We start from the raw sequence: 56,467 nt of genomic DNA, 5'->3' as shown, positions 1-56,467 counted from the left end.
TGAGGCGCTTGTACTTAAAGCTTAACCGCTGGGTGCGTCTGTTGTTTTGCGCGAAACGAGCCCCTGCCAGACTTTGGTCGCTATAAATACTAAGCTTGCGATGCAGAATGCGCAGAAAAGCAGGGCCAGCGAAAAGGCTGTCGCTCCGAATACTGCAAAATTAACGGCCGTATCAGTTGCCATCATTTGTTCCCAAAAGTAGCCAAATGGTGGTTCGCGAGGATCGTTGGCTGTGAAAATGCCGTCACCATCCACGTCGAAAGAATGGACACGCCAAATCGCATAGTTCTGACGCGCGTGTGCCAATATGAAGAACCCCAGAATCGAAAAGCAGAGAGTTTTGCACACTTGCCAAAATTGGCGTGTCCGATTTGGTCGCCAAAGTAATGTGTGGCATGCTCTGAACATCAAAAGCCAGGCCAAGCTGAGTGCAATCCAGACGCTGGCTTCATAGGCAAAGATTTCGAAGGTCATGATTTATTCTGTACTGATGGACATGTCAGGTTTTTGAGAGCTAGCGCTTTGCAACATCGTTGCCAATGCTCCTTTCATTTACTGAGCAGGTTGTTGCGATCTGCCGGGTCAATCTGTCTGCTAAGGTTGAACGGCGAAGGAGATTGCATAGTTAAACATCATGACCAACGTTGAGATTTTACCGGACGTACCGGCGCGTGAAATTGATTTAGACCACGAATTGGATGCCCTGGCGGCGCGTTATCAAGGCGCCAGCGGGCTTGGCATGAAAGTGCTGGGCGTACTGGGTATGCCGGTTGGCGGTTTGCTCAAGTCTTTGCCGCAAGAGGTGCAGACAGGGCTCGGGAGCGCGACAGAAATTGCGCTGACGCAGGCGGTGAAATGGGCCGATGGAAGCCGGGGGGTGATCAAGGATCAGCCCGACTGGATCAACGCCTCCATTACGGCGGCACTGGGTGCAGCGGGTGGCGCTGGCGGGGTGACATCTTCGTTGGCGGAGCTACCGATCACCGTGACCGTGTTGTTGCGCGCCATTCAGGGTGTTGCCGCGCAATATGGGTTTGACCCATCACAAGAAAGCGTGCGGTTTGATTGCGTCCGGGTGCTAGCTGCAAATGGACCGTTTGAAGAAGACCGTGGGGCGGATCTGGCGATGCTGGAGCAGCGTGCTGGGCTGGCGGTTGGTGGGGCGAAATGGATCAGCTCGGTGATTGTGCCGCGTCTGGCCCCAGTGCTTGGGCAAAAGCTGGCCGCGCAGGCAGTGCCGGTGATTGGTGCAGCGGCGGGTGCTGCGACCAACTACGCTTACACAAGCTACTATCAGGACATTACGCATGTGCATTTTGGCCTGCGCAAACTGGCTGTGGAGGCGGATGTGGCCCCGGATGATCTGATTGCCGCGATGCGCAGGCGTTTGGGCGCGGAGTAAGCCGCCGCCGCCACCTGATGCAAGGTGGCGAGGGCCTTTGCCTCAGTTGCCGTTGCGCAGATAGTCCATCACCGCAGGGCGCACGGATTGATCGCCCTGTTCGCGCGCCTGATAGATCACGCGGCGTACCTCACTCAGGTCGACACGGCGCAGCAGGCTTTTGACGGGGCCAATCGATGCCGGACGCATGGAAAGGTGACGCAGCCCCATGGCGGCCAGGCAAACGGCCTCGATTGGGCGGCCAGCATCCTCGCCACAGAAACTGAGCGGCGTGCCCGTGTCGATACAGCGGTTCACAATGCCTTCGAGGAAGGTCAGGAAGCTGACATTCAGCGTGTCATAGCGGCGGCGCACGCGTTCGTTTTCCCGGTCAGCAGCAAAGAAGAACTGCTTCAGGTCGTTGCCGCCAATGGAGAGGAAGTCAACTTCTTCGTAAAAGCGTTTTGGCGCAAAGCCGAGGCTGGGCGTTTCCAGCATCGCGCCCACTTCGAGTGTTTCGGGCAGCGGGTGGCCTAGAATACGCTCACGCTCTATCGCTTTGTCCACTTCGGCGCGGGCGGCGGTATACTCTTCATATTGTGCAATGAAGGGGAACATGATGGTCAGCGGCCGACCGTTGGCCCCGCGCAAAAGTGCCTGAAGCTGCATGCGCATCACGCCGGGTTTGTCGAGCGCCACGCGCACCGCACGCCAGCCAAGGGCCGGGTTTGGCTCATCCTGTGGCGCCATATAGGGCAGCACCTTGTCAGAGCCGATGTCGAGGGTGCGAAAGACCACGCGCTTGCCCTCGGCCGCATCCATCACCCGGCCATACAGGCGCGCAAGCTCGGTGCGTTTGGGCATCTGGTTGCGGATCAGGAACTGCAGCTCTGTGCGGAACAGCCCCACGCCTTCGGCTCCGGAGGACGGCAGGGAGGGCAGATCCGCCATAAGCCCCGCGTTCATATGCAGATGCACCACTTCGCCATCGAGGCTTTCGGCATCTTTGTCGCGGATCGAGGCGTAGCGTTCCTGTGCCTGTGTAACCATCGCAATCTTGTCGCGGAAGGCGGTGACAACAGTGTCGTCGGGGCGTAGATGGACGATGCCCTGATCGCCGTCCACCATGATATGGTCGCCGTTTAGCGCTTCGGTGGTGATTTTGTCCGCGTGAATGACCAGCGGGATCGCAAGTGCGCGCGCCACAATGGCGGCGTGGCTGCCAACAGAACCTTCTTCCAACACGATGCCTTTGAGTTTGCGGCCATATTCCAGCAGTTCCCCGGGGCCGATGTTGCGGGCAATCAAAATGGGATCGCTGGGCATTTCCGCCCCTGTTTCGCTGCCCTGACCGGTCAGAATCCGCAGCAGGCGGTTGGACAGGTCATCGAGATCGTGCAGGCGTTCGCGCAGATAGGCATCTGTGACCTGCTCCATGCGCGCGCGCGCGGCTGATTGTTCCATCTCCACAGCGGCTTCCGCAGAAAGCCCGCGAGAGATATCCTGCTCCATCCGGCGCATCCAGCCTTTGGAGTTGGCAAACATGCGGTAGGCTTCGAGCACGTCAAGCTGTTCTTTGTCGCCACGCGCAGCGGTGTCCAGCATCTTGTCAACGCCCACGCGAAGCTCATCAACCGCGTCATTGAGGCGTTTGAGCTCCACCTCTGGATCATCTGCAACGGGGTTTGTCACCACCACGCGTGGCTCATGTAGCCAGACGTGGCCTTCTGAGGCGCCTTCCTGCCCGCTGGTGCCGCGAAACATTTCTGATTGCTGGTGGCGCGCGCTCATGGCGGCGCCTTCGCCAACAAAGGCGCCCAGTTCCGTCATTTCCGCGAGCACCATGGCAACCACTTCCAAAGCGTAGATTTCATCTTGTGAAAACACACGCTTGTCTTTGGACTGCACCACAAGCACGCCGAGATTGTCGCCCAGGCGCTGTACCGGAACACCGCAGAAGCTGGAATAGATTTCCTCACCGGTTTCCGGCATGTAGCGGAACCCTTTGGCGTTGGGCGCATCATCTGTGTTCACGACACGAGAGGCGCGGGCCACGCGACCGACGAGGCCTTCGCCAATCCGCATCCGGGTCTGGTGCACCGCTTCGGCGTTCAGGCCTTCTGTCGCGCAAAGCTCCAGCGTTTCGTCATCGCGAAACAGATAGATAGAGCACACTTCGGTGCCCATAGACTTGGCAATCAGGCTGGTGATCTTGTCCAGACGTTCCTGACCTGCGCTGTCTTCGGCCAAAGCGTCTCTGAGCCGCCCAAGCAGTTTGCGGCTTTCCGTCTGGGTGTCTTGCGCCATAAACGATGTGGTCCTCGGTTGTCGCCTATGATGCGAATAGACCACAACCAACGCGAATGCCAAATGGTTTATAAGGGTTCCTCGGCGGCAAATTGCTGCTGCGGTGCAGCGTATCCCGAATTGATTTGGCGACAGGCATGCCTTGAAAGCGGCTTCATCTGCGTCAGAGGCAGGGCAAGCTGTGAAATCGTGCGGTGCGACGCGATGCTGCGGTGAAGCATGGGATGCGTGAGGCGCGCCGGGTACCCTGCAATTTGGCGGCGCGATTGGGATGCATTGCCTGAAAATTGGGCGTCGGTCAGATTTTAGGGCGCAGTGGTAAGGCAGAAAAGGGCCACGCCGATCATGGCGTGGCCCTTTGGGGTAATGTGTGCGGCGCTTGGCCGTTAGGCGTTTTCAAGCTCGAATGCATCATGCAGCGCTTGAACCGCGAGTTCCATGTATTTGCGTTCGATCAGCACCGAGATTTTGATCTCAGAGGTTGTGATAACCTTGATGTTGATGCCTTCATCTGACAGCACTTTGAAGGCTTTGGCCGCAACACCAGACTGGCTGCGCATGCCGATGCCAACCACAGAGACCTTTGCGACTTCTTCGTCGATCACCAGCTCTGCGAAGTTCAGGCCACCTGAGGTTTTCAGCTCGTCCAAGGCCGCTTCGGCGCGCTTCACCTGATCGGTGGGCAGCGAGTAGGTCATGTCGGTGCGGCCATCTTCAGAGATGTTTTGCACAATCATGTCCACATTCACGCCTGCATCAGACAGGCAGCCAAAGATGATGGACGCGATGCCGGGGCGGTCTGCCACGGACAGAAGGGTCATTTTGGCTTCGTCGCGCGAGTAGGCGACACCGGAGACGACGTTGGATTCCATGATTTCCTCCTCATCGCAGACCAGTGTGCCTGCCTCGTCGGATTGTTCTTCAAAAGAGCTGAGAACTCTCAGCCGGACTTGGTTGCGCATGGCAAGTTCTACGGAGCGGGTCTGAAGGACCTTGGCGCCGAGACTGGCCAGTTCGAGCATTTCTTCAAAGGCGATTTTGTCGAGTTTGCGCGCCTTCTGGCAGATGCGCGGATCGGTGGTATAGACCCCATCCACATCGGTGTAGATGTCACAGCGCTCTGCCTCAAAGGCGGCGGCAAAGGCCACGGCTGTGGTGTCGGAGCCGCCACGGCCTAGGGTGGTGATGCGGCCTTCTTCGGAGATGCCTTGGAAGCCTGCCACAACGGCAACCCGCATGCCTTCGCCAAATTTGGCGTTGATGTTGTCGGTTGGGATTTCCTCGATGCGCGCCTGGCTGTGCGCGGAGGTGGTTTTGAGCGGCACCTGCCAGCCCTGCCAGCTGCGCGCGGGCACATCCATTTCCTGCAAGGTCAGCGCCATGAGACCGGCTGTCACATTCTCACCAGAGCTTACGACAGCGTCGTATTCACGTGCGTCATAGAGTGGGGAGGTTTCGTCGACATAGCCCACAAGCTTGTTGGTTTCCCCGGACATGGCAGAGACGATGACAATGACATCATAGCCTTTGGCCACTTCCACGCCGACGCGTTTGGCGGCGCGGCGGATGCGGTCGAGGTTGGCGACTGAAGTGCCGCCGAATTTCATCACAAGTACGGGCATGGCGCGTCCTTAAATCGTAAGTCGGAGCGGGTTTACGCGGTTGGGGGGCAAGAGGCAAGCTTGATTGGCTTTGTCGGCCCTTGAGGTGGGAGTGAGAGGCGGGGGAGGCATGAGGGGCCAGCCCCTCCGGCGCAGCGGGCTGCGCCATTCACCCCGGGATATTTTGTGAATGAGAAGTTTGTGAGTGAGAAGACTGACGCGCTCAGTAGGCGTGGGCGCGGCCGTCCCAGGTTTCAAAGCAACCGGTCGTCTCAAGGGTCAAGGCATCAAACCGGTTGATCAGGCCCGCGGCACTTTCTTCAAGGGTGATGTCGGCCTGCGTGCCGCCCATGTCGGTCTGTACCCAGCCGGGGTGGTAGATGCCGACAGCAATGCCGATGTGGGTCAGGTCGGTTGCAAGATTGCGCCCGAGGTTCAGAGCGGCAGCTTTGGACGCGCGGTAAATGTAGGAGCCCCCCGGCGCACGGGTGTGAGACGCCATCTGCGAGGAGATGATCGCGATTTTTGGCGCCTCGGACAGCTGTAGGTTGGGCAGCAGGTTCTGCACGGTCAGGAAAACGCCGGTGACATTGGTGGCGAAGCTGTCATCCCACATGTCGGCGGGGTAGCCATCGGCCAGGTTTTGACCTTTGTCCAAGTAGACGCCGGCATTGCAGATCAGGAGATCGATGGGCTGGGTGTCCAGCGCCTGCGCCATCGCGGCCTGGCTTGCCGGGTCACGTACATCAAGCTGTAAAAAGTCGCCGCCAGCGCGGCTTGTACCGGTTACTTTGTGGCCTTGCACGCGCAGGTGATCGGCAAGTGTGGCCCCGATGCCGCGATTGGCGCCAGTGATGAGTGTGTGCATTTGAATGTCCTTTTCGCCCTAATTTGTTTTGCGCCCAATCGAAAAGGGAAGTGGTGCAACCGGCACGCCTTCTTCGATCAGGGCTTTGGCTTCTTCGGGCTTTGCTTCGCCGTAGATGGCGCGCTCAGGTGTGCTGCCTTCGTGCATGGCGCGTGCCTCTGAGGCGAAGTCTTTGCCCACATAATCGGAATTGGCTTCCACATGTTTGCGCAGGTCACGCAAGGCTTGTTCTGCTGGGGATGCTGGCGCGGACAGCGCACCGGGGGCGGGCTTGGCCTCTGCTCGCGGGGCTTCCTGTTCGGGGGCTTTGCTTGCCGCCTTTCTGGCTGGTCGAACGCGCGGAGCCATCATCGCCTTCTCAACCTGGGTATCACCACAGACTGCGCAAGCCACCATTCCGCTGGCCTTGAGCTTGTCAAAAGCTTCAGCCGATTGAAACCAGCTGTCAAAGCGGTGCCCTTCGGCACATTTCAAAGTGTAGTTGATCATCGCGAAGGTGTGTCTTGCTCAAGTGGTCGTCTGGGCGAACATATGGCGCAGGGTTGGGGGGATCAAGCGTCGCGCGCGGCTGTGTGGCTTGGCCAATGCGTTTGTTTGGGCGCTATGGAGCAAAGTCCCGCACAATTTCCGCCAGCTCTGGTATACGGATCTGTTTGGCCGCTTTTTGGGGGCTCATCCATTTGCGCTGGCGTTGCCCTGCTTCAGGGAAGTGTTTTGCGCATTTCTCCACTTGAAGCGCAAATACAAGGACGCGGATTTTCTGGCCATAAAGCGGGCCGCGGGTTTTACGGTACCGGTATTGGCCGAGGCAGTGCTTTTCAATTGTTCCGACGATGCCGGCTTCTTCCCATGCTTCTTGAGCGGCGGCTTTGTGGGGTTTGAGGGCTTCCATGGGCCAGCCTTTGGGGATGATCCATTGGCGGGTTCCGCGCGAGGTGATCAGCATAATTTGCACCTTCCCTTTACGGATGCGGTAAGGCAGCGCCGCGAGTTGGATGTTTTTCCCGCTCTTGCGTGTTTTGCGGATCATGGCCTCAACAGCTTTGGGTGGAAGTGCGCCCATGAGACAGCCTCTTATGCAGTATCGCTCGGCGAGAGCCTAATGCGGTGTGCTGGGGAGACAAGGGGCGTTTCTGGGAATTTATGGGCTGGGTCGAAATGGAGGGGTGGGAAACGGTGGGAACGGCTGGTGGTCTGCATGGGAAAGTGGTGCGAATCAGGGGGTGATGAGTGCGAGGAATTGTGGAAACGGTCCGAAAATGGCGCCATTTCTACGCTTGCGTGAAAACTTTTTGGGAATTTTTGGGAGTTTGGCCCATTTGAGCTAACTTCACTTCATATGGTGTTTGGGGGTGGGTGTCAGTGGATATCTGGTGGTTCTGTGGGTGGTGTGAGGCGTTTCTTGTGGATATCTTGGTTGCGATTTTTTTATATATAGACTCTGTGGGGCAAAATTTCTGTTGCCTTCCATGAATTCCCATGCGATCCCTATTTCCACGATGAGGACGGGAACAAACGAGGCGCAAAGACCTCAATCCCAAGTCAGGTTTCATACAGGCGCCCGCTTTCATCGAAAAAAAGAGATCCGGTGCGTGGGCGAGCAGAACATCCCCCCAGGTGGCACGCGCAACTGGACACCCCCGCAAGAGCGGGACGAGGGCGGCGGATTGATCAGTGGCAGCAGATCAATCCGCCGTTTCGCTTCCACCAGGCAGATGTCTTGGGGTGGTGGGGCAGGTAGAGGTTGAAAGGGCCATAGGCAGTGGCGCTCATGTTTCGCGGCGAAAGTCGTAACAAGGTGGATGGTAAGGGGCGGATGTCGATTCCGGCCAAGTTCCGCCGTGTGCTTGAAGCAGGCGACCCTGAGTGGAAAAGTGGTGCAAACCCCAACCTCGTGATCGTATACGGCGGCAAAACGCGCGACTATCTGGAATGTTTCACCGTTGAGGCCATGAATGATGTGGTGGGCCGCATCATGAAGATGCCTCGGGGCAGTAAAAAGCGTCTGGCGCTTTCCAATCTGTACCTGACGCAGTCCATCGACGCGTCCGTGGATGAAACCGGGCGTATCGTTTTGCCCAAAGAGCAGCGTGACAAGATTGGTCTGGTGGATATGGCCGTGTTTGCTGGTAAGGGCGACACTTTCGAAATCTGGACGCCAGATGGCTACGACGAGATCAACGCGCTGGAAGCAGATGAAGACTTTGATCCGGATGCTGATCCGTCGATCTATTTGGATGGAGATGAGGGGTTCTGATTATGGCGACTTCTGAAGATACCGCCGCAAAACGCCCTCACATTCCTGTCCTGCTTGCCCCCTTGTTGCGCGCAGTGGCACCGGTGTCCGGGCGGTGGCTGGATGGCACCTTTGGTGCAGGGGGCTACACCCGCGGCTTGATCGAGTCCGGGGCCAGCAAGGTTTATGGTGTGGATCGCGATCCATTGGCGTTTGAAATGGCGGCGCCCTGGGTCGGGGATTATGGTGATCAGATTGAGCTTGTCGCTGGTGTCTTTTCCAAGATGGATGAATATGCCGAGGATCTGGATGGGGTTGTGCTGGACCTCGGGGTGAGCTCCATGCAGCTGGATTTGGCAGAGCGCGGGTTTTCCTTTATGAAGGATGGTCCGCTCGATATGCGTATGAGCCAGGATGGGCCTTCAGCTGCGGATCTGGTGAATGAGGCCGGTGAGGTTGAGTTGGCCGATATCATTTACCAATATGGCGAAGAGCGGGCGAGCCGTCGCATTGCCAAAGCCATTGTGCGCGAGCGGGCGCTCGAGCCAATCACCACAACTCTGCGTCTTTCGGAGATCGTGGAAAGTTGCCTGCCGCGCGCCAAGCCGGGCCAAAGCCATCCAGCGACACGCAGCTTTCAGGCGCTGCGGATTGCCGTGAATGATGAATATGGCGAGCTGTTTCGCGGACTGATGGCGGCCGAGCGCGCGCTGAAGCCCGGCGGGCTTTTGGCGGTTGTGACATTCCATTCGGTTGAGGACCGCATGGTGAAACGGTTCTTGCAGTCCCGTGCGGGCAAAACCGGCAACGTCAACCGCTATGCGCCTGAAACAGAACAGGAAAAGCCAGCGTTTGAATTGATCACGCGAAAGGCCGTGGGGCCGGATCCAGAGGAGCTGGAACACAATCCGCGTGCGCGCTCTGCAAAGTTGCGGGTTGCGCGCCGCACCGATGCACCAGCGGGAGAAATCGCGGGCAAAATGATTGGTATGCCAACACTTGGGGGGCGCAAGTAAATGCGAACCGTGTTGTTTGTTTTGGCCGCTGGTATGGTGATTGCGCTGTCTGTCTGGGCCTATCAAGAGAATTACCGCACACAGGCGATGATCGGCGAAACCGAACGTTTGCAGCGCGAGATTGGTGTGGCGCGGGCGCGATTGGCGGTTTTGAAGGCTGAGTGGGCTTATCTCAATCGCCCCGACCGACTGCGAGACTTGGCAGAGATCAACTACAATGATTTGCAGCTGCTTCCGTTGCGTCCCAATCAATTTGGTCGGGTGGAACAGGTCGCGTACCCATCCACGGGGCTAGAGTTTGGGTTTGAGCTGGAAAATGCTGTTGAAGTTTCCGCTGAAGAGGTGACGCCATGACGCGCACCCCTTTGCGGCCTTTGGCATCTATCCTTCGGGCACGCGCAGTTGGGGAGAACCCCGACAGCATTGAGCGTGCCAATCTGCGTGCGCGCCATGAGGAAATGCGCAGCAAGGGACGTGCGCGTGCCGAGGGGCGGCTGCTTATTATGGCGGTGCTTTTTACCGGAGCCTTTATCACAGTTGGTACGCGCATGGGCATGGTCAGTGTCTCAGAGGCGTCTGAGCCGCGCACGAGCTATGCTGGCAGTCGGATTCAGGCGGAACGTGCGGATATTGTAGACCGCCATGGGCGCATCCTCGCAACCAACCTTGAGACCCATGCGCTTTATGCGCAGCCGCACCATATGATCGACAAGGTGCGCGCAGCCAAAGAGTTGGTGGCGATCTTTCCAGGCTTAGATGAAGAACGCCTGATAAAAGATTTCACAGGAAAGAGAAAGTTCCTCTGGATCAAGAAGAAAATCAGTCCAGAGCAACAGCAGGCCGTCCATGATATTGGTGAGCCTGGATTGCTGTTTGGGCGTCGCGAAATGCGGCTCTATCCCAATGGCCGACTGGCGGCGCATGTGTTGGGCGGTGCGAGTTTTGGCAAAGAGGATGTGCATGATGCCGAGCTGATCGGCGTGGCAGGCGTTGAGAAATATTTTGATGCAGAGCTGCGTGATCCGCTGAATGGCGACAAGGCGCTTACATTGTCAATCGATCTGACTGTGCAGGCTGCGGCGGAGCGGGTGCTCTGGGGCGGCATGAAGCTGATGAATGCCAAAGGCGCAAGTTCGGTTCTGATGGATGTTCAGACCGGCGAAGTGATCTCCATGGTCAGCCTGCCGGACTTTGATCCAAACAAGCGCCCACGCCCACCGGTTCAGGGGCAGGCCGCGGATAGCCCGCTGTTTAACCGTGCGGTACAGGGGCTTTATGAACTGGGCTCGACCTTCAAGATCTTCACAGCGGCGCAATCCATGGAACTTGGACTGGCCGCACCTGAGACGATGATTGACACCAAGGGGCCGTTGCGCTGGGGGAAATTCCGCATTCGCGATTTCCGCAATTACGGCGCGCAGCTGACGCTGACCAAAGTGATCGTGAAGTCGTCAAACATTGGTACAGCACGCATCGCGCAACTGATCGGCGCTGCGCGTCAGCAGGACTTCTTGCGCAACCTTGGCTTTTTTGAGCCAACCCCGGTCGAGGTAGTGGAGGCGCGTGGCGCGCAGCCGTTGCTGCCTAAGAACTGGTCTGAGCTGTCAACGATGACGATTTCTTATGGGCATGGCATGTCTGCAAGCCCACTGCATCTGGCCGCGGGATATGCGGCAATCGCCAATGGCGGCACAAAAGTCACGCCAACCTTGCTGAAGCAGGGCGATGTCGAGGTCGGGCCACGGGTGATGAGTGCTGAGAGCGCCGAAGCCGCCCGGACGATGCTGCGCAAAGTGGTGAGCGAAGGCACCGCTTCCTTTGGTGAGGTGCCGGGCTATGCCGTGGGGGGCAAAACGGGTACGGCCGACAAACCCAAAGAAAACGGGCGTGGCTACTATGAGGATAAGGTGATCGCGACATTTGCGGCGATGTTCCCAACTCATGATCCCAAATACGTGCTGATCCTCTCGCTGGATGAACCTGTGGAAACATCGGGTGATGAGCCGCGCCGCACAGCGGGCTGGACAGCGGTGCCGGTTGCAGCAGAGATGATTGCCCGCGTGGCGCCGCTTTTGGGGCTGCGACCCGAAGTTGAACCTGCGGAGTTGGCTGATATAACGCTGACATCAAATTAAGCCGAAGACAGGCGGGCAAAGATGGCAGCGGGCGCAAAACAACTTTCTGAATTGGGTCTGACGGCCATTGGGGGCGCAAATCCGGAAATCACCGGGCTTGCAGTGGACAGTCGTGATGTCAAAGAGGGGTTCCTCTTTGCTGCATTGCCTGGCACGCGGGTGCATGGTGGCACGTTCATTCAGTTTGCGCTGCGCATGGGTGCGTCTGCCATTCTGACGGATGCGGCGGGGGCGAAGATTGCCGAGCAGGAGCTGGCGGCGAGTGGTGCCGCTCTTGTGGTTGCAGAGGATCCACGTCAGGCATTGGCCTATACGGCGGCGCTGTTTTTCGGTGCGCAACCGGGCATTATGGCAGCGGTGACCGGCACAAATGGCAAAACTTCTGTGGCCACTTTCCTGCGGATGATCTGGCAGGAGATGGGGCTTGCAGCGGTGAACCTGGGAACGACAGGCGTGGAAGGCAATTTCACCGCGCCGCTGCATCACACCACACCTGAACCGATCACTTTGCACCGCACATTGGCGGCGGCTGCAGATGCTGGCATTGGCTTTGCAGCAATGGAGGCCTCTTCTCACGGATTGGCGCAATGCCGTCTGGATGGGGTGCAGCTGGCGGCGGCAGGATTTACAAACTTTACCCAAGATCATCTTGATTATCACGAAACCTTTGATGAGTACTTCAACGCCAAGGCTGGGCTTTTTGCGCGTGTGTTGCCGGAAGAGGGCACAGCGGTGATCAATGTGGATGATCCGCGCGGCATGGATATGGCGCTGATTGCAGCAGGTCGCGGACAGGGCGTGCTGACTGTGGGCAAGGGGGATGCTGATTTGGCGCTGACGGCGCAGCGTCTGGATGCCACAGGGCAGGATGTGCGCTTTACCTTCCGGGGCAAAAGCTATCAGACGCGGCTCAATCTGCTGGGTGGATTTCAGGCGGAAAATGTACTTTTGGCGGCTGGACTGGCTGTTGCTTGCGGTGCGGAACCTGAGCGCGTGTTTGAGGTATTGCATGAGCTGCAAGGGGTGCGCGGCCGGATGCAGCTGGCCGCAACGCGCGCCAATGGCGCCGCCGTTTATGTGGACTATTCCCACACGCCAGACAGTGTGGCCACCGCGCTCAAAGCGCTGCGCCCGCATGTTATGGGGCGCCTCATCATCGTGGTTGGGGCCGGTGGGGATCGCGACACAACGAAACGCCCGCTGATGGGGCAGGCCGCGGCAGAGTTTGCCGATGTGGTTTTTGTCACGGATGACAACCCACGCAGCGAAGATCCGGCCATCATCCGGGCAGCGGTGATGGAGGGGGCGCCAGAGGCCACCGAAGTGGGGGATCGCGCCGAAGCGATCCTGCGCGCGGTGGATGCGCTTGAGCCGGGGGATGCGTTGCTCATTGCAGGCAAAGGCCATGAGACCGGGCAAGAAATCGGCGATGACATTCTGCCATTTGATGATTGTGAGCAAGCCAGCGTGGCCGTAGCTGCATTGGATGGAGGTCTGGCATGACACTATGGACCTCAGAGGCCGCTGCTCATGCCACGGGCGGACGCAACACTGGCGATTGGGCCTGCAAAGGCGTGTCGATCGACACGCGCACCCTTGAGGAAGGCGATCTCTTTGTTGCGCTGACCGCGGCGCGCGATGGCCATGAGTTTGTGGCGCAAGCCTTGGCAAAAGGCGCGGCGGCCGCTCTGGTGAGCCGTGTGCCTGAAGGTCTGTCAGAGGATGCGCCTCTGTTGATTGTCGACGATGTCTTACAGGGACTTGAGGCGCTGGGCCGCGCAGGGCGCGCCCGCACAGCCGCGCGCGTTGTGGCGGTTACGGGATCGGTTGGCAAAACCTCCACCAAAGAGATGCTGCGTGCCATGCTGTCAGGGCAGGGGCGCACCCATGCGTCGGTGGCCAGTTACAACAATCATTGGGGTGTGCCGCTCACTCTGGCGCGCATGCCAGAAGACACCGAGTATGCGGTGATTGAAATCGGCATGAACCATCCCGGTGAAATTGCACCGCTGGCGAAAATGGCCCGCCCCCATGTGGCATTGGTCACAACCGTTGCCGCTGTGCATCTGGAAGCTTTTGAGAATGTCGCAGGCATCGCGCAGGAGAAAGCGGCGGTGTTTGACGGGTTGGAGCCGGATGGCATCGCCATCGTAAACGCGGATATCGACACCGCAGATGTGCTGCGCGCCCATGCGGCAGCCCTTGGGTTTGCCAAACAGGAGTTTGGCGAGAGCGCAACAGACTGGCGGCTGGGTGAGATCACGCTGCAGGGCAATGTGACCGTGGCGCGCGCAATGCAGGGTGACGCACCGGTGCTCTTTAAAGTGCAAAGCGCAGGGCGCCATTTTGCGATGAATGCGCTTGGCGCTTTGGCCTCTGTCGATGCGATGGGCGCAGACCTGGCGCTGGCGGTGGCCGATCTTGGCCGTTGGACCCCGTTTGTGGGGCGCGGCGCGCGCGAAACTCTGGTGCTTGATCCGGTGGAAACAGACCGCACTCTGGAGCTGATTGATGAGGCCTATAATGCCAATCCCACAAGCCTGGGGGCTGCGTTTGAAGTTTTGGCGGCGGCAAAACCAAAAGACGGTATTGGGCGCATCGGCAAAGGGCGTCGGATCGCCTTTGTTGGTGATATGAAAGAGCTGGGCGGTGAAGAAATCGCTATGCATGCGGCGCTGGCTGATCACCCAGCGATGGCCGATATCGATGTTGTGCATTGTATCGGGCCGCTGATGCAGCACCTGCATGGGGCTCTGCCAGAGGAGAAACGCGGGCTTTGGGCGGAAACGAGCGCAGAGCTGGCGACAGAGGTACGTCGGCTGGTTGATGCCGGTGATGTGGTCATGGCCAAGGGCAGCCTGTCCATGGCATTGGCCAAGGTGGTTGACGCCATCCGCAAACTGAGCCATCCCGCAGCGCAATCCAAAAACGAGGACCTGTAATGTTCTATTGGCTGACCGCGCTGTCGGATGGCGGTGATTTCTTCAACCTGTTCCGCTACATCACCTTCCGCGCTGGTGGTGCCTTCATGACGGCGCTGATCTTTGGCTTTCTGTTCGGGCGCCCGCTGATTGACGTGCTGCGCCGCAAGCAGGGCAAAGGCCAGCCAATCCGCGATGACGGACCCGAGGGGCATTTCGCCAAAGCCGGCACACCCACTATGGGGGGGCTGCTGATTGTGGGTGCTTTGGTCACCTCCACACTACTGTGGGCGCGCTGGGACAATGGCTTTGTCTGGCTCGTATTGTTTGTGACATTGGCCTATGGGCTGATCGGGTTTGCCGATGATTACGCAAAAGTCTCAAAGCAAAACACCAAAGGTGTGTCGAGCCGCGTCCGTCTTTTGTTGGGCTTTGTTATTGCTGCGATTGCAGGGGTTTGGGCAACGTTCTTGCAGCCGGATGTGTTGCAGTTCCAATTGGCGGTTCCAGTTTTCAAAGAAGTGCTCGTCAACCTCAGCTGGGCCTATGTGCCCTTTGCCATGTTCGTGATCGTGGGGGCTGCAAACGCGGTCAACCTGACGGATGGTCTTGATGGTCTGGCGATCATGCCTGTGATGATCGCGGCGGGTGCGCTGGGTGTTATCGCTTATGCGGTGGGTCGTGTTGACTTCACCGAGTATCTGGATGTGCATTACGTGCCCGGCACCGGTGAAATCCTGATCTTCGTGGCTGGTCTCATGGGCGGCGGTCTGGGTTTTCTGTGGTATAATGCGCCGCCTGCAGCGGTGTTTATGGGCGACACCGGCTCACTTGCGCTTGGTGGCGCATTGGGCGCGATTGCCGTGTCCACCAAACACGAGCTGGTGCTTGGCATCATTGGGGGCCTCTTTGTGGTGGAAGCGCTGAGCGTGATCATTCAGGTGCTCTACTTCAAGCGCACTGGCAAGCGGGTTTTCCTGATGGCGCCGATCCACCATCACTATGAGAAAAAGGGCTGGTCTGAGCCGCAGATCGTGATCCGGTTTTGGATTGTCGCCGTGATCCTCGCGATGATTGGTCTGGCCACGCTTAAGCTGCGCTGATCGGGTCAGATTGCCAATTTAACGAGAGGCGTGTCATGTTTGGCGCGCCTTTTTTTGTCATTCGCAAAATATGCCCGCCGCAGGCATTCGATGTCCGCATCTTGTACCTACCTTGCAGGCAGGGCAGTGTCGGTGCGGAACTTTTTGGGGGTGACAGATGATTCCAGTACAGGGCTTTGAGGGCGCGAAGGTCGCCGTTTTGGGCTTGGGGCGCTCAGGTCTGGCCACAGCGCGGGCGCTGCGTGCGGGCGGAGCAGAAGCGATCTGTTGGGACGACAACCCCAAAGCGCGCGAAACCGCAGAGGGCGAAGGTTTCCTCTGTGCCGATTTGCTCAAGCAGAACGCTTTTGACGGCATTGCCAGCCTGATTGTCAGCCCGGGAATTCCGCATCTCTACCCAACGCCCAATCCCGTAGTGGCTGCGGCTTTGGAGGCCGGTGTTGCTGTGGACAACGACATTGGTTTGTTTTTCCGCTCTTTCGCCGATGGCGGTTGGGAGATGTTTGACATCATGCCGAAGGTCGTTGCTGTGACCGGCTCCAACGGCAAATCCACCACCTCTGCGTTGATCCATCATGTGCTGAGCGAGGCTGGGCGGCGCACGCAGCTGGCAGGCAATATCGGCCGTGGCGTGCTTGATCTGGATCCGGCGGAAGATGGCGATGTGATTGTTTTGGAGCTGTCCAGCTATCAAACGGATCTTGCGCGGAGCCTGACGCCAGACATTGCCGTGTTCACAAACCTCAGCCCGGATCATTTGGATCGTCACGCGGGTATGGGCGGCTATTTTGCGGCCAAGCGACGTCTCTTTGCCGAAGGTGGTCCTGACCGCGCGATTGTGGGCGTCGATGAGATTGAGGGGCGTTACCTTGCAGGGCAGCTTTCCGAGGGCCCGGCGGATGACCGTGTGATGCGTATTTCAACCGAGCGTAAACTCACCGGCGCTGGTTGGAATGTTTTTGCGCGCAAAGGGTTCCTCAGCGAATATCGCAAGGGGCGACAGGCGGGCTCGATTGACCTGCGCGCCATCAGGGGCTTGCCGGGCGCACATAACCATCAGAATGCCTGCGCTGCCTATGCGGTCTGCCGCGCGTTAGGTCTTGCGCCACGTGTGATTGAGGCGGCTTTTGCCAGCTTTGGCGGGCTGCCGCATCGCAGCCAGATCATCGCTGAGGCCGCTGGTGTGACCTACGTTAATGACAGCAAGGCCACCAATGTGGATGCGGCGCAAAAGGCTTTGTCGGCGTTCAAAAAGATCCGCTGGATCTGTGGCGGGCTTGAAAAAGAGGGTGGCCTTGGCGATCTTGCTGCAAGTGCAAGCGAGGTGGTGAAAGCCTATGTCATTGGGCGAGAGGCTGCGAATTTTGCCATGCAACTCAAAGGGGTTGAAGCAGAAGTTTGCACCACGATGGCGCAGGCGGTTGCACGTGCTGTGGCAGAGGCGCAGGAAGGGGAAACTGTCCTGCTTGCGCCAGCGGCGGCGAGCTTTGATCAATATGACAGCTTTGAAAAGCGTGGCGACGATTTTGTAGCAGAGGTGCGTGCGGCAACAGGGGCCGCTTAGGCGCGTTTGGCGGCGATGGCTTGACCGGCGGCCCAACCAGAGCTCCAGGCCCATTGAAAGTTAAAGCCGCCCAGCCAGCCGGTCACATCCATGGCTTCGCCGATCACGTAAAGGCCGGGAACGTGTTTGGCTTCCATGGTTTTGGACGACAGCCCGTCTGTGTCGATCCCGCCAAGGGTGACCTCGGCAGTGCGATAGCCTTCGGTGCCTGATGGTGTAAGCTGCCAGTTTTGCAGCGTGTTGCAGAGCGTTTCTAATGTGCTGTCGGATTGGTCTGCAAGGTTGCCGGACAGATCCATGGTTTCGCTTAAGTGGTCCACCAGACGGGCAGGCAGAAGTGTTGCAAGCTCAGTTGTCAGATTGCGTCGCCCTTGCGCCTGTCGCCGTTCGCGGAGCGTCTCAAATGGGTTACTGTCAGGGAAGAGGTTGATGGCAATCGGCTGGCTTTCGCGCCAATAAGAGCTGATCTGCAGCATAGCCGGGCCAGACAGGCCACGGTGGGTGAACAGCGCGGCCTCCTCAAAACTGGCGCCACCCGCTGTCGCTCGCACAGTATGGGCCACGCCGGAGATGGCTTTGAAGCGCCCGTCTGAGAATGTGAAAGGCACAAGCCCTGCACGGGTGTCTGTGACCGGAAGGCCGAACTGACGCGCGATGTCATACGCCAGCCCTGTCGCTCCCATCTTGGGGATGCTTTTTCCGCCCGTGGCCAAAACGAGGTTCGCACAGCTCAGTTTTTGCCTTTGCCCGTTTTTTTCGACCTCTAGAGCGAAGTGCGATCCGTCGTGGGTGACATTTGCGATCTGTGTTTCAAGCCAGAGTTCGGCACCTGCTTGGGTGAGTTCCGCGCGCAGCATGGCGATGATGTCTTTGGCGCTGTTGTCACAAAACAGCTGGCCAAGGGTTTTCTCATGATAGGCGATGCCGTGGCGCGCCACCATGTCTATAAAATCCCACTGCGTGTAACGGCTGAGCGCGGACTTGCAGAAATGCGGGTTGCCTGAAAGGAAATTCTCAGGACCAGCATACATATTGGTGAAGTTGCAGCGCCCGCCGCCAGAAATGCGAATTTTTTCACCCGGAGCTTTGGCGTGGTCGAGCAGCAGCGTGCGCCCGCCCGTATGTGCGGCGCACATCATGCCGGCCGCGCCTGCGCCCAGAATAATGCTGTCCCAATGTGTCTGTGTGCTCATGGGCGCGAGGTGCCTGAGGATGTGGTTCAGGTCAAGGGGGCGAAGCTTATGCGTAAGATCGGCGGGTCGGGTGGAAATCACCGATCTCTATACTTTCCATAAAGCCTATTGGGTGTTACTCTTCGACTTAGACCCGGAAAACGGGCGTTTTGAGGCAGAGATCGGCGGATTTCGATGACAGAGATGGTTTATGGCGCGCTGCCCGTTCGGGCGCGTGAGCCCGTGCTCCCGAAGTGGTGGCAAACACTTGATAAATGGACAATGACGTCGATCGTCTTGTTGTTTGTCATTGGCCTGATGCTTGGCATGGCCGCAAGCCCACCTTTGGCTGCCAAAAACGGTTTCGCGCCGTTTCACTATGTGCAGAAACAGGCATTTTTTGGCGGTCTGGCGATGGTTGCCATGATCGTCACATCGATGATGTCGCCAACTCTGGTGCGTCGTTTGTCTGTTTTGGGCTTTGCCGTTGCAATGGTTGCACTGGCGCTCTTGCCGGTGTTTGGCACGGACTTCGGTAAAGGTGCCACGCGCTGGTATTCTTTGGGCTTTGCGTCTTTGCAGCCGTCTGAGTTTCTGAAGCCCGGTTTCGTGGTCGTGGCAGCCTGGCTTATGGCGGCCAATGAGGAAATCAATGGCCCTCCGGGGCGGCGCTGGTCGTTTCTGTTGATGGTGACCATTGTGCTGATGCTGGCGTTGCAGCCTGACTTCGGTCAGGCCTGTCTGATCCTATTTGGCTGGAGCGTGATGTATTTTGTCTCCGGCGCGCCCATGCTGCTGATCGGGGGGATTATTCTCTCCCTCATTCCGATTGCCAGATTTGCCTACACAAGTTCAGAGCACTTCGCGCGCCGCATCGATGGTTTTCTGGATCGCTCCGTCGACCCGACCACCCAGATTGGCTATGCAACTGAGGCAATCCGCGAAGGCGGTCTTTTTGGTGTCGGTGTGGGCGAGGGGCAGGTGAAATGGTCACTGCCTGATGCGCACACGGATTTCATCATCGCAGTTGCTGCCGAAGAATATGGGCTGATCCTTGTGTTTGCGATTCTTGCGCTTTACGCGACAATCGTGTTGCGCTCGTTTTTCCGCCTGATGCGGGAACGTGATCCGTTCATCCGGTTGGCTGGCACCGGGCTTGTGGCGATTTTCGGCGTACAAGCGCTCATCAATATGGGTGTTGCGGTGCGCCTTTTGCCTTCCAAAGGCATGACTTTGCCGTTTGTGAGCTATGGCGGCTCGTCCCTCATCGCCGGGGGGATTGCAGTTGGCATGATTTTGGCGTTTACCCGCAGCCGTCCTCAGGGTGAGATTGGGGATATTTTGCGGGGGCATGGTAGATGAACAAACAGCCACTTTTGGTGATAGCAGCAGGCGGCACGGGGGGGCATATGTTCCCCGCGCAGGCGCTGGCAGAGGTGATGCTGCGCAAAGGGTGGCGGGTGAAACTCTCCACCGATGCGCGTGGCGCGCGCTATACCGGTGGCTTTCCGCATACGGTGGAGATTGAACAAGTCAGCTCCGCCACTTTTGCGCGCGGTGGTGCGCTGGCCAAGCTGGCCGTGCCGTTTCGCATTCTGGGCGGTGTGTTGGGCGCGGCGATGAAAATGCGCAAGGATCGGCCCGATGTGGTGGTCGGCTTTGGCGGCTATCCGACCATTCCCGCGATGGGCGCCGCTTGGCTGCTGAAACTGCCACGCATGATTCATGAGCAAAACGGTGTGCTGGGGCGGGTCAATCAAGTCTTTGCCAAGCGCGTGAACGTGGTGGCCTGCGGCACATGGCCCACTGCTTTGCCGGACGGCATTGAGGGCACGCCTGTTGGCAACCCAGTGCGCAAGTCCGTGATGGATCGCGCGGGTGCTGGCTATATCGCGCCAGGCGATTATCCGATGTCGGTTCTGGTGATTGGCGGCAGTCAGGGTGCGCGTATCCTAAGTGATGTGGTGCCTGCGGCGATTGCGGCATTGCCTCCTGAGATTTTGGACAACCTGCGCGTGGCGCATCAGGCGCGCGATGAGGATTTTGACCGGGTGTCCGCCTTTTATGCTGAGGCTGGGATCTCTGCGGATGTGCAGCCATTCTTCAACGATGTGCCTGCGCGCATGAGCGAAGCGCAACTGGTGATCTCGCGCTCTGGCGCCAGTTCTGTCGCCGATATCTCCATTATTGGGCGCCCGTCGATCCTTGTGCCTTTTGCCGCAGCGGCGGGCGATCACCAGACGGCCAATGCGCGGGGGCTGGCAGAGGCGGGCGGGGCGATTGTTGTGCCTGAGAGCCTTCTGACGCCGGACTCGCTGACCGAACAAATCACAACCATTTTGAGCAACCCGCAGGGCGCAAGCCAGATGGCTCAGGCCGCGCTGTCGGCGGGCAAGCCGGACGCGACCGAGGCGCTTGTTGCGCTGGTCGAGCAGCTGGCGAACAAGGACCAATAAGATGAACGCAGCAACCAAACTTCCCGGCGACGTGGGCGCCATCCACTTTGTTGGCATCGGCGGCATTGGCATGTCCGGCATTGCCGAGGTGTTGATCAACCACGGCTATACGGTGCAGGGCTCTGACCTGAAATCCACGAAGATCACGCAGCGCCTGGCTGATATGGGCGCGACGGTGTTTGAAGGCCAGCGGGCGGAGAATTTGGAAAATGCCGAAGTTGTGGTGATTTCTTCGGCCATCAAACCCGGCAATCCCGAGCTAGATGAAGCACGCCTGAAAGGTCTGCCTGTGGTGCGACGTGCAGAGATGCTGGCCGAGCTGATGCGTCTGAAATCAAACATCGCCGTGGCCGGTACGCACGGTAAAACCACCACCACTACGATGGTGGCGGCGTTGCTGGATCACGGCAATTTTGATCCAACAGTGATCAATGGCGGCATTATTCACGCCTATGGCTCGAACGCGCGTGTGGGCGACGGCGAGTGGATGGTGGTTGAGGCCGATGAAAGCGACGGCACCTTCAATCGTTTGCCCGCGACCATTGCCATTGTGACCAACATCGACCCAGAGCATATGGAGCACTGGGGCACTGAAGAGGCGCTGCACAAAGGCTTTTATGACTTTGTCTCAAACATTCCATTTTATGGTCTGGCGGTGTGCTGCACCGATGATCCGGATGTGCAGACGCTTGTGGGCAAAATCACTGACCGCCGCGTCGTGACCTTCGGCTTTAATGCGCAGGCCGATGTGCGGGCGCTGAACCTGACCTACAAAGCGGGCGTTGCGCATTTTGACATCGCCTTGCAGGCCGAAGGCAAAGTGATCGAAGGCTGTACGCTGCCGATGCCCGGCGATCACAATGTGTCAAATGCATTGTCCGCGGTGGCGATTGCGCGTCATCTTGGAATGAAGCTTGATGAAATTCGCGCAGCGCTTGCAGCCTTTGGCGGCGTGAACCGCCGCTTCACCAAAGTGGGCGAAGTGCTGGGGGGCGTGCCGGTGATCGATGACTACGGCCATCACCCGGTGGAGATCGCCGCAGTGCTCAAGGCCGCGCGTCAGGCAATTGGTGACAGCGGTGGAAGGGTCATTGCCGTGCACCAGCCGCACCGCTACACGCGTTTGCATTCGCTGTTTGAGGATTTCTGCACCTGCTTCAATGAGGCGGATGTTGTCGGCATTGCTGATGTTTTCGCAGCTGGGGAAGCCCCGATTGAGGGGGCAAGTCGCGATGATCTTATCGCGGGATTGGTGGCTCATGGGCACCGTCACGCGATCGCTATTTCTGAGGAGTCGGATCTGGTTGCGCTGGTCAAGGAGACCGCGAAAACCGGAGACATCGTGGTCTGCCTCGGCGCGGGTTCGATCAGTGCGTGGGCCAATGGCCTGCCGGGCCACTTGGGCGCCTGATCTATCGTGCTTGCGTGATTGCTAGGGTTGAGTAGACTGCTGAAAACGCAAACGAAAGGGCGTGCGACGTGAGTTTTGTTTTGATACTCGCCTGTTTGTGGGTACTTGCCGCAACCGCTGTCGCAATGTTGCCGATGCGGTATCAGTTTGTGCCAGGTTTTGGTTTGCTGATAGCGGCCATTCTGTTGATCGGTGTGATCTTCTATGAGCATGGCTGGGTGTTTGGTGGGCTCGCGCTATTCGGGTTTGTATCCATGTTTCGTCGACCCTTGCTGTACTACGGGCGCAAAGCTCTTGGGCTGCATGTCGAGAGTGATGCCGCGGAGCAGCGGGAGTGAGCCTTTCGCTGATCAGCGCCTGTGTTTGGCTGATCGCGGCCAATCTGCGCGCAATGTTCCCTTCTAAGGATCACCACTGGCGCTTTGCCTATGTGATGATGGCGATTGGTGTGCCGATTGTGATTGGCCTTGCTGTGCAACATAACATCTGGTTTGCGCTTGTGTTTGTTGGCATGGGGGCGTGGATTATGCGCTGGCCGGTTATCTACCTCTGGCGTTGGGTTAAAAGGAAATTGGGATGATCGCTGATCTTGTGTTGGATCTGACGCTGGGCTTGAACGCGGTGATCTGGTTCGCGGTGATGCTGATGCCAATCTATGGGGTTGTTACGGGATTTCGACAAAATCGCGGCCTCTTGAAACGTGCAAGCTTGATCTTGATTTGTCTTGTCATTCTGTTTGTCTCACTTCTTGTAACACTTGGCACGGTTAAGGTTGTGTCAGACCCAGAGTCGCTCGCTGCGCTTTACAGCTATAGTGGTTGGCTTGCATTGGGGCTGCCCGGGGCGCTTGCTTTGGGGTGGGGATTGCATTTTGGGATTTATGCGCTGCGCGATCGGGCCTAGGCGGGAATTGACGCGTACACACAGAGGCGGGTCTTGTGGTGTGAGGGTGGCTTCGCTATCGGTGCGGTGACCATTAAGCCAAAGGACCCGTACCAATGACTGATCTGCCCACGCCGCGCGGCAAGCTGACACCAGGCAAAGATCTGTCAGGCTTGACCTGGCTGCGCGTTGGCGGTCCGGCGGACTATCTGTTTCAGCCCGCTGACGTTCAGGATCTTGCCGATTTCCTAAAAGCCTTGCCCAAAGATGTGGCGGTTTTTCCGATGGGCGTAGGCTCCAATCTGATTGTGCGCGATGGCGGTCTGCGTGCCGTGGTCATTCGCATGGGGCGTGGCTTCAATCATACAGAAATTGAAGGCAATCGTGTGCGGGCGGGTGCCGCGGCGCTCGATGCGCAAGTGGCCCGCAAAGCGGCGGCGGCTGGCGTGGATCTGACGTTTTTGCGCACTATTCCCGGTGCCATTGGCGGTGCTGTGCGGATGAATGCGGGATGCTATGGCAGCTACACTGCAGATGTGTTTGTCGAGGCCACGGCTGTCACGCGGGAGGGGGAGATCGTCGCCCTTACCGCAGAGGATCTGAAGTTCCAGTATCGCCAGACCGAATTGCCCGAAGGTTGGGTGATTGTGGAGGCGGTGTTGCAGGGGCCTTCTGGAGATCCAGAGGTGCTGGCAGCACGGATGGAAGATCAGCTGGCCAAACGGGATGCGACGCAACCAACCAAAGACCGCTCTGCTGGGAGCACCTTCCGCAACCCGGCCGGATTTTCATCAACGGGCAAGGCGGATGACGTGCATGATCTGAAAGCCTGGAAGGTGATTGATGATGCAGGGATGCGTGGTGCACGCATAGGTGGCGCGCAAATGAGCGAGATGCATTCCAATTTCATGATCAACACAGGTGACGCAACGGCCGCAGATTTGGAAAATCTGGGCGAAGAGGTGCGAAAAAGGGTTTTCCAAAACAGCGGAATAGAGCTACAGTGGGAAATCATGCGGGTCGGGGAGCCCTCCGCTGACTGACTTCTTATCAAACGCTTAATAACAGGCACAAAAAAGCGGTTCGAAGTTACCAAAACAAGGGCGCAAAGCCCGATAAAACAGGGCAAAGCCCGAACTGAGAGCAGGGCACAAAGCCCAATCCGAGCAGGCATCTCTTGCCTGAATAAAAATGCGGCTGAACAAGGCCGCGATAACGAGTCCGAAGGGCTCAAACCAGAACAGGGCCGAAAACGGCTCGGGACATTGAGGCACGTAGGGTATGTCAGAGCAGACAAACCCCAAAGTTGCAGTTGTGATGGGCGGACCCTCTGCAGAACGCGAGGTTTCGCTCTCCACAGGGCGTGAATGCGCTGCTGCACTGCGGGACGCAGGATATCAGACCGTAGAGCTCGACGCTGGGTCGGATCTTGTTGCGCGCCTGAAAGAGATTTCTCCCGATGTGATTTTCAATGCACTGCATGGCCGCTGGGGCGAAGATGGCTGTGTGCAGGGCATTTTTGAGTGGCTGCGCATTCCATATACGCATTCCGGTGTTCTTGCGTCCGCATTGGCCATGGACAAACAACGTGCCAAAGAAGCTTTCAAAGCTGCTGGGTTGCCCGTGGTTGAAAGTGTGATTGCTGACAAGGCTGATGTGTCCCTGCGCCATGTGATGGAGCCGCCCTATGTGGTGAAGCCCAATAACGAAGGCTCCTCTGTCGGGATTTACATCGTGAACGCGGGGGCAAACACGCCCCCTCAACTGGCAGAGACCATGCCGGATGAGGTGATGGTGGAGAGCTATGCGCCTGGCCGCGAATTGACGACCACCGTGATGGGGGATCGCGCCTTGGGGGTGACGGATATCATCACCGATGGCTGGTATGATTATGAGGCAAAATACGCCGAAGGTGGCTCGCTCCATGAAATCCCTGCGCAGGTGCCGCGAGAGATTTATGACGCCTGCATGGACTACGCTGTACGCGCACATAATGCTCTGGGCTGTCGCGGGGTGTCGCGCACCGATTTTCGCTGGGATGAAAGCCGTGGCCTGGAAGGGTTGATTTTGCTTGAGGTCAATACCCAACCGGGCATGACTCCGACCTCTCTGTCACCTGAACAAGCCGCTTTTCAAGGTCTGTCTTTTGCCGACTTTTGCAGTTGGATGGTGGAGGACGCATCATGCGATCGTTGAGGGCCGGCAAGCGACAAAAGGCGCGCCAAGATCTGGCGCCCAGCCGGTGGGCCTATCGCTTTGAGCGGCTGATGTTGACGCCGCTGTTCCGGTTTTGCCTGCGCACGGTTGTGCCCTGTGCTGTCGTTGCTGGGGCTGGAATGGTGTACTTCGCCGATGAAGGGCGTCGTGAAAACCTCAATCTCGCGATCAACGATTTGCGTCATCAGATTGCGACGCGCCCAGAATTCATGGTCAGCGCAATGGCAATTGAGGGAGCCTCTGATGGCACTTCAGAAGATATACGCGATATTCTTTCGCTGAGCTTTCCAACCAGCTCTTTTGATTTGGACCTGCCTTCGATAAAGGCGCAGATTTCGGAGCTGCCCGCTGTGGCAAGCGCATCGGTGCGCGTGCGCACTGGCGGTGTTTTGCAGCTTGATATCGCAGAGCGCACGCCTGTTGTGGTGTGGCGCACCCACAAAGGTCTGACACTGGTTGACCCAGACGGTCATGTGACCGGGCCAGCGGTGTCTCGCCATGCCCATGCGGCGATGCCGCTGATTGCGGGAGAGGGCGCAGATGCGCATGTGCGCGAGGCGTTGTCTCTGTTTTCGGCTGCGGGTCCGCTCTCGGATCGCCTGATCGGATTGGTGCGCGTGGGGGAGCGCCGTTGGGACGTGGTTCTGACCCGCGATCAGCGGATTTTGCTGCCCGAACACGGGGCCGTTGAGGCGCTTGATCGCGTTGTCGCGCTCAACGCCGCTCAGGAACTCTTGGAGCGTGATATTTCAGTGGTGGATATGCGGCTGGCGCGTCGTCCCACCATTCAATTGACAGAGAATGCCGTTGAAGACTGGTGGCGCACCAGTCAGATAACTTTGGGGACAACAGGACAATGACAGAGCTGTATCAAAGCCAACGCGCCATGCGCGCGATGCGCAAAGCGGCCATGCAACGCGGTGTGATTGCGGTTCTGGATGTCGGCACATCCAAAATTGCCTGCCTCGTGCTGCGCTTTGATGGCACTGATCGGCTGGCCAGTGTCGAGGGCATCGGCTCTATGGCTGGGCAAAGCGGCTTTCGTGTGATCGGGGCCAACACCATCATGTCGCGTGGCGTGAAGTTTGGCGAGATTGACGCCATGCAGGAGACCGAACGTGCCATTCGTACGGTGGTGCAGGCAGCACAAAAAATGGCGAAGATCCGCGTGGATCATGTGATCGCCTGTTTTTCCGGTGCAGAGCCGCGTTCCTATGGTCTGGATGGTCAGATTGAGCTGGCGGGGCAGGTTGTTGGCGAGCAGGATGTTGCGCGTGTTTTGGCAGCTTGTGATGTGCCCGATTATGGTGCGGATCGAGAGGTGCTGCACGCACAGCCTGTGAACTTCGCACTGGATCATCGCTCAGGTTTGAACGATCCGCGCGGCCAGGTGGGGCAAGTGCTTACGACGGATATGCACATGCTAACTGTCGACAAAGTGGCCGTTCAGAACCTCGTACATTGTATCAAGCGATGCGACTTGGAGCTCGCTGGGATTGCCTCTTCGGCTTATGTGTCTGGCATGTCAGCTTTGGTAGAAGATGAGCAAGAGCTGGGCGCGGCCTGTATCGATATGGGCGGTGGGGCGACCAGCCTGTCAATTTTCATGAAGAAACACATGATCTTCGCCGATACGGTGCGCATGGGCGGTGATCACGTTACCGGTGACATTTCCATGGGGCTGCAGGTGCCGATGGCGACCGCAGAGCGGATCAAGACGTTTTATGGCGGTGTTGTGGCCACGGGCATGGATGATCGCGACATGATCGAACTGTCCGGAGACACAGGGGATTGGGAGCACGACCGCCGCTCTGTCAGCCGGGCAGAGCTGATTGGCATTATGCGTCCACGTGTTGAGGAGATCCTCGAAGAGGTGCGTGCGCGCCTGGATATCGCTGGGTTTGAGCATTTGCCAAGCCAGAAAATTGTGCTCACGGGCGGGGGCAGTCAGATCCCCGGACTGGATGGATTGGCATCCAAAATACTCGGGCAACAAGTGCGCCTTGGGCGTCCGATGCGCGTGCATGGTTTGCCTCAGGCGGCAACCGGACCGGGATTTGCAGCGACCGTAGGGATGTGTCTGTTCGCAACCCATCCGCAAGACGAATGGTGGGACTTCGACTTGCCGGTGGATCGCTATGGTGTGCGCCCCTTTGACAAGGCGGTGCGTTGGTTTCGTGAAAATTGGTGAGGTTTTAACTGGGGATAAAGCAACGAAAGGGGCTTTTAGGGGGTGACCTTCCGCACCTGCGCCGTTAATGTTTTAGTAACCGCTAAAAATGCGGATCAAGCAGGCCGAGCAGGGTCTTTAACATAAAAATATAGCTGTATCGGGGCGCTAAGGGTGCTTCGATTGGCTCCGTAGTGTTGTGCTGCGTGTGGATTGCCCCGCAAAATGTCGCGGTTTCGGCAAGATACCGCTAGTTTCTGAATTTTTCCTCCACATTTTGTGGCAAAATGCGCTTTTTGGGATGACGATTCCGCAAAGCGTGTTTAATAATGTGTTGGAGTAGGCAGAAAATGGCCCGCTGTGGCGGGTAAACAACAGGCGGACAGTTTTATGGCTTTGAATCTGACGATGCCCGATGAGGGTGATCTGAAACCCCGCATCACCGTGTTCGGTGTAGGCGGCGCAGGCGGCAACGCCGTTAACAACATGATCGACAAGGCGCTGGAAGGCGTTGAGTTTGTGGTGGCGAACACCGATGCGCAGGCATTGCAGCAAAGCAAGTCTGACAGTCGTGTGCAGCTGGGCGTAAAGGTCACCGAAGGTCTGGGTGCTGGGGCGCGCGCAACCGTTGGTGCCGCAGCCGCTGAGGAAAGCATCGAGGAGATCGTGGATCACCTCGCAGGCGCACACATGTGTTTCATCACCGCAGGTATGGGCGGCGGTACCGGCACCGGTGCGGCACCAATTATCGCACAGGCCGCACGTGAGCTTGGTGTATTGACCGTTGGTGTTGTCACCAAGCCATTCCAGTTCGAAGGCGCAAAGCGTATGCGTCAGGCCGAAGAAGGCGTTGAGCAGCTGCAGAAGATGGTCGACACACTGATCATCATTCCCAACCAGAACCTGTTCCGTCTGGCCAACGAGAAAACCACCTTCACTGAAGCCTTCTCCATGGCAGATGATGTTCTGTATCAGGGCGTGAAAGGTGTGACCGATCTGATGGTGCGTCCGGGCCTGATCAACCTTGACTTCGCGGACGTGCGCGCCGTGATGGACGAGATGGGCAAAGCCATGATGGGCACCGGGGAAGCAAACGGCGAAGATCGCGCGATCCAGGCGGCAGAGAAGGCAATCGCCAACCCGCTGCTCGACGAGATCTCCCTGCGCGGTGCGAAAGGCGTTCTGATCAACATCACCGGCGGTCACGATCTGACCCTGTTTGAGCTGGACGAAGCTGCGAACCGCATTCGTGAAGAAGTGGATGCAGACGCAAACATCATCGTTGGCTCCACCATGGATGACTCCCTTGAGGGTGGTATGCGCGTATCTGTCGTCGCGACTGGTATTGACGCGGCTGAAGCAAACGCGGCCATGCCATTGCCGCGCCGCTCTATGAAGGCGCCGCTCCCACAGGCGGAGGCCGAAGCGGCACCCGCAGCGGCAGCGCCTGTGGAACAAGCGCCTGCACCGGCTGCTGAAGCGCCATCTGCTTATGCACCAGCGCCACAGCCAGCGGCCGCGGCTCCAGCTGAGCCATCCCTGTTCCCGCAGATGGACGCACAGCGCGCCGCTGCAGAAGAGCAGATGGAAGACATCTTTGAGGAGCCAGCACCAGCAACGCCAACATTCGATGCGGCGTCGGCAGGTGCTGATGTGCCAGCGCCTGCGTATCAGCCTGCTGCCACACAGCAGGTCCAATCCCAGATGTTTGAGGAAGAAGAGCCGCAAGATTTTGTTGCGCCTCAGCGTCCAGCGCCTGGCACTCCGACACCTCAGTTGATGCAGCGTTTGCAGGCTGCGGTTGAAAAGGCACCAGCTGCGCCAGCGCGTCCTGCACCGACTGCACCCGTCCAAGAGCCGCGCGCAGAAGAGCGCCCGCGCTTTGGCATCAACTCTCTCATCAACAAGATGACAGGCCATGCCGCAGAGCAGCCCGCCGCGCGTCCTGCGCAGGCAGCTCCCGTGGCGCGTCAGCAACCGGCAGTCCAGACACAAGCGCCTGCTGCGCAAATGGACGAAGATCAGGAACGGATTGAAATTCCAGCCTTCCTGCGCCGTCAAGCGAACTGAAAAACTATCTTAACACGTGAAGAGGCCGTCCTAACTGGGCGGCCTTTTTTTGTTTTTAGTCAGTGGGTTGTATGTTTCATGGCGATGTTTTGCCGAAGTGTTACAAACATGTTTCAGTCCGTTGCAAAGCTTTATTTGAGAAGACAGGTGCAACGCACTACCTCACTATTGCGGCCAATTGGGGTGCGCCGCGTAACCGTTGAGGATCACCGTGCAAGCCACATTGAAAACACCAGTCCATTTCGTTGGAACAGGCCTCCACTCCGGAGCAGAAGTGCACCTGACGGTGCGCCCGGCATCGGCAGACTATGGCATCTGGTTCAAGCGCACGGATATTTTGGTGGGCGACGCGATGATTCCTGCGCGGTGGGATGTGGTTGAGCAAACCGCACTCTGCACCCGAATCCTGAATGAAGCCGGTGTGACGGTTTCCACCATCGAACATTTGATGGCGGCGCTTGCAGGATGCGGCATCCACAATGCTCTGATCGAAATTGATGCTCCTGAAGTTCCGATCCTGGATGGCAGCGCGGCAGAGTTTGTGCGCGGTTTCCTGAGGGCAGGCATTGTGCAGCAGCGTGCTGCCGTTTGGGCGATCGAAGTTCTGAAGCCTGTTTCGGTCACACGTGGCGAAGCCGTGGCAGAACTTTTGCCAGCGCCAGAGATGCGCATCGATTTTCACATTGATTTTGTTGACGAAGCCATTGGTCAGCAAACCAAAGGCTTGACGCTGGCAAATGGCAGCTTTGTGCGCGAGCTTTGTGACAGCCGCACATTCTGTCGTCAGGCAGATGTCGAAGCAATGCAGGCCAATGGTCTCGCTTTGGGCGGGGACCCAACGGAAAACGCCGTTGTGTTTGATGGTGCCAAGGTCAGTGCGCAGGGTGGTTTGCGCCACGCTGATGAACCTGTGCGCCACAAAATGTTGGATGCTCTGGGCGATCTTTATCTCGCAGGAGCGCCGCTTTTGGCACAATATCGTGGGCATCGTGCGGGTCACGCTCTGACCAACGCACTGCTGCGCGAGCTGTTTGCCGATCCTACCGCTTGGCGCATGGTGGAATGCACTGCCGCACAAGCCGCACGTCTGCCAGGGGCAGGTGTGCATATGGGCGAGGTTCCAGCGGTCGCTTGAAAGTGATTGCAAGAATTGCACCCAAAGGCGTTTTGCCCCGGAAAATTCTATGCTAACAGCGTTCTGGAATGGTGGGTGTGTCCCGCGGGGAAGAGAAGGTTGAGCACTATGTCAGGCATCAGATCGCGGGCGCGTCTTCTGGGATCGGTTCTGGCGCTGGCCGTTGTAGTGGCTTGCGGCGACAATGATGCGAGTGATGCACGTCGTGGCTTGATCGATCTGGAGCAATTCACCCCAGAACAGATCTATGAACGTGGCGAGTTTGAACTGGCCCGGAATCGCGGGACGGATGCGGCTTTCTTCTTTTCTGAGATCGAGCGACTCTATCCTTATTCGGAGCTGTCACAACGTGCGCTGATCATGCAGGCGTTCTCTTATCACTCAGACAACAGCTATCCTGAGAGCCGCGCCGCTGCGCAGCGCTATATTGATTTCTATCCTGCGGATGAAGACGCGGCTTACGCACAGTATTTGCTGGCGTTGAGCTATTATGATCAGATTGACGAAGTTGGGCGGGATCAGGGGTTGACCTTTCAAGCCCTACAAGAGCTGCGCAAAGTGATCGAAATCTACCCAGACAGTGAATATGCCCGCTCTGCCGCGCTGAAATTTGATCTGGCGTTTGACCACCTTGCATCCAAAGAGATGGAGATTGGCCGGTACTATCTGCGCCGTGATCACTATGCCGCTGCGATCAAGCGATTCCGTGTGGTGGTTGAAGACTTCTCTACCACCACCCACACGCCAGAGGCCTTGCATCGCCTTGTTGAGGCGTATCTCTCATTGGGGCTGGTGCAGCAGGCCCAGACCGCCGGGGCTATCCTTGGCTACAACTTCCAGGCCACTCAGTGGTACGAAGACAGCTACAAGCTGTTGAAAGGCCAAGGGTTGGAGTTGGAAGCCGCTGATGATGGCTGGCTTGGTCAAGTCTATCGCCAGACCCTGAAGGGGCAATGGCTGTAACGGCGCGCAGGTTGCGCCCTGCCAACTGATCCAGATGCTGCGTTCTCTCGATATCCGCGACATGCTGATCATTGATCGGCTCGAACTGGCGTTTCAGCCGGGATTGAACGTGCTGACGGGGGAAACCGGGGCCGGTAAGTCCATTTTGCTCGACAGTCTGGGTTTTGTGCTTGGCTGGCGTGGTCGCGCGGAACTGGTGCGCGCTGGCGCCGAGCAGGGCGAGGTTGTCGCCGAATTTGATTTGCCAGAAAACCATGCCGCGCACGCCATTCTGGAAGAGGCGGGGCTGCCGGGCGGTGAAGAGTTGATTCTGCGGCGCGTCAACCGGACGGACGGACGCAAAACGGCTTGGGTCAATGACCGTCGGGTGTCCGGCGAAGTGCTGCGCCGTCTGTCTGAAACCTTGGTCGAATTGCATGGTCAGCATGATGACCGTGGATTGCTTAACCCCAAGGGGCACCGCGATCTTTTGGACATCTTTGCAGAGACGGACAAACGCCGTGCAAAGACCCGTTCGACCTGGGCGGCTGTGACCAAGGCAAGAAAAGCACTGAATGTGGCGGAGACCGCGCTGGCAGAGGCGAAAGCCGAAGAGGATTTTCTGCGGCACGCGGTTGCTGAAGCGGATAAGCTGGATCCACAGCCCGGCGAAGAGGCAGAACTCGACACCCGCCGCCGTATGATGCAGGGCGCAGAGAAGGTGCGAGAAGACGTCAGTCGTGCCCATGCTGCGCTTGGCAATGGCGGTGCGGAAAGCGCCATGGGCGATGCGCTGCGTTGGCTCGACGGAGCATTGGCGGAAACCGGCGATGCGCTTGAGGCGCCGGTGGCCGCACTGGAACGTGCCCTGAATGAGCTGAGTGATGCTGTCGATGGTGTAGAGCGCTGCCTTGAGGCGCTGGACTTTAATCCGCATGAGTTGGAGCAGATCGAAGAGCGCCTGTTTGCCATCCGAGCCTTGGCCCGGAAGCATGGGGTTGCGCCCGATGAGTTGGGCACATTTGCCCAGAACTTGCGTGACAGACTGGCTGCACTTGATGCAGGCGAAGGCAATATCGCTGGCCTGACCGCCGATCTGAAAGCGGCTGAGGCGGCCTATGACATTGCGGCTGATGCCCTGACCAAAGCGCGCCAGACAGCGGCCAAAGCGTTGGACAAGGCTGTAATGGGCGAACTGGCACCTCTGAAAATGGAACGTGCCGTGTTTGAAACCCGCGTCACCGCAGGGGATGCCGGGCCAGAAGGGCGTGATGCGGTGGAGTTTGTGGTTGCCACCAACCCCGGCGCCCCTGCTGGGCCATTGGCCAAGATTGCCTCGGGGGGTGAACTCAGTCGCTTCCTGCTGGCGCTTAAAGTCTGTCTGACCAGCGACATCAGCGGCATGACTTTGATCTTTGACGAGATCGACCGCGGTGTTGGCGGGGCGACTGCTGATGCTGTGGGGCGTCGTCTCAAAGCCTTGGCCGAAGGTGGTCAGGTGTTGGTGGTGACGCACTCACCCCAGGTGGCTGCGCTTGGGGCGCACCATTGGCGTGTCGAAAAGAGCGTTAAAAACAATCAGACGCTCAGTCGCGTGGTGCCTCTGAACGCTGATGAACAGATTGATGAGGTCGCGCGCATGATCTCTGGCGACACGATCACGGTTGAGGCACGTGCCGCTGCAAAGGCGCTTTTGGGCTGAACCGGTCAAAGCCGTGGCGTCGCCTGCACATTTATCCAAATTCGCGTGAGACTCACCGCATACCCCTTTGCTTTGGCTGCAATTCCCGCGTAGAGCATGGGAGACCTCTGTTGGTCTGACTCCCGGAGATTTTGCGGCCCGATGGCGAAATCGGTAGGCTCCTTTTTGGCGGAAAGCGCTCAAGACGCGGCAAACACCTGTCGTGGCGGATGGCGTGTGCTTCTGGAGAAGGGGCCAAGCCAATTTCAGTTCTGGATCATCGCGCTTTGCATTGGAATCGCCGCTGGGTTTGCCGCATTGTTTTTCCGCAAAGGCATCCATTGGCTGCAATCGACACTCTATGGCGCTGAGGATCTGACCAAGCTGCACAGCTTTGCCTATACCTTGCCGTGGTATTGGCTGCTGGTGATCCCGACGGTGGGCGGATTGGTTGTTGGCCTGATCCTGCATCATTTCACACCTGACGGGCGTGTGCGCTCTGTGGCGGATGCCATAGAAGGCGCCGCTTTGCACGAGGGCCGCGTGGAAAAACGGGCCGGTATTGCATCCGCTTTGGCCTCGCTGATCACCCTGTCTTCTGGCGGCTCCACAGGGCGTGAAGGCCCAGTGGTGCATATCGCGGGGGTGATTTCGAGCTGGGTCAGCGATCGTATCAACGCCAATGGCATCACCGGGCGTGACCTGCTGGGCTGCGCCGTGGCGGCGGCGGTTTCCGCATCATTCAACGCCCCCATCGCAGGGGCGCTTTTTGCGCTGGAGGTGGTGCTGCGCCACTTTGCGGTGCACGCCTTTGCCCCAATTGTCATCGCGGCAGTTTCTGGCACGGTTATCAACCGGCTTGAATTCGGGGACGTGACCGAGTTCACCCTCAACACCGGCACCGCGCTGCAATTCTATCAAGAGCTGCCAGCTTTCCTGATCCTTGGCGGTGTCTGTGGGCTTGTGGCTGTCGCGTTGATGTGGACGATATTCTGGGCCGAAGATATGGCCAATCATGTGCAGGACGAGTTGCGCATGCCGCGCTGGCTGCGGCCGGCGATTTCCGGCAGCCTGTTGGGCATTTTGGCGATTTGGTTTCCGCATATTATTGGCGTGGGATATGAAACCACTTCTGCCGCGCTCACTGGTCAGTTGCTGCTGCATGAGGCCGTGGTGTTTGCCGTCCTGAAAGTCATTGCGGTGTCCATCACTATGGCGGGGCGCATGGGCGGCGGCGTGTTTTCTCCGGCACTCATGCTTGGCGCGCTGACTGGGTTGGCATTTGGCATGATCGCCACTGCGATTTTCCCGGATGTGTCCGGCACCACCACACTATATGCCCTTGCAGGCATGGGCGCCGTGGCAGCCGCCGTGCTTGGTGCGCCGATCTCGACCACGTTGATTGTGTTTGAGCTGACAGGCGACTGGCAAACCGGTCTGGCGGTGATGGTGGCTGTGTCCATCTCCACCGCCTTTAGTTCGCGACTGGTGGATGGCTCGTTCTTTCTCACGCAGCTTGAGCGGCGCAATGTGCATATCGCCGCTGGCCCGCAGGCCTATTTGCTGGCGCTCTGTGGTGTGTCCAAGGTGATGCGGCTGACAGATGATCCCAAAGCTGCACCTGAGGCGCGGTGCTGGGAGATGGTGGCAGAGGGGTGTTATGTCAGCGGAAATGCAACGCTGGAAAGCCTCATGCCGATGTTTGAGGCCACAGGTGAGGCTTTCATTCCCGTGGTGACTGTTGTGGCAGAAGATGCCTCACCCGCGCTGCTGGGAGCGGTCTTTCACGTGGATGCCCTGCGGGCCTATAACAAAGCGCTGGCAGAAACCGCCGCTGAAGAGCATTCCTAGGCAGACTTACTCATAGAGTTCAACCGAGGTGGCTTTCAGCTGATAGGTCGCGCTCACATCATCAGACCCATCCACTAGAAACAATTCGCTCACGCTGGGTTCATTGCGCAGCTCTCCGGTGATCCAGATTGGCGTGTAGTACCCATCGGTTTCAAACCCTTCGGGATAGCTGACGCGCACAATCTGGTTGGCGGGCGGCGGCGGGACGTGAATGCAGGCCCCAATTGTGGGCACGAGCAGAAACTCTGTGGCGGTGTCACCGTTCATTTCCAGAGGCAACAGGTAGCCGGGAATGCGAATGGTCTTTCCAACAACCTCAGCATTGGGTGCGCTGGCTTCCGCTTCGAGCTGCGCCATGATCCGCAACCTTTCTGAGAGCAGAAAATCCACCTTCACGCCCTGATCATAAAGCACCCCGCGCAACGCTTTGGCATCGGCTGCGGCGTCTTTGTCGTTGTCTTCTTCTGCAATTGTGTCCAGACGCAACACGCGTGCCAGATTTTCCATTTGTTCGGTTGTGAGCGTTTCAAACGGGTTTTCAATCGGCGTGGTTGGCCCTGTGAGCTCTTCCCATCCGATTTCACGCGCTTCAGCGGAGTGTCCGGCACCCGCAAGCGAGGCTGCGATCAATGCCATTGCCGCCGTTGTCACAACAAGTTTCATATCGGTTGTCCTTGCTTTGATGCGCGCATTGCAGAGTTGCCCCTGCACTATGCAGTATCGTGTCAAGGCTGGCAAAAGTGAACGGCTGCGGCAAAACAAATCATCGCGAGCCGATTTTTGCAGGTGATCAGAGCGCCGTTTAAATTCGCTCTACAGCGACCTGCTCGGATGTATGAAAGGCGAGGTGGTCCTTGATGCGCTCCACGCCTTCAACCGGGGCATCGTATCCCCATGCAGCATCTTTGATGGTCGTGCTTTTTGTGACGATAGAATAATACCGTGCATCTCCCTTGTGAGGGCAGAACGTGGTCTTTGCACTGTCGTCCAGAAAGGCGGTCGCAATATCACCACGTGGGAAGTAAATGACCGGCTTGTAGCCATCTTCGCTCAGTTCAAGTGCCGCGCTGCTCTCGCCCAAAATGGCGCCGCCAGCCCGCACGACCCAATTGCCCTCTGCTTTGCGAATGGTGATGTTGCCGGTCATGTCTGCTACCCTCTTTGTGTTTTAGATGCCACTATCGTCGCTTTGTGACAGCACGGTGTCAGCCCAAACGACATGCCGCTGTTTCAAAGCGGCGCAGTCGCATCATCCAACCACAGTTTGACCTCTGGCGCGAGACGTGGCGATAGAAGCTGACGACACGTCGCATGATAGTCATTAAGCCAATCTCGTTCATCTGCGCTGAGCATCTCTGTCACAATCATATCGCGGGCGATTGGCGCATAGGTCAATGTGCGAAACTGAAGCATCTCCCGATGATCGTCCCCACCAGGCAGGGCGGGGGCCTCTTCAACCACAATCAGGTTCTCCAAGCGAATGCCAAAGGCGCCGGGGCGATAATAGCCGGGTTCATTGGAAAGGATCATGCCCACTTCAAGCGGCACATCACTCACCCGGCTCAACCTTTGTGGCCCTTCATGCACACACAGATACGCACCCACACCGTGCCCAAGGCCGTGATCAAAATCTTGCCCCGCCATCCAGAGTGGCAGGCGACCAATCGCTTCTATGTGGCTGCCTGCGACCCCTTTGGGGAACCGCATACGTGTCACCGCAATCATCCCTTGCAGGACACGCGTGAACGCCACCTTGGCCTCTTGATCGACCGCGCCAATTGGCAGGGTGCGTGTGATGTCGGTGGTGCCATCGGCATATTGCCCACCGCTGTCGAGCACCATTAGGTCACCGTCCTCTAGCTGGCGGTTGGTGTCTTCGGTCACGCGATAGTGCATGATCGCCCCGTGCGGACCGGTGCCTGCAATGGTTTCAAAACTGATGTCCAACAGCGCATTGGTTGCACGCCGGCTTTCTTCCAATTTGCGCACCACATCAATCTCGGTGAGCGTGGTTTTGTCTTGTGTGTCAAACCAGTTGAGAAAGCTGCTGACCGCCGCGCCGTCACGCAGGTGCGCTTCAACCATGCCTGAAATCTCTGCGGCATTCTTGCGCGCTTTCGGCATCACGCAGGGATCCTGTGCATAAGCAATCTTTGCATCGCTCTGGGCCACAGCCGCTTCTACAGCGATCGGGGCGCTGCCTTTGTCCAGCCGCACGGTACCGGTGGATTTTGTAAGGTATGCAATGAAATCTTCAGGTGCATGCACGCGTACGTCAGCCCCAAGATGATCCATCACGGCTGCAAGTTTCGGCGCGGCCATGAACAGATCCACGCTTGCATCTGCGTTCAGAATGGCAAAGCCATGCGCCAGAGGATTGCGTGGAATGTCAGCACCGCGGATGTTTAACAGCCAGGCAATGCTGTCGGGCAGGGTGATCACCGCCGCGTCATGACCCGCCTCTTTCAGAGACGCTGCCAGCCGCGCGCGCTTGTCGGTATGGCTTTCCCCTGCGATGGCCGTTGGGTGGGCTTTCACCGGGGCCATCGGCGCATCCGGTTGATCCTCCCAAATTCCATCAATCGGATTGGCCACTGGTACGAATTGAATGTTCGTGCCAACAACCGCCTTTTGCAGCGCTTCAAGTTGTCCAATTGTATAGAGCCAAGGGTCAAAGCCCACACGACCGGCCCCCAGATGCTCTACAATCCAAGGTCCAGGCAAAACTTCGGGCCAATCCACCGGTGTGTAGCAGTCTGCCACCTGTTCTTTCACTTGGGTGCGATACCGCCCGTCAACAAAAACGCCCGCAATCTCAGCCAGCACAACGCAGAACCCGGCGGAGCCTGTGAACCCTGTCAACCATGCCAGACGGTCGTCGCGTGGGGCAACATATTCACCCTGATGGGCATCCGCACGCGGGACCAGGAAGCCGTCAAGACCTTGTGCCAACAGCGCTTTTCGCAGAGTTTTCAGCCGATCTGGGCCTTGCTCTGGCCGCGCTGTCACGTTGAATTCTTGAAACATGTTTGAGCTCCATCGGCTGACTGTGGGATGCACATTGAATGCGTGTTCAGTGATACGCGATCTGGCCTCAATGACAAGTCCGTTGGCAGGCTTTGGGCGCGCGCCGCTTCAAACGGGCTGCGCCGCAAAAGCTTAGCAGGGTGCGTTTTGTCTACGCATTCGTTTCGCGCGTAGTCGCTTTGATTTGGTATACCGTGGCATTCACATAAGGCATTGAAAAATATGAATTTACAAAGTGATCTAGATGCGTAGGCTCTGGCCAACTGCGATCCGCGCCGGAGAGGATAATGCACTCAATCACTGACCACCCTTTGCGCTACCAGCTCGCCAACGAACTGCACGCGCGCCCTTTTCCAACGCTTGACGTGCCTTGTCGCGCGGTGTTCGTGGCATGGAGGATCCCGCGGGAGCAGATCGGGGCACGCGAACAAGCTGCGCGCGCACATCTGATAAACCTGCTTGACCGCTTCGGTGTGGCGCACCCACCGCCTGGGGCCACGCATTTCACCTGCCAGATCGGGCGCGACACCCTCAAATGGGAGCAGCACGCAGAATTTGTGGCCTATTCGGTTTTTCTGCCGCAGTTGAGCGCGCGCGCTTTTGATCCAGTGGATTTTGATGTTTTCCCGGAAGACTGGCTCGCCGCTGCGCCGGGGCAGCGTGTGACGTCGGTGGCGATCCGCGTAGAGCCGATGCCAAACGAGGATGAGATCAACACCAAGATTGATAGTTGGTTTCTACAGGAAGCAGTGGCGGTAAACTACGTACTGGATGGGTCTTGCGTGGTGGCAAGCGATTTTCGCATCGCCGCCAACGGGCATCAGTGCATGGCTGTTTTTGTCGCGCCAGAGACCGGCGTGCGCCGGGTTGGACGTGTCGTGCAGCGCCTCTGTGAGATCGAAACTTATAAATCCATGTCGATGCTGGGCTATTTTAGGGTGCGTGCGATTTCAGATGAATTGAGCGCGCTCGAAGATGGTGCCGGTCAGTTGATGGGAGAGCTGCGCACCCAAGAAGGGGATGCGGCTGAAACACTGCAGAGCCTGCTGGCGTTGTCGGGTGATTTGGAACATCTCATTGCTGAGACCTCTTTTCGCTTCGGGGCGACAGCGGCCTATGAAACCATTGTGTCCCAGCGCATTGAAGTGCTGCGTGAGGAGCGTTTCCAGGGGCGCCAGACATTTCAGGAATTCATGATGCGGCGCTATGATCCGGCAATGCGCACCGTGAAGCACAGCGAAACCCGGATGCAATCTCTTGCAGAGCGTGTCGGACGCGCGGCGCAATTGCTGCGCACAAAGGTCGAAGTCGCGCGCTTGGCGGAAAATCAGGCGCTACTCGCCAGTATGGACCGCCGCGCGGATATGGCGCTGCGCCTGCAGGAAACGGTCGAAGGTCTCTCGGTGGTTGCCATCAGTTACTACGGTGTGTCGCTTGCGGCCTATGCCACCTATCCTTTGGCCGCCCTGGTTGGGCTGAGCAAAGGCATGCTGACAGCGATCCTGACGCCGGTCGTTGTGGCCTTGGTGTGGTGGACAGTGCGCAAGATAAAGGCGCGCATGCATTAAACTGTCGTCGCAGAGCAAGGCAGAATTCAGGTGGCGCGGCGCCTCTGGCATGGGCTTTCTGTTGCGAATCAAAGGCTTCTTGCCGCGCTGCGGCGCAAAATCTATTGCCTTTGAGGGGTTGCGCTTTGGCAAAAACTGTCAGAAATAACGCTTCGACCATGCGAATTCTGTGGATTTGAGCGGTTTTCCACCAACTGACATCGGGTTTCCGTTTCCGTTGGCCCGCTTTCTTCCTATAGTCAGTTAGATGCACGCGGTAAGACCTGCACGCCCTCAGGGAGATAGACACCGATGATCCGTTCGGAATTGATTCAAAAAATTGCAGACGAAAATCCTCATTTGTTTCAGCGCGATGTAGAGCGCATAGTGAATACTATTTTTGATGAAATCACAGAGGCGATGAGCCGTGGGGACCGCGTAGAGTTACGCGGCTTCGGCGCATTTTCCGTGAAACAGCGCGATGCGCGCACTGGGCGCAACCCACGCACCGGTGAATCGGTAGATGTAGATGAAAAACACGTGCCGTTCTTTAAGACCGGCAAGTTGTTGCGGGATCGACTAAACGGAAAGTAAGCCATGCGCTACATTCGCTACGCCTTTCTTGGCGCGCTGGGCATCGCCCTCATTTCGGTTGCACTCGCAAACCGGGACCTTGTGACACTGACACTGCTGCCTCCGGCGCTGAGCGACTTGATTGGGCTTAACCACAGCATTCAGCTGCCTCTTTTCCTCGTGATTCTGGGCGCCATCGTCGTGGGGCTGCTGATCGGTTTTGTTTGGGAATGGATGCGTGAACACCGCATGCGCTCTGATAAAACCAAAGCAGAGCGTGAGCTGCATCAAACCAAACGCGAAGTGCGTCGTCTTAAAGGCCGTGAGGCTGAGAAAAAAGATGAAGTTCTCGCGCTTCTGGATGAAGCCAGCTGAGCTTTGCGTTTTGCTGCGCATCTAGGGTAGAGCACTTCTATGACCATTCGGGTAAAGATCTGCGGGCTGAAAGAGCCTGAACATGTGGTTGCGGCAGCGGAGGCTGGCGCGGCCTATGTGGGTTTCGTTTTCTTTGAAAAATCCCCGCGAAATGTGAGTCTTGAGCGCGCGCGCCTGCTAGCAAACTCTGCGCCTGACAGCCTTACCAAGGTCGCATTGACCGTGAACGCGGACGACACGTTTCTGGAAAACCTTCTGACCGCTGTGCCGTTAGATATGTTGCAATTGCACGGCAGTGAAAGCCCGGAGCGCGTGGCAGAGGTGCGCAGCCGTTTTGGCCTGCCGGTGGTGAAGGCGATTGGCATTGCCGATGCTGAAGATGTGGCCAAAATTGATACTTACGGCGCGGTTGCCGATCAACTTCTTGTTGATGCAAAGCCTCCAAAGAATGCTGATCTGCCCGGCGGAAACGGCCTGTCCTTTGATTGGCGTTTGGTAAACCGCGCAGATTGGCCGCGCCCTTGGATGCTCGCTGGTGGCTTGACCGTCGACAATGTGGCGGAGGCTATCCAGATGACGGGCGCGCAGCAACTGGATCTGTCTTCTGGGGTCGAAAGCGCGCCGGGCGTGAAAGATGTCGGTATGATTCAGGCCTTTATGAAAGCTGCGCTAAGCGCTGTTTAAAGCTCAAACAGTTGTTTTATCCATCTTTTGAACTTCACTAAGCGCCGCAAGTGACGGCGCTTTTTGTTGGCGCGCGCTTTGGCGCGAAAAATCTCTTGCTCTTTGGCATAAGTGGTAAGTGGCCGGGCAGGCAGCGGGGGCTCGGGAGGAAGCACATGGGCCATTGTTCAAGTCCTTGTTGGGAAAAGACTTGACGATCATGGCCCGTAAATCATTTCATTATTAGGTGGCTATTTTGAGAGTTTGATTTCAAAAATGGAACGATCTCCATCCTTGGATGATTTGGGGCTGTTTGTGGATGTGGCCGAAACCGGAGGGCTGGCGGGCGCGGCGCGGCGCTCAGGCGCGACGGTTCCCACGCTCAGCCGCAAGATGGCAAACCTTGAACGTCAATTGGGCCGCAAGCTGTTTGAGCGTGGGCCGCGCGGCTATGCATTGACCACCGAAGGGCGCGCGTTGCTGGATCAATTGGATGATCTGCGCGCCGTACGCGCGCGGTTGACGCGGGTCTTTGCCAATCCCGAAGCCGTCCGCGTCCGGTTGACTGCAGGCAGTCTGACCGCAGGCTATATTGCGCGACGGCTGGGAACGGTTTGGAGCAAAAGCGATCCATGGCGTTTGGAGTTTGTCGAAGGCTCCAAAATGCTCGACATCGCTAGGCGCGATGCGGACATTGGGGTGCGAAACCGGCGGCCCGATCAGCCGTGGCTGGCTGGACGCCGAACGCGTAAGGTCGAGTTTGCCGAATTTGCGGTTTGTGACACTGTCTCCGGCTACATCACGCTGCAACAGGGGCCAGAGCCCACCGCCTCGACTCGGTGGATACACACGCATCATGGCGAAGATGTTCTGACGACCGCGAGCTCCTCTTATACGTTGGTGAATTTGGCGCAGGCTGGCGTTGGGCGCATCGTCATGGCGACCAGCTTCGCGTCTGACATGCCTGGATTGCAGCAGGTGAGTCCAATCATCAATGATTTGACCAGCGAAGAATGGTTGGTGTGTCACCATGATGCGCGTCATGATCCGCCCATAAGGGCGGCTTTGGACGCCGTTGCTGAAATCTTGACCGCGCGTAAGTGAGCAACCTTTTGTCAGACGAGACCTTGCGGGCGCGCTTTGCGCTTGCTCTCCTTGTGTACGGCGTTTTAGGTACAGGCGACGCAAGGGAGAGACGCATATGTCCAACGATCTTTTCAACAGCTTTATGACTGGCCCTGACGAAAATGGCCGGTTTGGCGATTTTGGCGGGCGGTTTGTCAGTGAAACGCTGATGCCGCTGATCCTTGATCTGCAAGCAGAATATGAAAAGGCTAAGGATGATCCGACCTTCTGGGCGGAAATGGACGATCTGTGGAAACACTATGTGGGCCGCCCAAGCCCGCTGTATTTTGCCTCCCGCATCACCGAAGAGCTGGGCGGCGCCAAGATCTATTTGAAGCGTGACGAGCTGAACCACACCGGCGCGCACAAGGTGAACAATGTGCTTGGCCAGATCATTCTGGCACGCCGTATGGGAAAGACTCGCATCATCGCAGAAACCGGTGCAGGCCAGCACGGTGTGGCGACGGCAACCGTCTGCGCGAAATTTGGCCTGAAGTGTGTGGTCTACATGGGCGCGCATGATGTGCAGCGTCAGGCGCCAAACGTGTTCCGCATGCGCCTTTTGGGGGCCGAAGTGGTGCCTGTGACCTCGGGCCGCGGCACGCTGAAAGATGCGATGAACGATGCTCTGCGTGATTGGGTGACCAATGTACGCGACACATTCTACTGCATTGGTACCGTGGCTGGTCCGCACCCCTATCCGGCGATGGTGCGGGATTTCCAATCCATCATCGGCAAAGAGGTGCGCTGGCAACTTGCAGAGCAGGAAGGCGAAGGCCGCTTGCCGGATACTGTGATCGCTGCCATTGGCGGCGGCTCCAACGCCATGGGCCTGTTCTATCCATTCTTGGATGACAAAGAGGTCAACATCATCGGCGTTGAGGCCGGTGGCCGTGGCGTGGATGAGAAGATGGAGCATTGCGCCTCGTTGACCGGTGGCCGCCCTGGTGTGCTGCATGGCAACCGCACTTACCTGCTTCAGGACGACGATGGACAGATCCTTGAGGGCTATTCCATCTCCGCGGGTCTGGACTATCCAGGCATCGGGCCAGAGCACAGCTGGCTGCATGATACCGGCCGCGCGCAGTATGTTTCCATCACCGACAAAGAAGCGCTGGAGGCGTTCCAGTTCTCCTGCGCGATGGAAGGCATCATTCCTGCGCTTGAGCCAAGCCACGCGCTGGCCCATGTGATGAAAATCGCAGGCGATCTGCCCAAAGACCATATCATCGTCATGAACATGTGTGGCCGCGGCGATAAAGACGTTCAAACCGTGGCGCGCCATCTGGGCTTTGACATGTCTGACACCGAAGGCCGTACCGCCGACTAAGGCGTGTCAGACAAGCATTTGACAGAGAGCGCCTTTCATGGCGCTCTTTTCTTTTGCGCAGCCGCTATACGAAAGAACATTAACTTCACCTCACGCACATGCGGTGTCGCACGATCCTCTCCCTAAGCTAAACAGACAGATGGCCGCGCAGATTTCGCGCAAAAGCAGCCTCTGATGTTTCAGAAAAGGAGAGTGATATGGCGAATGATAGAGCGAAATCGGAGTTTGGAACGCTTGAGAACACGGGCCTTAATCGCGCCAAACGTCTTGCAGAGCGGGTGGTCAGTGCAATGCGTGCGCAAGGCTATCAGGATATCGAGTATATCCTCACAGATTGCCAGTTGACGGTGGTGGCAAGCGCCTCAGGAAAAATGCCCAAAACAGAGTATCTCTCGGTGCCGCACACACTCACACGTCCGCGCAGCATGCCATATCCGCACCGCTTTGTGCTTTAGATGTCGGCTGAGTGAGCGGCGCGCGAAACACATCACGCGCCGCCAATGCAACATGGGCTTTGTCGTTTGTTGCTTTGAACGGGGCACCTGCGGTTGCGGGCCCCACTTGCCTTTGGCTTATGCCTCGTGAAGGACGGTCTCAAACCCTTCGAATTGTGGCGGGCCCACAATCACACCTTCAGTCTTGCTTGCACCGGCGTTGCGATGTGCATCCCGAAACTGTTCGGATTTTGTCCACGCCTCAAAATCTGCGCGGCTGTCCCACAGCACGTGGCTGGAATAAAGCGTATACCCTTCGCCGGCTGGGCCTTTCAAAAGACGGAATTCGCGGAAGCCATCAAGTTCTTTCAGGCGGCTCTCGCGTGATTTCCAGACCTCTTCAAAGTCACTTTCGCGGCCCTCCGCGATCTTAAAGCGGTTCATGGCAATATAGCCCATAGCGGTGCCTTTCTCTTGCATTTTGTGTTGAGCACGGAGCGCTGGCTAACCAAGCAAGGCGGCTTGCGTCTGTGCAGGCACCTGACACAGATCGCACAACAGCGTCAATCGGTCAGGAGAGCGCATGCGCCTTCAGCACATGCAGCGGCACAATATCCAAAGCCCGCTGATGGGTGGCCTCCAAATTGGCCTTTGGGGCGCAGCCTTCATCATGCGCCTGCAGGAAACGCGCAGCGCAGAGGCACCACTGATCTCCGGGTTTGAGCCCTGCGAAGTTAAACTCAGGCCGGGGTGTGGACAGGTCATTGCCCACATATTTGGAGAATGCCAGAAACTCTGCGGTCATCACGGCGCAGACCGTATGGCTGCCCTGATCTTCTGCGCAGGTGTTGCAATGACCATCTCGGAAAAAACCGGTGACAGGATCCAAGGAACAGGAGGCCAGCTTTTGGCCCAACACGTTTACGGAGGCATCTTGTTTCATCATGAGGTGACCATGGCACGGGCTGTGTCAGTACGGCAATGGGAGAGTGGATCTTTGAAAAAATTGAACGTTCATTCAAGAAATGAATTGACCGTTGCAACCGGGTGCGCGAAGCATGGCGCCTATGAAACAGATTACCGAACCCGCCCGCCAAATTGATGTGATTCACGAAACCGATGTGCTTGTCGTGGGCTCGGGCCCTGGCGGTCTTTCGGCAGCACTGGCCGCTGCGCGTGCTGGTGTGGAGGTCACGCTGGTGGAGCGCTTCGGCTGTTTTGGCGGCAATATCACCGTTGTGGGTGTCGAAGGCATGCATTGGTATCGCCACGAGCAGACTGTCGAAAGCATGGGCATTCCCAAGGAATTTGAAGATGCCGCCAAAGACGCTGGCGCGGCTGTGCCCGAAAGCCAGTCGCTCAGCTATGAGATTGACAGCGAAGGCTTCAAATTTGTTGCGGATCAGATGGTGCAGAAAGCGGGCATCCACCCGATGCTGCACCGCGCCTTTGTGGCCCCGATCATGGAAGGCAATGAGATCAAAGGCATCATTACCGAATCCAAGGCGGGCCGTGAGGCGATCCTGGCAAAAGTGGTGATCGACGCCACCGGCGATGCGGATGTGGCGCACCGAGCGGGCGCGCCTTGTCATATGGCCCCGCGCGAAGATCTGATGGCGGCCTCGGTGATGTTCCACCTCGCAGGTGTCGACAAAAGCGCCTTTATGGAGGGCATCAAGGCAGACCCACAGACCTACGCCGATTGGGGTGGCGGCGGAGAGTGGAACATCGAAACTTCTGGCAAAGAGGATCAGATGTTTTCCCCCTTCCTCTACAAACCCTTTGCCCAGGCGATTGAGGCCGGGCTGATCCCGCCGCATCTGAACACCATCGCGGGCACCTGGGGGGCGATGCATGACACGGGCGAGCTGACCTATATGAACCTCATCCATCTCGATGGGATTGATGGTACTGATCCGGATAGCTTGACGCAGGGTGAAATCGAAGGACGTCGCCAGACAATGCTGGCCATTGAGGCGCTCAAACGCTTCCTGCCGGGCTGCGAAAACGCGCGCCTCAGAAACTTCGGCATGACTTTGGGCATCCGCGACACGCGCAAGGTGGACACAGTCTATGCCATGAGCGAGCTGGATGTGCGCGAACAGGGGCGTTTTGAAGACAGTATCGGGATCTTCCCGGAGTTCATCGACGGCTATGGCGTTTTGATCCTGCCCACCACAGGGCGCTATTTTGAGGTGCCTTACCGCAACCTGCTGCCGCAAGGCGTGAAAAACCTACTGATTTCTGGCCGCGCCACTGCGGGGCACAAGATTGCCCATGCGGCCACCCGCAATATGGCCTGTTGTGCGGTGATCGGGCAGGGGGCAGGCGTTGCTGCCGCACTCGCTGTGAAGCAAAACCGCGCGCTGGATGCACTCAATATCTCTGACATTCAGGCGGGATTGGAAGCACAGGGCGCGCGGGTCCATTAACGCGCGCTTCCTCTTGCCTTAAATATCCGCGGGGGTGCGGGGGCAGCCAGCCCCCGCCGTTTGCAAGCGCTCAGCGTGCGGTGTCCGCAATTTCCCGAAACAGCGCGATATTGCCATCGGTCACGCCGCTGTCCTTGAACTTCCTGTCCGCAGAGTTCACCGCGATCACCACGCCCTCAGTGCGGTTGATGTAGATGTATTGCCCATAAACGCCGATGCCAAAGAACTCCCCCTCACGAGGGTCTTTGGGCATCCACCACTGATAGCCATAGTGCAGCTTGCCGGGCTGGGTGTTGGCGCTGGGCACGGTGGCGGCGGCCAGCCAATCAGCTGGCACAATCTGTTCGTCGCCATATTGGCCCTCTTGCAGGATCATCTGGCCAAAGCGGGCATAGTCACGGGTGCGGATGTTGAGGCCGCCCAGCACAAAGGCCACGCCTTCGCCATCCGTGACATAGTAAGGGCTCTCCTCATACCCGAGTTTGCTGATGATTTTTTCACTCATGAGATCGGGGATAGAGCGGCCAGTGGCGCCGCGGATCACCATCCCGATGACATGGGTATCAATCGAGACATATTGAAACTGCGTGCCCGGCGCGACAAAGGTTTCGCTGAGACCGGCGGCAAAGCCGTCCAATGTACCGCCCAATGCAAGAACGCGGCCCATACGGTTGATATCAGAATGAAAATCCAGATAGTCCTCGTTGAAAGTCACCCCTGAAGACATCTGAAGCACGTTCTTGATGGTTGCGCCGTCATAGGCGGAGCCTTTGAGCAAAGGCGCGTATTTGGTGACCGGATCGTCAAGGCTCTCGATGTGGCCTTCCGCCAGCACAATGCCCATGAGCGAGGACAGATAAGATTTTGCCACCGACCAGCTGATCTTTAGGTCTTCGGGAGCGGTGTCCTGATGGTAGCTTTCATGCACAACCGCTCCGTCCTTGAGCACGACGACGCTGGTCACGGCACGCTCTTTGAGCCAGCTGTCAAAGCGGTCTGGCATTTGCATCGCAGTGCCGATTGGCAGGGGGCTGACCGCTGTGTCGCCCTGCGCGATGTCCGCAGTAAGAAAAAGCGTGTCCATATTGGAGAAGTTTGAAACGATCTTTTCTTCGCTAAACAATGAGTTCACCGCCAGAAGCCGGGTGATCTCTTCGCGTTTGAGAAAATAGACCGCCACGACCGCCAGCGCCAGCATGAGCAATATGCGGCCCAGCCACTTCCCGAATCTACGCATCTTCGTTCTCCCCCGAATGCCTCAAATTTAACGCAACTTGAGCATCTTGCGGGGCAGGGCTGCAATGCTGACGTTAGGTGAGCCTCTCTGGCGCGCGCCAGTCCACCCAGCGGCCGTGAAAGTCAGCACGGCCCAGATCAATAGTCACATCACCGGGCCACAGGCGTAATGTGAGCGCCGCACCGCGCGTTTCTGAATCTGCCTCGTAGGAGAGCCACGCCAACGGTTCCGCCTCAGTGGCCTGCGCCCCCGCAGCTTCCATAATTTTGGTGCCGCGCGCCTGACCTTCAACGGGAAAATACTGCCAAGCCACGGTGGAGTAGATCAGATGCAGCGCGCCGTCCTGAGGAGCGGTAACGCGCGCTTCCAGCCAATCAATTGCATCCCCGGCGTCCACCTCAGCATCTTGTAGTGCGATGGCCGCGCGGGTGCGGGTGATGCGCTCTGCTTGATCGGCCCAGAGATAGGCCTGCAGCCGCAGCGCGTGTTCCGGATCATGGCTATCGAGGGGATGCAGATCAACGCCACGCCGGTCCACGACAGTAAGCGCGCCTAGTGGAGGAAGCGCGCCTTGCCAGCCCGGCGTCAGCACTACGTCGCTTTTGGGGCCATAGCCATCACCTACGGCGAGGTGGAAGTGGTCAAACATCAGGTTCAGCCCGGCAGAGGCCCCAAGCTCAGAGAGCTTCATCGGCAGGCCAAAGCGCTCGTTCAGCAACTGTGCCGCAGCAATCAGAACGGCGCTGCGGCGCACCTCATTTGTTTGTGGCGCATTGGTGATCCAGTCGCACAGAAAAGCATCGTGGCGCTGCAAGGCCGCCAGGACTTCGTGGCCAAGCTCCGCATCGGTGGCAACGTTGGGCGGGTAGACCGCTGTCAAAGCTTGATCGACCTGCTTGAGAACCAAAGCGTGCAGCCCACTGGCGATCCGCAATGGCAGGCTGTGGCCCTTTGGCCCGATATCCCCTGTGTATGCGGCGCATCTTGAGGCCAGTTCGGTGTCTGCGGGCCAATGTGTAGAAAGCAGGCGCAACAGGCGCCCCATGAATGGGCTGTCTAACGCCTCGCAGTGGCCCGCCTGCTCTAAAAGTGCTGCACCCAGCGCACTCACGAAAACTTATCCATCAGTTTTTGTAAGGGGCTGCGACTGTCCTCTTCTGGAGCAGTGTTGGTCGCGGCCTTTGGTTTCGAGGCTGCTGCCTTGGCTGGGGCAGGGGCATTGTTTGCTTTCGGGCCTTTTGTGCCTGTAGACGGACGTGGCGGGTTCAGCCGCATGGCGACCGCGTTGGAAAATTTGGTAGTGTCGCCCTCTGCCAGATGGGCTGCACCATCAGAAATCCCGCGCAACATATCGTCGAGCCAATCCTGATCGGCTTTGCCAAAATCCTTGAGCACATAGCCACTCACCAGCTCTTTGCGCCCCGGATGGCCGATCCCCATGCGCACACGGCCATAGGTCTCGCCAATATGTTGATGGATGGAACGCAACCCATTGTGGCCCGCGTGTCCACCACTCATTTTGTATTTGAGCTTGCCTGGCGCAAGGTCCAGCTCATCATGGAAAACCACAACGTCCTGCGAGGTGAGCTTGTAAAATCGCATCGCCTCACCCACCGATTGGCCGGAGAGGTTCATGAAGGTTTCAGGCTTCAGAAGCAGCACCTTTTCACGGCCCAGTCGCCCTTCGGTCAGCGCGCCCTGAAACTTGCCTTTGAAGGGTGCAAAGCCGTGATCCGCCGCAATCTGATCCATCGCCATAAAGCCGATATTGTGGCGGTTCTGCGCATATTTGGACCCCGGATTGCCAAGGCCGACGAAGAGTTTCATGTGATCTGCTCGCTGTAATTTCTGCGATGCAGTATAATCACGCGGTGCAGCTGTGGCAAATCACTCCGCAGGTTCAGCGGAGCGGCCTTCACAGCGGGGCAGATGGTCTTCGTCATGGAGCTTCAACCGTCGTGATGCGGTAAAATCATGGCGCACATGGTCCCACCATGCGCCCACATAGCTCTGTTCCGCCTCAGCATGAAACACCTCCGGCGCCACCCGCCGCAGGGTGGGCAGGCGCGTCCATGCCACATTGGGGAAGGAGTGATGCTCGTTGTGATAGCCCGTGTTGAACAGCAGCCAGTTGATCGGCCCATAGGTGGAGCGCGTCGGGTTCACCTCGTCATCACCCGGATGCTCCGTCAGGGATTGCCCAAGGTTGGTCACGCCCAGCTTGCCGAGGAAAAAAGACAGCGACCAGAGGTGATAAAGCAACGCCCAGGGGCCGAGCAGAGCCAGCAGCACCAGATTGGACATCACGGATATGACGATAAAAGGCCGCATCTCCTGTGCGTCTGGGGACGTGCCTGTGAAACGCGGCTCCGGGTCGCGCACCGGTCGGCCAGAAGCCCAAGCATAAAGCGGCGGCAGAATCTTGTCTGCGATGAAGACGGATCCCAAAGGCAACGCATGCAGGATCAATGTCAGAACAGTCAGCGCATGTTGAAGCGCAGGGCTGGTTTTCCCAATCGCAAACCGCGCCTGCAGCGCGCAGAGGTCTTCATGTTCATAGTCGTTGTCATAGTCGCCAATAAAGGGATGGTGGCTGGTGACATGCTGATGCTGGTAGGTCAGCTGCTTGCCATAAGAGGTGAGGATGAATTCCAGTCCCAGATCAAAAGCCAGCTTTGGGCGATCAGCACGAAAAACCAGTTTGTGGCAGGTCTCATGGATCAGCGAGGCGGCAGAGTGGTACACCAGTTGCCCGATCAGAAAGGCGGTGAGTCCGATCATCCAGATCGGCTGGTCGGAGATCAGCCAGGCAATCCCCCAATGCACCATCAGCAGGACTGGCAATGCCAGCGCCGTCAGCGGTTGCGGTCCTGAAAGCTCTTTCAGTTCGGGATGCGCCGCCAGCGCGGCTTTGCGCATCTCATTGTGGCGGCGGGACTGCGGAGAGATCCCCTTGGGTCGCGTGGCGGTATCAGACATTGGATTATGGTGCTCAAATTCAGGTGGTGCCAGCCTACGCAACGATCATGGCGGGTCAATGTGCAAAAGCAGCGCGCCAATTGATAGCGCTCACAAGATAGGGCAGGGCGTAGGATGGTTGTGCGGATTTTCGCACAACTTCCGTCAGGCCCGTGCGGGATTTCGCACATTTTGTCGTGACTTGTGGTGCTTCGGTTGCCGGTTTTCGCCATAAGTATATGTTTTTTAATGTTAAAAATTTCAAGAGGGCGCAATTGCAAGAATTTCTTGAGCGCTTCCTTGCCTATGGTCACAGTCTTGGCATCCAGCGCTTTGGTCTGTGTACGGGCGCTGAAGGCACTAGAACGAATATCTGGGAGGAAAAGAGATATGAAATTCTTGACCACAGCAGCCACCGCTATGGCATTGACTGTAACCGGCGCAACCTTTGCCGCTGCGGCCTGTGACGAGGGCGAAATCGTCGTCAAATTCAGCCACGTGACCAACACCGACAAGCACCCCAAAGGGATTGCTGCGTCGCTTCTGGAAAAGCGCGTGAACGAAGAGATGGACGGCAAGATGTGCATGGAGGTCTTCCCGAACTCCACGCTGTACAATGACAACAAAGTGCTCGAAGCGATGCTTCAGGGCGACGTACAGCTCGCCGCGCCTTCGCTGTCCAAATTTGAAAAATTCACCAAACAGTTCCGTCTGTTTGACCTGCCCTTCATGTTCAAAGATCTGGCAGCAGTCGATGCGTTCCAAGCGTCTGACAAAGGTCAGGCCATGCTCGACAGCATGCAACGCCGTGGCCTGCAGGGTCTGGGCTACTGGCACAACGGCATGAAGCAGATGTCTGCCAACGTGCCTCTGGAAACACCAGCGGACGCCAACGGTCTGAAGTTCCGCGTGCAGTCCTCTGACGTGCTTGTGGCACAGATGGAAGCCATGGGTGGCTCCCCGCAGAAGATGGCCTTCTCCGAAGTATACGGCGCGCTGCAACAGGGCGTTGTGGACGGTCAGGAAAACACCTGGTCCAACATCTACGGCAAGAAGTTCTTTGAGGTGCAGGACGGCATCACAGAGACCAACCACGGTATCCTCGACTATCTGGTTGTGACCTCCGTGGACTGGCTCGACAGCCTGCCAGAAGATGTGCGCACCCAGTTCATCACCATCTTCCAGGAAGTGACCCACACTCGCAACAAAGAAGCGGAAGCGGTGAATCTGGCGGCGCGTCAATCCATCATCGACGCGGGCGGCACCATTCGTGAGCTGACCCCAGAACAGCGTCTGGCATGGGTCGAAGCGATGAAACCTGTCTGGGAAAAATTCACCGACGATGTTGGCCAAGACAACATCGACGCAGCGCAGGCGATCAACGCCGCGGGCTGATTTCAGGGCTGAAATCCTGATGAAATTTGAGCGGGCGGGCCGCCAATGGCCCGCCCGTTTTGCAACCAAAATCCACTCAAAACACAAGCGGGACGCAGGACAATGCAAACCAAGCATAGCTTTGTGGACCGGATCGAAGAGACGCTGATCGCGTTTCTTCTGGGCAGCATGACATTGATCACCTTTGCCAATGTGATTGCCCGGTTCGGTTTCAACTCAAACATTCTCTGGGCGCTGGAGGCGACAGTTTTTCTGTTTGCCTGGCTGGTGCTACTGGGCGCTTCTTACGCGGTTAAGAAACACAGCCATCTGGGCGTGGATGCCATCATCAATATGGTCAGCCCCGCCACCGCACGTGTGCTTGGCCTGATCGCAGCGGCGGCCTGCCTGGCGTTTTCGCTGCTGATGCTGAAAGGCGCCTATGACTATTGGGCCGTGTTTGCCGATCTGCCGCCCACCTCCGGGCGTTGGTTCCCGACCGGCTTTGACCTGAAGGCGCGCAGCCAGTCTTTCTATGAGGTGCAAGACGTGCCGATGATCGGCGCACTGACGTTTCTGGAAGATCTGATCAACTACGGCGACGCATATGAAAAGATGCCCAAAGTGGTGCCTTACATCGTTCTGCCAATCTCCATGCTTTTGCTGGTGTATCGCTTTGCGCAAGCATCGATGGCCATTTTCCGAGGCGAGACCGACCGTCTTGTGGCAAGCCACGAGGTAGAAGACGAAATTGAAGAAGTGCGCGCACTTCAAGGGGAGCACGACTGATGGCTGTTGTACTACTTTTTGCCATGGTGATTGGCCTCTTGCTGATCGGGGTGCCGATTGCGGTCTCCCTTGGTCTCAGCTCGATTCTGTTCCTGCTGATTTTTGGCGATGCCACGCTGGCCTCGGTTGCAGGCACGCTGTTTGAAGCCTTCGAGGGCCACTTCACGCTGCTCGCGATCCCGTTCTTCATTCTGGCAAGTTCCTTCATGACCACAGGTGGTGTGGCGCGCCGCATCATCCGCTTCTCGATTGCCTGCGTGGGTCATCTGCCCGGCGGTCTGGCGATTGCGGGTGTGTTTGCCTGCATGATGTTTGCTGCGCTCTCAGGCTCCTCACCAGCGACCGTTGTGGCCATCGGCTCCATCGTGATCGCGGGCATGCGTCAGGTCGGCTACTCCAAAGAATTCGCCGCCGGTGTGATCTGTAACGCAGGCACGCTCGGCATTCTGATCCCGCCCTCCATCGTGATGGTGGTTTATGCGGCAGCGGTGGAAGTCTCCGTGGGCCGTATGTTCCTTGCGGGTGTGATTCCGGGCCTGCTGGCGGGCCTCATGCTGATGGTGACCATCTACGTCATGGCCAAGGTGAAAAACCTGCCCAAAGGCGAATGGAACGGTTTTGGCGAGATCGTGCAGAGCGGCATGGAAGCGGGCTGGGGCCTGTTCCTGATCGTGATCATCCTCGGCGGCATCTACGGCGGTGTTTTCACCCCGACAGAGGCAGCAGCCGTGGCAGCGGTCTACGCGTTCTTCATCGCTTGCTTTGTCTACAAAGACATGGGGCCTTTGGCGGCAGAGAACAACGGCGGCCAGAAGGTCTCCCTGTTCAAGAAGCCACACGCGTTGATCACATCTTTCTTTCACGCAGACACCAAGCACACGCTGTTTGAGGCCGGCAAACTGACGGTTACCTTGCTGTTTGTGATCGCCAATGCGCTGATCCTGAAGCATGTTCTGACCGAACAGCAAGTGCCGCAGACCATTGCCAACGCCATGCTGTCAGCAGGCTTTGGCCCAGTCATGTTCCTGATCGTGGTCAATGTGATCCTGCTGATCGGTGGTCAGTTCATGGAGCCCTCAGGCCTTCTGGTGATCGTCGCTCCGCTGGTGTTCCCGATTGCGATTGAACTGGGCATTGATCCGATCCATCTGGGCATCATCATGGTGGTGAACATGGAAATCGGTATGATCACACCTCCGGTGGGTCTCAACCTCTTTGTGACTTCCGGTGTGGCCGGGATGCCGATGATGGGCGTGGTGCGGGCGGCCCTGCCGTTCCTGGCGGTGCTCTTCGTCTTCCTGATCATGATCACCTATATTCCCTGGATTTCCACCGTGCTGCCCAATGCGGTCATGGGGCCGGAGATCATCACCAACTAGGGGAAGTAAGCGGTGCGCTTCCGCGCGCTCTTATTCAGAAAAACGCAAGGCGACGCTCCGATCTCGGGGCGTCGTTTTTTGTTGTGGGTTAGGATTAGGCAGTTTTGCGGAGAAGCGGTTCAGGGGCAGGTCTGCCCTGAACGCGCCAATCCCAGTGTTAGGCTTGCGCGGCCCGCCTCAAGGCCAGGCCGCTGCGCGGGCGCTCACGCGCGCCTTGACCCGCGCCACCCAAGCGGTTTTAGGCCGCGTCAAGTGCGGTGATGATGGCACCAAAATCAGCCGCCTTGAGGCTGGCGCCGCCCACAAGCGCACCATCCACATTGGACACAGCAAAGATTTCTGCGGCATTGCCCGGTTTCACAGAGCCGCCATAGAGCAGGCGGATCGCATCGCCGACGTCAGAACCGAACCGGGCGCCGAGCTCCGCACGCATGAAATCATGCACTTCGCCAATCTGTTCCAGCGTTGGCACCTTGCCGGTGCCAATCGCCCAGATCGGTTCATAGGCGACCACCAGTGTTGCGCCGCTCACATCGTCAGGGATTGAGCCCGCCAATTGCGCGCCAATCACGTCCAGTGTCTGATTTGCCTCACGCTCTGCGAGGCTTTCGCCCACACAGACCACAGCGATCAGCCCGCCTGCCAGTGCTGCTATGGTCTTGGCGTTAACATCCACATCGGTTTCGCCGTGATCTTCGCGCCGCTCGGAGTGGCCAAGGATCACATGGCTTGCGCCTGCGTCTTTCAGCATCTCCGCAGAAACATCGCCGGTGTGGGCACCGCTTGTGTTGGCGTGACAATCCTGACCGCCAATGTCCAAGGCCCCCCCGGCAGAATCAGCTGCGCGTGAAATGAGTGTGGCAGGGGGGCAGATCAGCACGTCTGTCTGGTTGCGCGCGCCCGCGGCTGCCAGTGTTTCAAGCTCCGCCAAAGCTGTGGCGGTGCCGTTCATTTTCCAGTTTCCTGCTGCCAGTTTGCGACGCATTCCTGCCCCTCCGTTTATGACTTGATCTGTGCAATGTTAGCGCAAGTCATGAGAGTATGGGCAGGCTACGTCAAGCGCTCAGGTGAGTTTTGGCGCACCATTTGCCGCCACCTGCTCAGCCAGCTCGTCCATGTCTTTGAACTTGATGGATTCCCCGCAGCCACAAGCGTCTGCGACATTGGGGTTGTTGAATTGAAAGCCGCTTTCCAACAGGGAAACGCGATAATCAATCTCTGTTCCGAACAAGAACATCTGCGCCATAGGGGCGATCATCACGATCGCACCGTCCTGCTCGACCACTTCGTCGTGCGGGTTGGTGTCGGTCACGTAGTCCATGGTATACTCCATGCCAGCGCAACCGCCTTTTTTCACGCCAATGCGCAGACCGGCGTGGCCCTCTTTGGCCATCAGTTTAGAGATCTGCTTGGCCGCAGATTGGGTCATGGTGATCGCTTGTTTTCCCGGAATGCCAAACATCAGCTTTCCTTTCTAAGCTTTTGCAAAGTCACATAAAGCCCAGCTCGAGCCGCGCTTCATCGCTCATCATTTCCATACCCCATGGCGGGGACCATACCAGCGCCACTTCCACCGTGCGAATGCCACCGACACCTGCCACCGCTTCTTGGACCCAACCGGGCATCTCTCCGGCGACCGGGCAGCCTGGGGCTGTCAACGTCATGATCACGTTCACATCGTTGTCGTCGTTGATCAGGATCGTGTAGATCAGGCCAAGGTCGTAGATATTCACCGGGATCTCAGGATCATACACGCTGCGGCATGCCTCCACGATCTGGTCGTGAAGCGGATGATCCGTGCTGGAGGGTTCAATCAGAGGGGTGCCTTCGACAGGGTCAGGAGCTTGTGTCATGGATGTCTCAATCAGTTTCTGACAGAATATATAGGGATGGGGCGTTGCGGCGTCTAGCCTTTGCATACGGCACGTCCTGTGCGCCAGTTGTCCCACTCATACCTTCTCATCAAAGTCGAATGACTTCTGCGTGACTTGCGCCATTTATGGCAAGTTTTAGCCATTTTTGTGGAATTTTTTTTATGTCTTGGGTACGGTGCCGCGTGGTGAATGGTAATGGGAGTTAAATATGTGGTTTTTTTTGAAAGCCTT

56 protein-coding genes (1 of these 56 running past the window's edge) are annotated in these 56,467 nt (G+C 57.7%); 36 read left to right on the top strand and 20 right to left on the bottom strand.

The features are described from left to right. Positions 1-21: 21 nt before the first annotated feature. Positions 22-474 (bottom strand): hypothetical protein, encoded by a 453-nt coding sequence (locus tag J7413_RS08255; RefSeq protein WP_209097593.1) that lies wholly within the window; start codon positions 472-474, stop codon positions 22-24. Positions 475-634: 160 nt separating this feature from the next. Between J7413_RS08255 and J7413_RS08250 the strand changes: the two genes are divergently transcribed. Beyond that, positions 635-1,402 carry an EcsC family protein gene (locus J7413_RS08250; RefSeq protein WP_209097592.1) on the top strand — a complete coding sequence of 256 codons (768 nt, stop codon included), beginning with the start codon at positions 635-637 and terminating at the stop codon, positions 1,400-1,402. 42 nt (positions 1,403-1,444) lie between these two features. Here J7413_RS08250 and ptsP read toward each other — a convergent pair whose 3' ends face one another. From ptsP to J7413_RS08225, 5 genes are all read right to left on the bottom strand, one after another. After that, complete coding sequence (ptsP, locus tag J7413_RS08245) at positions 1,445-3,688, bottom strand: phosphoenolpyruvate--protein phosphotransferase (protein ID WP_209097591.1); 2,244 nt, start codon at positions 3,686-3,688, stop codon at positions 1,445-1,447. 386 nt (positions 3,689-4,074) lie between these two features. After that, positions 4,075-5,310 (bottom strand): aspartate kinase, encoded by a 1,236-nt coding sequence (locus J7413_RS08240; protein ID WP_209097590.1) that lies wholly within the window; start codon positions 5,308-5,310, stop codon positions 4,075-4,077. Between the two features lie 202 nt (positions 5,311-5,512). After that, the gene (locus J7413_RS08235) at positions 5,513-6,157 is read right to left on the bottom strand and encodes an SDR family NAD(P)-dependent oxidoreductase (protein WP_209097589.1); all 645 of its coding nucleotides are present in this window, start codon (positions 6,155-6,157) and stop codon (positions 5,513-5,515) included. Positions 6,158-6,175: 18 nt separating this feature from the next. After that, complete coding sequence (locus J7413_RS08230) at positions 6,176-6,646, bottom strand: DUF1178 family protein (RefSeq protein WP_209097588.1); 471 nt, start codon at positions 6,644-6,646, stop codon at positions 6,176-6,178. A gap of 112 nt (positions 6,647-6,758) precedes the next feature. Continuing rightward, on the bottom strand, positions 6,759-7,220 hold the full coding sequence (locus J7413_RS08225; protein ID WP_247743401.1) for an NUDIX hydrolase: 462 nt from the start codon (positions 7,218-7,220) through the stop codon (positions 6,759-6,761). Between the two features lie 708 nt (positions 7,221-7,928). Here J7413_RS08225 and mraZ point away from each other — a divergent pair. The 8 genes from mraZ to murD all read left to right on the top strand — a co-directional run bounded on the left by mraZ (position 7,929) and on the right by murD (position 17,132). Next, entirely contained in the window at positions 7,929-8,414 is a 486-nt protein-coding gene (mraZ, locus tag J7413_RS08220) for a division/cell wall cluster transcriptional repressor MraZ (protein WP_209097587.1), read from the top strand. Positions 8,415-8,416: 2 nt separating this feature from the next. Next, a complete protein-coding gene (rsmH, locus tag J7413_RS08215; protein WP_209097586.1) occupies positions 8,417-9,409 on the top strand; it encodes a 16S rRNA (cytosine(1402)-N(4))-methyltransferase RsmH in 993 nt (330 codons plus the stop codon). Beyond that, the gene (locus J7413_RS08210) at positions 9,410-9,763 is read left to right on the top strand and encodes a cell division protein FtsL (protein WP_209097585.1); all 354 of its coding nucleotides are present in this window, start codon (positions 9,410-9,412) and stop codon (positions 9,761-9,763) included. Beyond that, positions 9,760-11,544 carry a penicillin-binding protein 2 gene (locus J7413_RS08205; RefSeq protein ID WP_209097584.1) on the top strand — a complete coding sequence of 595 codons (1,785 nt, stop codon included), beginning with the start codon at positions 9,760-9,762 and terminating at the stop codon, positions 11,542-11,544. The genes J7413_RS08210 and J7413_RS08205 overlap by 4 nt, the downstream gene beginning before the upstream one ends. Positions 11,545-11,565: 21 nt before the next feature. Continuing rightward, complete coding sequence (locus tag J7413_RS08200; protein WP_209097583.1) at positions 11,566-13,047, top strand: UDP-N-acetylmuramoyl-L-alanyl-D-glutamate--2,6-diaminopimelate ligase; 1,482 nt, start codon at positions 11,566-11,568, stop codon at positions 13,045-13,047. Further along, positions 13,044-14,486, top strand: a complete 1,443-nt coding sequence (gene murF / locus J7413_RS08195) for a UDP-N-acetylmuramoyl-tripeptide--D-alanyl-D-alanine ligase (protein WP_209097582.1) — start codon at positions 13,044-13,046, stop codon at positions 14,484-14,486. The genes J7413_RS08200 and murF overlap by 4 nt, the downstream gene beginning before the upstream one ends. Beyond that, positions 14,486-15,568: a phospho-N-acetylmuramoyl-pentapeptide-transferase gene (gene mraY, locus J7413_RS08190; protein ID WP_209097581.1), complete on the top strand. Its 1,083-nt coding sequence runs from the start codon at positions 14,486-14,488 to the stop codon at positions 15,566-15,568. The genes murF and mraY overlap by 1 nt, the downstream gene beginning before the upstream one ends. A 157-nt stretch (positions 15,569-15,725) precedes the next feature. Beyond that, positions 15,726-17,132, top strand: coding sequence for a UDP-N-acetylmuramoyl-L-alanine--D-glutamate ligase (gene murD / locus J7413_RS08185; protein ID WP_209097580.1), 1,407 nt, complete (start codon positions 15,726-15,728; stop codon positions 17,130-17,132). Here murD and J7413_RS08180 read toward each other — a convergent pair. Beyond that, entirely contained in the window at positions 17,129-18,325 is a 1,197-nt protein-coding gene (locus J7413_RS08180) for an NAD(P)/FAD-dependent oxidoreductase (RefSeq protein WP_209097579.1), read from the bottom strand. The two genes, murD and J7413_RS08180, sit on opposite strands and share 4 nt — an antisense overlap. A gap of 174 nt (positions 18,326-18,499) precedes the next feature. Here J7413_RS08180 and ftsW point away from each other — a divergent pair, with 174 nt between their 5' ends. From ftsW to J7413_RS08105, 15 genes are all read left to right on the top strand, one after another. Continuing rightward, the gene (ftsW, locus tag J7413_RS08175; RefSeq protein ID WP_209097578.1) at positions 18,500-19,666 is read left to right on the top strand and encodes a putative lipid II flippase FtsW; all 1,167 of its coding nucleotides are present in this window, start codon (positions 18,500-18,502) and stop codon (positions 19,664-19,666) included. After that, positions 19,663-20,760 (top strand): undecaprenyldiphospho-muramoylpentapeptide beta-N-acetylglucosaminyltransferase, encoded by a 1,098-nt coding sequence (gene murG / locus J7413_RS08170; RefSeq protein WP_209097577.1) that lies wholly within the window; start codon positions 19,663-19,665, stop codon positions 20,758-20,760. Before ftsW ends, murG begins: the two co-directional genes overlap by 4 nt. 1 nt (position 20,761) lies before the next feature. After that, positions 20,762-22,171 carry a UDP-N-acetylmuramate--L-alanine ligase gene (murC, locus tag J7413_RS08165; RefSeq protein ID WP_209097576.1) on the top strand — a complete coding sequence of 470 codons (1,410 nt, stop codon included), beginning with the start codon at positions 20,762-20,764 and terminating at the stop codon, positions 22,169-22,171. Between the two features lie 68 nt (positions 22,172-22,239). Beyond that, positions 22,240-22,509 (top strand): DUF2484 family protein, encoded by a 270-nt coding sequence (locus J7413_RS08160; protein WP_209097575.1) that lies wholly within the window; start codon positions 22,240-22,242, stop codon positions 22,507-22,509. After that, positions 22,506-22,751: a DUF2484 family protein gene (locus J7413_RS08155; RefSeq protein ID WP_209097574.1), complete on the top strand. Its 246-nt coding sequence runs from the start codon at positions 22,506-22,508 to the stop codon at positions 22,749-22,751. The genes J7413_RS08160 and J7413_RS08155 overlap by 4 nt, the downstream gene beginning before the upstream one ends. After that, positions 22,748-23,074: a hypothetical protein gene (locus J7413_RS08150; RefSeq protein ID WP_209097573.1), complete on the top strand. Its 327-nt coding sequence runs from the start codon at positions 22,748-22,750 to the stop codon at positions 23,072-23,074. Before J7413_RS08155 ends, J7413_RS08150 begins: the two co-directional genes overlap by 4 nt. Before the next feature lie 95 nt (positions 23,075-23,169). Next, positions 23,170-24,096, top strand: a complete 927-nt coding sequence (murB, locus tag J7413_RS08145) for a UDP-N-acetylmuramate dehydrogenase (protein ID WP_209097572.1) — start codon at positions 23,170-23,172, stop codon at positions 24,094-24,096. A gap of 238 nt (positions 24,097-24,334) precedes the next feature. Beyond that, a complete protein-coding gene (locus J7413_RS08140) occupies positions 24,335-25,249 on the top strand; it encodes a D-alanine--D-alanine ligase (RefSeq protein ID WP_209097571.1) in 915 nt (304 codons plus the stop codon). Next, the gene (locus tag J7413_RS08135) at positions 25,237-26,130 is read left to right on the top strand and encodes a cell division protein FtsQ/DivIB (protein ID WP_209097570.1); all 894 of its coding nucleotides are present in this window, start codon (positions 25,237-25,239) and stop codon (positions 26,128-26,130) included. The genes J7413_RS08140 and J7413_RS08135 overlap by 13 nt, the downstream gene beginning before the upstream one ends. Beyond that, positions 26,127-27,461, top strand: coding sequence for a cell division protein FtsA (gene ftsA, locus J7413_RS08130; protein ID WP_209097569.1), 1,335 nt, complete (start codon positions 26,127-26,129; stop codon positions 27,459-27,461). The genes J7413_RS08135 and ftsA overlap by 4 nt, the downstream gene beginning before the upstream one ends. Before the next feature lie 369 nt (positions 27,462-27,830). Further along, positions 27,831-29,510, top strand: coding sequence for a cell division protein FtsZ (gene ftsZ, locus J7413_RS08125; protein ID WP_209097568.1), 1,680 nt, complete (start codon positions 27,831-27,833; stop codon positions 29,508-29,510). Positions 29,511-29,721: 211 nt separating this feature from the next. Continuing rightward, positions 29,722-30,645 (top strand): UDP-3-O-acyl-N-acetylglucosamine deacetylase, encoded by a 924-nt coding sequence (gene lpxC / locus J7413_RS08120; protein ID WP_209097567.1) that lies wholly within the window; start codon positions 29,722-29,724, stop codon positions 30,643-30,645. Between the two features lie 108 nt (positions 30,646-30,753). Further along, a complete protein-coding gene (locus J7413_RS08115; RefSeq protein ID WP_209097566.1) occupies positions 30,754-31,608 on the top strand; it encodes an outer membrane protein assembly factor BamD in 855 nt (284 codons plus the stop codon). Between the two features lie 34 nt (positions 31,609-31,642). Then, complete coding sequence (gene recN, locus J7413_RS08110) at positions 31,643-33,289, top strand: DNA repair protein RecN (RefSeq protein ID WP_209097565.1); 1,647 nt, start codon at positions 31,643-31,645, stop codon at positions 33,287-33,289. 141 nt (positions 33,290-33,430) lie between these two features. Continuing rightward, entirely contained in the window at positions 33,431-35,119 is a 1,689-nt protein-coding gene (locus J7413_RS08105) for a chloride channel protein (RefSeq protein WP_209097564.1), read from the top strand. A 6-nt stretch (positions 35,120-35,125) separates the two neighbouring features. Here J7413_RS08105 and J7413_RS08100 read toward each other — a convergent pair whose 3' ends face one another. From J7413_RS08100 to J7413_RS08090, 3 genes are all read right to left on the bottom strand, one after another. Beyond that, positions 35,126-35,782: a DUF3299 domain-containing protein gene (locus J7413_RS08100; protein WP_209097563.1), complete on the bottom strand. Its 657-nt coding sequence runs from the start codon at positions 35,780-35,782 to the stop codon at positions 35,126-35,128. 139 nt (positions 35,783-35,921) lie between these two features. Beyond that, positions 35,922-36,266, bottom strand: a complete 345-nt coding sequence (locus J7413_RS08095; protein ID WP_209097562.1) for a DUF427 domain-containing protein — start codon at positions 36,264-36,266, stop codon at positions 35,922-35,924. Positions 36,267-36,349: 83 nt separating this feature from the next. Then, complete coding sequence (locus tag J7413_RS08090) at positions 36,350-38,146, bottom strand: aminopeptidase P family protein (protein WP_209097561.1); 1,797 nt, start codon at positions 38,144-38,146, stop codon at positions 36,350-36,352. A 287-nt stretch (positions 38,147-38,433) separates the two neighbouring features. Here J7413_RS08090 and J7413_RS08085 point away from each other — a divergent pair, with 287 nt between their 5' ends. From J7413_RS08085 to J7413_RS08070, 4 genes are all read left to right on the top strand, one after another. After that, on the top strand, positions 38,434-39,714 hold the full coding sequence (locus J7413_RS08085; protein WP_209097560.1) for a DUF3422 domain-containing protein: 1,281 nt from the start codon (positions 38,434-38,436) through the stop codon (positions 39,712-39,714). A 291-nt stretch (positions 39,715-40,005) separates the two neighbouring features. Next, positions 40,006-40,287, top strand: coding sequence for an integration host factor subunit beta (ihfB, locus tag J7413_RS08080; RefSeq protein WP_209097559.1), 282 nt, complete (start codon positions 40,006-40,008; stop codon positions 40,285-40,287). Positions 40,288-40,290: 3 nt separating this feature from the next. Further along, positions 40,291-40,641: a LapA family protein gene (locus J7413_RS08075; protein WP_209097558.1), complete on the top strand. Its 351-nt coding sequence runs from the start codon at positions 40,291-40,293 to the stop codon at positions 40,639-40,641. Between the two features lie 39 nt (positions 40,642-40,680). Next, positions 40,681-41,325 carry a phosphoribosylanthranilate isomerase gene (locus tag J7413_RS08070; protein ID WP_209097557.1) on the top strand — a complete coding sequence of 215 codons (645 nt, stop codon included), beginning with the start codon at positions 40,681-40,683 and terminating at the stop codon, positions 41,323-41,325. Here the strand turns inward: J7413_RS08070 and J7413_RS08065 are convergent. Continuing rightward, the gene (locus J7413_RS08065; protein WP_209097556.1) at positions 41,322-41,489 is read right to left on the bottom strand and encodes a hypothetical protein; all 168 of its coding nucleotides are present in this window, start codon (positions 41,487-41,489) and stop codon (positions 41,322-41,324) included. The genes J7413_RS08070 and J7413_RS08065 overlap by 4 nt on opposite strands. 91 nt (positions 41,490-41,580) lie before the next feature. On the opposite strand from J7413_RS08065, the gene J7413_RS08060 reads away from it, so the two are divergent. The 3 genes from J7413_RS08060 to J7413_RS08050 all read left to right on the top strand — a co-directional run bounded on the left by J7413_RS08060 (position 41,581) and on the right by J7413_RS08050 (position 44,214). Continuing rightward, on the top strand, positions 41,581-42,408 hold the full coding sequence (locus J7413_RS08060) for a LysR family transcriptional regulator (RefSeq protein ID WP_209097555.1): 828 nt from the start codon (positions 41,581-41,583) through the stop codon (positions 42,406-42,408). 97 nt (positions 42,409-42,505) lie between these two features. Further along, complete coding sequence (gene trpB / locus J7413_RS08055) at positions 42,506-43,759, top strand: tryptophan synthase subunit beta (RefSeq protein ID WP_209097554.1); 1,254 nt, start codon at positions 42,506-42,508, stop codon at positions 43,757-43,759. A 197-nt stretch (positions 43,760-43,956) separates the two neighbouring features. Continuing rightward, the gene (locus J7413_RS08050) at positions 43,957-44,214 is read left to right on the top strand and encodes a hypothetical protein (RefSeq protein WP_209097553.1); all 258 of its coding nucleotides are present in this window, start codon (positions 43,957-43,959) and stop codon (positions 44,212-44,214) included. Between the two features lie 117 nt (positions 44,215-44,331). Here the strand turns inward: J7413_RS08050 and J7413_RS08045 are convergent, their stop codons facing one another. Next, entirely contained in the window at positions 44,332-44,652 is a 321-nt protein-coding gene (locus tag J7413_RS08045; protein WP_209097726.1) for an antibiotic biosynthesis monooxygenase, read from the bottom strand. 112 nt (positions 44,653-44,764) lie between these two features. After that, positions 44,765-45,136: a DUF2237 domain-containing protein gene (locus tag J7413_RS08040; RefSeq protein WP_209097725.1), complete on the bottom strand. Its 372-nt coding sequence runs from the start codon at positions 45,134-45,136 to the stop codon at positions 44,765-44,767. A 124-nt stretch (positions 45,137-45,260) separates the two neighbouring features. Here J7413_RS08040 and J7413_RS08035 point away from each other — a divergent pair, with 124 nt between their 5' ends. Continuing rightward, complete coding sequence (locus J7413_RS08035; RefSeq protein ID WP_209097552.1) at positions 45,261-46,625, top strand: FAD-dependent oxidoreductase; 1,365 nt, start codon at positions 45,261-45,263, stop codon at positions 46,623-46,625. Positions 46,626-46,695: 70 nt separating this feature from the next. Here J7413_RS08035 and J7413_RS08030 read toward each other — a convergent pair whose 3' ends face one another. The 4 genes from J7413_RS08030 to J7413_RS08015 form a co-directional block, all read right to left on the bottom strand. Continuing rightward, positions 46,696-47,862: a serine hydrolase gene (locus J7413_RS08030; RefSeq protein ID WP_209097551.1), complete on the bottom strand. Its 1,167-nt coding sequence runs from the start codon at positions 47,860-47,862 to the stop codon at positions 46,696-46,698. Positions 47,863-47,935: 73 nt separating this feature from the next. Continuing rightward, positions 47,936-48,973: a DUF2332 domain-containing protein gene (locus J7413_RS08025; RefSeq protein WP_209097550.1), complete on the bottom strand. Its 1,038-nt coding sequence runs from the start codon at positions 48,971-48,973 to the stop codon at positions 47,936-47,938. Then, positions 48,970-49,689 (bottom strand): aminoacyl-tRNA hydrolase, encoded by a 720-nt coding sequence (pth, locus tag J7413_RS08020; protein ID WP_209097549.1) that lies wholly within the window; start codon positions 49,687-49,689, stop codon positions 48,970-48,972. The genes J7413_RS08025 and pth overlap by 4 nt, the downstream gene beginning before the upstream one ends. Positions 49,690-49,749: 60 nt before the next feature. Then, positions 49,750-50,841 (bottom strand): fatty acid desaturase, encoded by a 1,092-nt coding sequence (locus J7413_RS08015; protein WP_209097548.1) that lies wholly within the window; start codon positions 50,839-50,841, stop codon positions 49,750-49,752. 369 nt (positions 50,842-51,210) lie between these two features. Between J7413_RS08015 and J7413_RS08010 the strand changes: the two genes are divergently transcribed. From J7413_RS08010 to J7413_RS08000, 3 genes are all read left to right on the top strand, one after another. Continuing rightward, positions 51,211-52,215 (top strand): DctP family TRAP transporter solute-binding subunit, encoded by a 1,005-nt coding sequence (locus J7413_RS08010; RefSeq protein WP_209097547.1) that lies wholly within the window; start codon positions 51,211-51,213, stop codon positions 52,213-52,215. Between the two features lie 102 nt (positions 52,216-52,317). Continuing rightward, complete coding sequence (locus tag J7413_RS08005; protein WP_209097546.1) at positions 52,318-52,983, top strand: TRAP transporter small permease; 666 nt, start codon at positions 52,318-52,320, stop codon at positions 52,981-52,983. Continuing rightward, positions 52,983-54,362, top strand: a complete 1,380-nt coding sequence (locus tag J7413_RS08000; protein WP_209097545.1) for a TRAP transporter large permease — start codon at positions 52,983-52,985, stop codon at positions 54,360-54,362. Before J7413_RS08005 ends, J7413_RS08000 begins: the two co-directional genes overlap by 1 nt. A 238-nt stretch (positions 54,363-54,600) precedes the next feature. Here the strand turns inward: J7413_RS08000 and tpiA are convergent, their stop codons facing one another. The 3 genes from tpiA to J7413_RS07985 all read right to left on the bottom strand — a co-directional run bounded on the left by tpiA (position 54,601) and on the right by J7413_RS07985 (position 56,215). Next, positions 54,601-55,347: a triose-phosphate isomerase gene (gene tpiA, locus J7413_RS07995; RefSeq protein ID WP_209097544.1), complete on the bottom strand. Its 747-nt coding sequence runs from the start codon at positions 55,345-55,347 to the stop codon at positions 54,601-54,603. Positions 55,348-55,425: 78 nt separating this feature from the next. Continuing rightward, positions 55,426-55,824, bottom strand: a complete 399-nt coding sequence (locus J7413_RS07990) for an iron-sulfur cluster assembly accessory protein (RefSeq protein WP_209097543.1) — start codon at positions 55,822-55,824, stop codon at positions 55,426-55,428. 28 nt (positions 55,825-55,852) lie between these two features. Further along, positions 55,853-56,215 (bottom strand): SUF system Fe-S cluster assembly protein, encoded by a 363-nt coding sequence (locus tag J7413_RS07985; RefSeq protein ID WP_209097542.1) that lies wholly within the window; start codon positions 56,213-56,215, stop codon positions 55,853-55,855. A 229-nt stretch (positions 56,216-56,444) separates the two neighbouring features. On the opposite strand from J7413_RS07985, the gene J7413_RS07980 reads away from it, so the two are divergent. Beyond that, positions 56,445-56,467, top strand: partial view of a calcium-binding protein gene (locus J7413_RS07980; RefSeq protein WP_209097541.1) — the 5' end (the start) only. It continues 958 nt past the right edge of the window; only the first 23 of its 981 coding nucleotides appear in the window; the start codon lies at positions 56,445-56,447; the stop codon falls past the right edge of the window.

Source organism: Shimia sp. R10_1 (genome assembly GCF_017744095.1).
GTDB lineage: Bacteria > Pseudomonadota > Alphaproteobacteria > Rhodobacterales > Rhodobacteraceae > Shimia.
This window is presented reverse-complemented; position numbering and strand designations above follow the sequence as displayed.

Coding starts and splice junctions, on each gene's coding strand:
- J7413_RS08255 (WP_209097593.1), bottom strand. CDS start 474: ATGACCTTCGAAATCTTTGCCTATGAAGCCAGCGTCTGGATTGCACTC.
- J7413_RS08250 (WP_209097592.1), top strand. CDS start 635: ATGACCAACGTTGAGATTTTACCGGACGTACCGGCGCGTGAAATTGAT.
- ptsP (WP_209097591.1), bottom strand. CDS start 3,688: ATGGCGCAAGACACCCAGACGGAAAGCCGCAAACTGCTTGGGCGGCTC.
- J7413_RS08240 (WP_209097590.1), bottom strand. CDS start 5,310: ATGCCCGTACTTGTGATGAAATTCGGCGGCACTTCAGTCGCCAACCTC.
- J7413_RS08235 (WP_209097589.1), bottom strand. CDS start 6,157: ATGCACACACTCATCACTGGCGCCAATCGCGGCATCGGGGCCACACTT.
- J7413_RS08230 (WP_209097588.1), bottom strand. CDS start 6,646: ATGATCAACTACACTTTGAAATGTGCCGAAGGGCACCGCTTTGACAGC.
- J7413_RS08225 (WP_247743401.1), bottom strand. CDS start 7,220: ATGGGCGCACTTCCACCCAAAGCTGTTGAGGCCATGATCCGCAAAACA.
- mraZ (WP_209097587.1), top strand. CDS start 7,929: ATGTTTCGCGGCGAAAGTCGTAACAAGGTGGATGGTAAGGGGCGGATG.
- rsmH (WP_209097586.1), top strand. CDS start 8,417: ATGGCGACTTCTGAAGATACCGCCGCAAAACGCCCTCACATTCCTGTC.
- J7413_RS08210 (WP_209097585.1), top strand. CDS start 9,410: ATGCGAACCGTGTTGTTTGTTTTGGCCGCTGGTATGGTGATTGCGCTG.
- J7413_RS08205 (WP_209097584.1), top strand. CDS start 9,760: ATGACGCGCACCCCTTTGCGGCCTTTGGCATCTATCCTTCGGGCACGC.
- J7413_RS08200 (WP_209097583.1), top strand. CDS start 11,566: ATGGCAGCGGGCGCAAAACAACTTTCTGAATTGGGTCTGACGGCCATT.
- murF (WP_209097582.1), top strand. CDS start 13,044: ATGACACTATGGACCTCAGAGGCCGCTGCTCATGCCACGGGCGGACGC.
- mraY (WP_209097581.1), top strand. CDS start 14,486: ATGTTCTATTGGCTGACCGCGCTGTCGGATGGCGGTGATTTCTTCAAC.
- murD (WP_209097580.1), top strand. CDS start 15,726: ATGATTCCAGTACAGGGCTTTGAGGGCGCGAAGGTCGCCGTTTTGGGC.
- J7413_RS08180 (WP_209097579.1), bottom strand. CDS start 18,325: ATGAGCACACAGACACATTGGGACAGCATTATTCTGGGCGCAGGCGCG.
- ftsW (WP_209097578.1), top strand. CDS start 18,500: ATGACAGAGATGGTTTATGGCGCGCTGCCCGTTCGGGCGCGTGAGCCC.
- murG (WP_209097577.1), top strand. CDS start 19,663: ATGAACAAACAGCCACTTTTGGTGATAGCAGCAGGCGGCACGGGGGGG.
- murC (WP_209097576.1), top strand. CDS start 20,762: ATGAACGCAGCAACCAAACTTCCCGGCGACGTGGGCGCCATCCACTTT.
- J7413_RS08150 (WP_209097573.1), top strand. CDS start 22,748: ATGATCGCTGATCTTGTGTTGGATCTGACGCTGGGCTTGAACGCGGTG.
- murB (WP_209097572.1), top strand. CDS start 23,170: ATGACTGATCTGCCCACGCCGCGCGGCAAGCTGACACCAGGCAAAGAT.
- J7413_RS08140 (WP_209097571.1), top strand. CDS start 24,335: ATGTCAGAGCAGACAAACCCCAAAGTTGCAGTTGTGATGGGCGGACCC.
- J7413_RS08135 (WP_209097570.1), top strand. CDS start 25,237: ATGCGATCGTTGAGGGCCGGCAAGCGACAAAAGGCGCGCCAAGATCTG.
- ftsA (WP_209097569.1), top strand. CDS start 26,127: ATGACAGAGCTGTATCAAAGCCAACGCGCCATGCGCGCGATGCGCAAA.
- ftsZ (WP_209097568.1), top strand. CDS start 27,831: ATGGCTTTGAATCTGACGATGCCCGATGAGGGTGATCTGAAACCCCGC.
- J7413_RS08115 (WP_209097566.1), top strand. CDS start 30,754: ATGTCAGGCATCAGATCGCGGGCGCGTCTTCTGGGATCGGTTCTGGCG.
- recN (WP_209097565.1), top strand. CDS start 31,643: ATGCTGCGTTCTCTCGATATCCGCGACATGCTGATCATTGATCGGCTC.
- J7413_RS08105 (WP_209097564.1), top strand. CDS start 33,431: ATGGCGAAATCGGTAGGCTCCTTTTTGGCGGAAAGCGCTCAAGACGCG.
- J7413_RS08100 (WP_209097563.1), bottom strand. CDS start 35,782: ATGAAACTTGTTGTGACAACGGCGGCAATGGCATTGATCGCAGCCTCG.
- J7413_RS08095 (WP_209097562.1), bottom strand. CDS start 36,266: ATGACCGGCAACATCACCATTCGCAAAGCAGAGGGCAATTGGGTCGTG.
- J7413_RS08090 (WP_209097561.1), bottom strand. CDS start 38,146: ATGTTTCAAGAATTCAACGTGACAGCGCGGCCAGAGCAAGGCCCAGAT.
- J7413_RS08085 (WP_209097560.1), top strand. CDS start 38,434: ATGCACTCAATCACTGACCACCCTTTGCGCTACCAGCTCGCCAACGAA.
- ihfB (WP_209097559.1), top strand. CDS start 40,006: ATGATCCGTTCGGAATTGATTCAAAAAATTGCAGACGAAAATCCTCAT.
- J7413_RS08075 (WP_209097558.1), top strand. CDS start 40,291: ATGCGCTACATTCGCTACGCCTTTCTTGGCGCGCTGGGCATCGCCCTC.
- J7413_RS08070 (WP_209097557.1), top strand. CDS start 40,681: ATGACCATTCGGGTAAAGATCTGCGGGCTGAAAGAGCCTGAACATGTG.
- J7413_RS08065 (WP_209097556.1), bottom strand. CDS start 41,489: ATGGCCCATGTGCTTCCTCCCGAGCCCCCGCTGCCTGCCCGGCCACTT.
- J7413_RS08060 (WP_209097555.1), top strand. CDS start 41,581: ATGGAACGATCTCCATCCTTGGATGATTTGGGGCTGTTTGTGGATGTG.
- trpB (WP_209097554.1), top strand. CDS start 42,506: ATGTCCAACGATCTTTTCAACAGCTTTATGACTGGCCCTGACGAAAAT.
- J7413_RS08050 (WP_209097553.1), top strand. CDS start 43,957: ATGGCGAATGATAGAGCGAAATCGGAGTTTGGAACGCTTGAGAACACG.
- J7413_RS08045 (WP_209097726.1), bottom strand. CDS start 44,652: ATGGGCTATATTGCCATGAACCGCTTTAAGATCGCGGAGGGCCGCGAA.
- J7413_RS08040 (WP_209097725.1), bottom strand. CDS start 45,136: ATGAAACAAGATGCCTCCGTAAACGTGTTGGGCCAAAAGCTGGCCTCC.
- J7413_RS08035 (WP_209097552.1), top strand. CDS start 45,261: ATGAAACAGATTACCGAACCCGCCCGCCAAATTGATGTGATTCACGAA.
- J7413_RS08030 (WP_209097551.1), bottom strand. CDS start 47,862: ATGCGTAGATTCGGGAAGTGGCTGGGCCGCATATTGCTCATGCTGGCG.
- pth (WP_209097549.1), bottom strand. CDS start 49,689: ATGAAACTCTTCGTCGGCCTTGGCAATCCGGGGTCCAAATATGCGCAG.
- J7413_RS08015 (WP_209097548.1), bottom strand. CDS start 50,841: ATGTCTGATACCGCCACGCGACCCAAGGGGATCTCTCCGCAGTCCCGC.
- J7413_RS08010 (WP_209097547.1), top strand. CDS start 51,211: ATGAAATTCTTGACCACAGCAGCCACCGCTATGGCATTGACTGTAACC.
- J7413_RS08005 (WP_209097546.1), top strand. CDS start 52,318: ATGCAAACCAAGCATAGCTTTGTGGACCGGATCGAAGAGACGCTGATC.
- J7413_RS08000 (WP_209097545.1), top strand. CDS start 52,983: ATGGCTGTTGTACTACTTTTTGCCATGGTGATTGGCCTCTTGCTGATC.
- tpiA (WP_209097544.1), bottom strand. CDS start 55,347: ATGCGTCGCAAACTGGCAGCAGGAAACTGGAAAATGAACGGCACCGCC.
- J7413_RS07990 (WP_209097543.1), bottom strand. CDS start 55,824: ATGTTTGGCATTCCGGGAAAACAAGCGATCACCATGACCCAATCTGCG.
- J7413_RS07985 (WP_209097542.1), bottom strand. CDS start 56,215: ATGACACAAGCTCCTGACCCTGTCGAAGGCACCCCTCTGATTGAACCC.